This is a genomic window from Coleofasciculus sp. B1-GNL1-01, from assembly GCF_040220235.1.
Taxonomy (GTDB): Bacteria; Cyanobacteriota; Cyanobacteriia; order Cyanobacteriales; family Coleofasciculaceae; genus Coleofasciculus.
This window is the reverse complement of record NZ_JAVJTO010000049.1, coordinates 1-57,671: the sequence shown is the minus strand read 5'-3', so window position 1 is coordinate 57,671 and position 57,671 is coordinate 1. Positions and strand designations below refer to the sequence as shown.

Annotated in this window: 47 protein-coding genes and 3 pseudogenes; 27 read left to right on the top strand and 23 right to left on the bottom strand. The window is 45.5% G+C overall.

The window, feature by feature from the left end; genetic code table 11:
* Positions 1-121: 121 nt before the first annotated feature.
* Together RID53_RS11830 and RID53_RS11825 are read left to right on the top strand one after the other, a co-directional pair.
* Complete coding sequence (locus RID53_RS11830; RefSeq protein ID WP_446388292.1) at positions 122-1,129, top strand: radical SAM protein; 1,008 nt, start codon at positions 122-124, stop codon at positions 1,127-1,129.
* 166 nt (positions 1,130-1,295) lie between these two features.
* Complete coding sequence (locus RID53_RS11825; protein WP_446388291.1) at positions 1,296-1,511, top strand: hypothetical protein; 216 nt, start codon at positions 1,296-1,298, stop codon at positions 1,509-1,511.
* Between the two features lie 267 nt (positions 1,512-1,778).
* Here the strand turns inward: RID53_RS11825 and RID53_RS11820 are convergent, their stop codons facing one another.
* The gene (locus RID53_RS11820; RefSeq protein ID WP_446388290.1) at positions 1,779-5,048 is read right to left on the bottom strand and encodes a type 2 lanthipeptide synthetase LanM family protein; all 3,270 of its coding nucleotides are present in this window, start codon (positions 5,046-5,048) and stop codon (positions 1,779-1,781) included.
* Positions 5,049-5,170: 122 nt separating this feature from the next.
* Between RID53_RS11820 and RID53_RS11815 the strand changes: the two genes are divergently transcribed.
* From RID53_RS11815 to RID53_RS11790, 6 genes are all read left to right on the top strand, one after another.
* The gene (locus RID53_RS11815) at positions 5,171-5,455 is read left to right on the top strand and encodes a mersacidin/lichenicidin family type 2 lantibiotic (RefSeq protein ID WP_446388289.1); all 285 of its coding nucleotides are present in this window, start codon (positions 5,171-5,173) and stop codon (positions 5,453-5,455) included.
* Positions 5,456-5,887: 432 nt separating this feature from the next.
* Positions 5,888-6,499 carry a hypothetical protein gene (locus RID53_RS11810; RefSeq protein ID WP_446388288.1) on the top strand — a complete coding sequence of 204 codons (612 nt, stop codon included), beginning with the start codon at positions 5,888-5,890 and terminating at the stop codon, positions 6,497-6,499.
* A 412-nt stretch (positions 6,500-6,911) separates the two neighbouring features.
* Complete coding sequence (locus RID53_RS11805; protein WP_446388287.1) at positions 6,912-8,396, top strand: HlyD family efflux transporter periplasmic adaptor subunit; 1,485 nt, start codon at positions 6,912-6,914, stop codon at positions 8,394-8,396.
* Between the two features lie 104 nt (positions 8,397-8,500).
* A complete protein-coding gene (locus RID53_RS11800; RefSeq protein WP_446388286.1) occupies positions 8,501-9,085 on the top strand; it encodes a hypothetical protein in 585 nt (194 codons plus the stop codon).
* A 12-nt stretch (positions 9,086-9,097) separates the two neighbouring features.
* Entirely contained in the window at positions 9,098-9,520 is a 423-nt protein-coding gene (locus RID53_RS11795) for a hypothetical protein (protein WP_446388285.1), read from the top strand.
* Between the two features lie 23 nt (positions 9,521-9,543).
* Complete coding sequence (locus RID53_RS11790) at positions 9,544-9,999, top strand: HNH endonuclease (protein ID WP_446388284.1); 456 nt, start codon at positions 9,544-9,546, stop codon at positions 9,997-9,999.
* Positions 10,000-10,152: 153 nt separating this feature from the next.
* On the opposite strand, the gene RID53_RS11785 is transcribed toward RID53_RS11790, so the two are convergent.
* Positions 10,153-10,842 carry a Uma2 family endonuclease gene (locus RID53_RS11785; protein ID WP_446388283.1) on the bottom strand — a complete coding sequence of 230 codons (690 nt, stop codon included), beginning with the start codon at positions 10,840-10,842 and terminating at the stop codon, positions 10,153-10,155.
* Positions 10,843-11,184: 342 nt separating this feature from the next.
* On the opposite strand from RID53_RS11785, the gene bchB reads away from it, so the two are divergent.
* The 4 genes from bchB (at position 11,185) to RID53_RS11765 (ending at position 13,933) form a co-directional block, all read left to right on the top strand.
* The gene (gene bchB / locus RID53_RS11780; RefSeq protein WP_446388282.1) at positions 11,185-12,711 is read left to right on the top strand and encodes a ferredoxin:protochlorophyllide reductase (ATP-dependent) subunit B; all 1,527 of its coding nucleotides are present in this window, start codon (positions 11,185-11,187) and stop codon (positions 12,709-12,711) included.
* Positions 12,712-12,803: 92 nt separating this feature from the next.
* The gene (locus RID53_RS11775) at positions 12,804-13,100 is read left to right on the top strand and encodes a hypothetical protein (RefSeq protein WP_446388281.1); all 297 of its coding nucleotides are present in this window, start codon (positions 12,804-12,806) and stop codon (positions 13,098-13,100) included.
* A gap of 63 nt (positions 13,101-13,163) precedes the next feature.
* A complete protein-coding gene (locus tag RID53_RS11770; RefSeq protein WP_446388280.1) occupies positions 13,164-13,505 on the top strand; it encodes a PBECR2 nuclease fold domain-containing protein in 342 nt (113 codons plus the stop codon).
* Positions 13,493-13,933, top strand: coding sequence for a DUF2188 domain-containing protein (locus RID53_RS11765; protein ID WP_446388279.1), 441 nt, complete (start codon positions 13,493-13,495; stop codon positions 13,931-13,933). Before RID53_RS11770 ends, RID53_RS11765 begins: the two co-directional genes overlap by 13 nt.
* Positions 13,934-13,975: 42 nt before the next feature.
* Here RID53_RS11765 and RID53_RS11760 read toward each other — a convergent pair whose 3' ends face one another.
* Positions 13,976-14,380, bottom strand: a complete 405-nt coding sequence (locus tag RID53_RS11760; protein WP_446388278.1) for a DUF4276 family protein — start codon at positions 14,378-14,380, stop codon at positions 13,976-13,978.
* Positions 14,381-14,567: 187 nt separating this feature from the next.
* On the opposite strand from RID53_RS11760, the gene RID53_RS11755 reads away from it, so the two are divergent.
* Both RID53_RS11755 and RID53_RS11750 read left to right on the top strand, forming a co-directional pair.
* Positions 14,568-14,798, top strand: coding sequence for a ribbon-helix-helix domain-containing protein (locus RID53_RS11755; protein WP_446388277.1), 231 nt, complete (start codon positions 14,568-14,570; stop codon positions 14,796-14,798).
* A 9-nt stretch (positions 14,799-14,807) separates the two neighbouring features.
* Complete coding sequence (locus RID53_RS11750) at positions 14,808-15,491, top strand: hypothetical protein (RefSeq protein ID WP_446388276.1); 684 nt, start codon at positions 14,808-14,810, stop codon at positions 15,489-15,491.
* Between the two features lie 518 nt (positions 15,492-16,009).
* Here RID53_RS11750 and RID53_RS11745 read toward each other — a convergent pair.
* From RID53_RS11745 to RID53_RS11725, 5 genes are all read right to left on the bottom strand, one after another.
* A complete protein-coding gene (locus RID53_RS11745) occupies positions 16,010-17,956 on the bottom strand; it encodes an Hsp70 family protein (RefSeq protein WP_446388318.1) in 1,947 nt (648 codons plus the stop codon).
* A gap of 106 nt (positions 17,957-18,062) precedes the next feature.
* Positions 18,063-18,962: a hypothetical protein gene (locus RID53_RS11740; RefSeq protein ID WP_446388275.1), complete on the bottom strand. Its 900-nt coding sequence runs from the start codon at positions 18,960-18,962 to the stop codon at positions 18,063-18,065.
* Positions 18,963-19,156: 194 nt separating this feature from the next.
* Positions 19,157-19,933, bottom strand: a complete 777-nt coding sequence (locus RID53_RS11735) for a PEP-CTERM sorting domain-containing protein (RefSeq protein WP_446388274.1) — start codon at positions 19,931-19,933, stop codon at positions 19,157-19,159.
* A gap of 288 nt (positions 19,934-20,221) precedes the next feature.
* Positions 20,222-21,025, bottom strand: coding sequence for a PEP-CTERM sorting domain-containing protein (locus tag RID53_RS11730; RefSeq protein WP_446388273.1), 804 nt, complete (start codon positions 21,023-21,025; stop codon positions 20,222-20,224).
* A 353-nt stretch (positions 21,026-21,378) separates the two neighbouring features.
* Entirely contained in the window at positions 21,379-21,768 is a 390-nt protein-coding gene (locus RID53_RS11725; RefSeq protein ID WP_446388272.1) for a hypothetical protein, read from the bottom strand.
* A gap of 176 nt (positions 21,769-21,944) precedes the next feature.
* On the opposite strand from RID53_RS11725, the gene purB reads away from it, so the two are divergent.
* The 3 genes from purB to RID53_RS11710 all read left to right on the top strand — a co-directional run bounded on the left by purB (position 21,945) and on the right by RID53_RS11710 (position 25,385).
* Positions 21,945-23,240 (top strand): adenylosuccinate lyase, encoded by a 1,296-nt coding sequence (gene purB / locus RID53_RS11720; RefSeq protein WP_446388317.1) that lies wholly within the window; start codon positions 21,945-21,947, stop codon positions 23,238-23,240.
* Between the two features lie 15 nt (positions 23,241-23,255).
* On the top strand, positions 23,256-24,512 hold the full coding sequence (locus tag RID53_RS11715; RefSeq protein ID WP_446388271.1) for a glutathione S-transferase family protein: 1,257 nt from the start codon (positions 23,256-23,258) through the stop codon (positions 24,510-24,512).
* A gap of 78 nt (positions 24,513-24,590) precedes the next feature.
* The gene (locus tag RID53_RS11710) at positions 24,591-25,385 is read left to right on the top strand and encodes a DUF4058 family protein (RefSeq protein WP_446388270.1); all 795 of its coding nucleotides are present in this window, start codon (positions 24,591-24,593) and stop codon (positions 25,383-25,385) included.
* A 276-nt stretch (positions 25,386-25,661) separates the two neighbouring features.
* On the opposite strand, the gene RID53_RS11705 is transcribed toward RID53_RS11710, so the two are convergent.
* Both RID53_RS11705 and map read right to left on the bottom strand, forming a co-directional pair.
* Complete coding sequence (locus tag RID53_RS11705; RefSeq protein ID WP_446388269.1) at positions 25,662-26,423, bottom strand: MinD/ParA family ATP-binding protein; 762 nt, start codon at positions 26,421-26,423, stop codon at positions 25,662-25,664.
* Between the two features lie 305 nt (positions 26,424-26,728).
* On the bottom strand, positions 26,729-27,556 hold the full coding sequence (map, locus tag RID53_RS11700; protein ID WP_446388268.1) for a type I methionyl aminopeptidase: 828 nt from the start codon (positions 27,554-27,556) through the stop codon (positions 26,729-26,731).
* Positions 27,557-27,887: 331 nt separating this feature from the next.
* Here map and RID53_RS11695 point away from each other — a divergent pair, with 331 nt between their 5' ends.
* Positions 27,888-28,502, top strand: a complete 615-nt coding sequence (locus RID53_RS11695; protein WP_446388267.1) for a Uma2 family endonuclease — start codon at positions 27,888-27,890, stop codon at positions 28,500-28,502.
* Between the two features lie 450 nt (positions 28,503-28,952).
* Positions 28,953-31,334 (top strand): VIT domain-containing protein, encoded by a 2,382-nt coding sequence (locus RID53_RS11690; RefSeq protein ID WP_446388266.1) that lies wholly within the window; start codon positions 28,953-28,955, stop codon positions 31,332-31,334.
* 126 nt (positions 31,335-31,460) lie between these two features.
* Here the strand turns inward: RID53_RS11690 and RID53_RS11685 are convergent, their stop codons facing one another.
* From RID53_RS11685 to RID53_RS11665, 5 genes are all read right to left on the bottom strand, one after another.
* Positions 31,461-32,282, bottom strand: a complete 822-nt coding sequence (locus RID53_RS11685) for a tetratricopeptide repeat protein (protein ID WP_446388265.1) — start codon at positions 32,280-32,282, stop codon at positions 31,461-31,463.
* Between the two features lie 451 nt (positions 32,283-32,733).
* Positions 32,734-33,972: a transporter substrate-binding domain-containing protein gene (locus RID53_RS11680; RefSeq protein WP_446388264.1), complete on the bottom strand. Its 1,239-nt coding sequence runs from the start codon at positions 33,970-33,972 to the stop codon at positions 32,734-32,736.
* 131 nt (positions 33,973-34,103) lie between these two features.
* Positions 34,104-34,544 (bottom strand): pentapeptide repeat-containing protein, encoded by a 441-nt coding sequence (locus RID53_RS11675; RefSeq protein ID WP_446388263.1) that lies wholly within the window; start codon positions 34,542-34,544, stop codon positions 34,104-34,106.
* 281 nt (positions 34,545-34,825) lie between these two features.
* Complete coding sequence (locus RID53_RS11670; RefSeq protein ID WP_446388262.1) at positions 34,826-35,470, bottom strand: DedA family protein; 645 nt, start codon at positions 35,468-35,470, stop codon at positions 34,826-34,828.
* 224 nt (positions 35,471-35,694) lie between these two features.
* Positions 35,695-35,943 (bottom strand): Ycf34 family protein, encoded by a 249-nt coding sequence (locus RID53_RS11665; RefSeq protein WP_446388261.1) that lies wholly within the window; start codon positions 35,941-35,943, stop codon positions 35,695-35,697.
* Positions 35,944-36,070: 127 nt separating this feature from the next.
* On the opposite strand from RID53_RS11665, the gene RID53_RS11660 reads away from it, so the two are divergent.
* On the top strand, positions 36,071-37,312 hold the full coding sequence (locus tag RID53_RS11660; protein ID WP_446388260.1) for a CCA tRNA nucleotidyltransferase: 1,242 nt from the start codon (positions 36,071-36,073) through the stop codon (positions 37,310-37,312).
* 409 nt (positions 37,313-37,721) lie between these two features.
* Here the strand turns inward: RID53_RS11660 and RID53_RS11655 are convergent, their stop codons facing one another.
* Complete coding sequence (locus RID53_RS11655) at positions 37,722-38,579, bottom strand: hypothetical protein (RefSeq protein WP_446388259.1); 858 nt, start codon at positions 38,577-38,579, stop codon at positions 37,722-37,724.
* Between the two features lie 380 nt (positions 38,580-38,959).
* The gene (locus RID53_RS11650; protein WP_446388258.1) at positions 38,960-40,036 is read right to left on the bottom strand and encodes an NAD(P)/FAD-dependent oxidoreductase; all 1,077 of its coding nucleotides are present in this window, start codon (positions 40,034-40,036) and stop codon (positions 38,960-38,962) included.
* Positions 40,037-40,118: 82 nt separating this feature from the next.
* Here RID53_RS11650 and RID53_RS11645 point away from each other — a divergent pair, with 82 nt between their 5' ends.
* Together RID53_RS11645 and RID53_RS11640 are read left to right on the top strand one after the other, a co-directional pair.
* Positions 40,119-40,961 carry a YaaW family protein gene (locus RID53_RS11645; RefSeq protein WP_006098602.1) on the top strand — a complete coding sequence of 281 codons (843 nt, stop codon included), beginning with the start codon at positions 40,119-40,121 and terminating at the stop codon, positions 40,959-40,961.
* A 158-nt stretch (positions 40,962-41,119) separates the two neighbouring features.
* Entirely contained in the window at positions 41,120-41,701 is a 582-nt protein-coding gene (locus tag RID53_RS11640) for a Uma2 family endonuclease (RefSeq protein ID WP_446388257.1), read from the top strand.
* A 546-nt stretch (positions 41,702-42,247) separates the two neighbouring features.
* Here the strand turns inward: RID53_RS11640 and RID53_RS11635 are convergent.
* A complete protein-coding gene (locus RID53_RS11635) occupies positions 42,248-45,232 on the bottom strand; it encodes a tetratricopeptide repeat protein (RefSeq protein WP_446388256.1) in 2,985 nt (994 codons plus the stop codon).
* A 154-nt stretch (positions 45,233-45,386) separates the two neighbouring features.
* On the opposite strand from RID53_RS11635, the gene RID53_RS11630 reads away from it, so the two are divergent.
* Positions 45,387-45,536 (top strand): hypothetical protein, encoded by a 150-nt coding sequence (locus RID53_RS11630; RefSeq protein WP_157453004.1) that lies wholly within the window; start codon positions 45,387-45,389, stop codon positions 45,534-45,536.
* 621 nt (positions 45,537-46,157) lie between these two features.
* Here RID53_RS11630 and RID53_RS11625 read toward each other — a convergent pair.
* Complete coding sequence (locus RID53_RS11625; RefSeq protein WP_446388255.1) at positions 46,158-51,668, bottom strand: PAS domain S-box protein; 5,511 nt, start codon at positions 51,666-51,668, stop codon at positions 46,158-46,160.
* 391 nt (positions 51,669-52,059) lie between these two features.
* On the opposite strand from RID53_RS11625, the gene RID53_RS11620 reads away from it, so the two are divergent.
* Positions 52,060-52,497: a hypothetical protein gene (locus RID53_RS11620; protein WP_446388254.1), complete on the top strand. Its 438-nt coding sequence runs from the start codon at positions 52,060-52,062 to the stop codon at positions 52,495-52,497.
* 120 nt (positions 52,498-52,617) lie between these two features.
* On the opposite strand, the pseudogene RID53_RS11615 reads toward RID53_RS11620, so the two are convergent.
* The 3 genes and pseudogenes from RID53_RS11615 to RID53_RS11605 all read right to left on the bottom strand — a co-directional run.
* Positions 52,618-53,226, bottom strand: a pseudogene (locus RID53_RS11615) (IS4 family transposase); the annotation flags it as partial.
* Positions 53,227-53,349: 123 nt separating this feature from the next.
* Complete coding sequence (locus RID53_RS11610; protein WP_446388253.1) at positions 53,350-53,628, bottom strand: hypothetical protein; 279 nt, start codon at positions 53,626-53,628, stop codon at positions 53,350-53,352.
* 123 nt (positions 53,629-53,751) lie between these two features.
* Positions 53,752-53,901: pseudogene (locus RID53_RS11605) on the bottom strand (ISKra4 family transposase); the annotation flags it as partial.
* A 478-nt stretch (positions 53,902-54,379) separates the two neighbouring features.
* On the opposite strand from RID53_RS11605, the gene RID53_RS11600 reads away from it, so the two are divergent.
* Complete coding sequence (locus tag RID53_RS11600) at positions 54,380-55,399, top strand: sirohydrochlorin chelatase (RefSeq protein WP_446388252.1); 1,020 nt, start codon at positions 54,380-54,382, stop codon at positions 55,397-55,399.
* A gap of 24 nt (positions 55,400-55,423) precedes the next feature.
* Here the strand turns inward: RID53_RS11600 and RID53_RS11595 are convergent.
* Positions 55,424-55,762: pseudogene (locus RID53_RS11595) on the bottom strand (RNA-guided endonuclease TnpB family protein); the annotation flags it as partial.
* Positions 55,763-55,849: 87 nt separating this feature from the next.
* Between RID53_RS11595 and sipA the strand changes: the two are divergent.
* Entirely contained in the window at positions 55,850-56,113 is a 264-nt protein-coding gene (sipA, locus tag RID53_RS11590) for a regulatory protein SipA (RefSeq protein ID WP_446388251.1), read from the top strand.
* A 191-nt stretch (positions 56,114-56,304) separates the two neighbouring features.
* Complete coding sequence (locus tag RID53_RS11585; RefSeq protein ID WP_446388250.1) at positions 56,305-57,396, top strand: MraY family glycosyltransferase; 1,092 nt, start codon at positions 56,305-56,307, stop codon at positions 57,394-57,396.
* Positions 57,397-57,671 lie beyond the last annotated feature (275 nt).

Here is a 57,671-nt window from a genome sequence, read left to right as displayed (position 1 = left end):
AGGTCAGGTGAGCATCACCCACACCCACCTGAAGACTGAAATCATGAAAATGACAGCGTTATGGGGAGTGCGCTCCCTAAACATTTTAGGAAGTTTGTAGTGCTTGGAGTAGCATGATTTTATGGCATCAACTGGAGAGTGTCGGAAAATTCTACACATCCACCCAACTCGAAGATGTAATCTACAATGTCTTCATTGCTACTCCTCTTCTAGCCCTCAAGAACAGGAGGAACTGGATGAGGTACTTCTCCAACAGGCAATAGCTGACGCTAGTGCGGAAGGCTATACAGTTGCTAACATTTCAGGTGGAGAACCCCTTGTTTATAAACCACTCGACAAGCTGCTGGAAAAGGCTCATCAATGTGGTATGGTGACAACCGTTACCTCCAATGGGATGCTCTTAGATGAGAAACACCTGGAAAAGTTACGTAACCGGGTGGATTTACTCGCAATTAGTCTTGACGGTGTACCGGCATTCCATAACCGAATGCGCTCTTTAGATCAAGCTTTTGAGATAATGGCATCAAGACTTGAAGGGCTTCGACAATCGGGCATTCCTTTCGGATTTATTTTTACTCTAACACGGTACAATCTTCAGGACTTAGACTGGGTAGCCAATTTCGCCATTGAACAAGGAGCGAAATTATTGCAGATTCATCCCCTTGAAGAAGTTGGACGTGCCAAGGAGCGTTTAGCGGGAGTAAGAGCAAACGAGAACCAATCCGCCTATGCCTATCTGCAAGGGATGCGCCTGCAAAAAGCCTTTGGGGATCGTTTGTATGTGCAAGTTGATCTTGCCCACCGAGATGTGTTGCGGGCATATCCTGGTATGGTGTTTGCAGATACGTCTTTACTTGAGAATACGGAGGGCTTATTTGCTGATATTTTATCGCCACTGATTATTGAGGCTGATGGTACAGTTGTGCCAATTCAACATGGATTTGCTCGCCAATATGCTCTGGGAAATTTGCGACAAGCGTCTCTCAGGCAACTGGCGGCTAATTGGCGTCGGGAATGCTACCCTTCCTTTTTAGAACTTTGCCGTCGGGTATTTGATGAGCTAACGGCACCGACTGAGATACCCATCACTGACTGGTATGAAGCAATCGCCTCTCACGCCGAGGCATGAGGGCAAACATTTTGGAAAAGTCGTAAAACTCTCATATTTGGTCACTGTGCCAGAATGAGCGATATTAGCATTAGATCTAGACTATTTAAGCTTATCTTTGTTATAATCTCTATAAGCTTATTAATATCAATCGAAAAATAAGGAAAAAAGAAGAATGAAGATGAATGTGAAACATTCTCAAGAAGATAAATTGTGGCAGGAACTAGAAGCAAAAGAGCAGGAGCAGATAATTGGTGGGACTTACGTAGGTAGTGCGAACCTCCAAAGTAGTGTTATGGCGTATGTCGGTGGTGTGGCTAAGGCGTATGTCGGTGGTGTGCAGGCGTATGTAGGTGGAGCTACAGTTGGCATATTGCAACACTTTGTAGGTGGTGTTAACTAAATTTATACTCTAGATTTCGATATAGATCCCCAACTTTTGGTATAAGTTGGGGATTTCATTTAGGGTTAGGCAATAAACCCTAACTCAACAAAATCACAAGCTATTGAGAAGATCCAAATAAGCTTTCCAACGCTGGAAAATACTTTTGATAATACCTTGCCGAAATGACCCAAACCATCCGCCAGAATAGCATTGTAGGTTGGGTTGACGACTCAACAGGATATAGGGCTAAAGCCCTTACTACAAGCCGAATACATTGCTGGCATTCTAACGGTTATGGTTAAAAGTAGGAGATTCAAGCACCAGCACTGAGGGGATATAATCAGGTTGGGCTAATCGCAACAGTTGATAACCAATCCCGGCTAATCCTGTCATTAATCCTGGTGTTTCAACGCTTAAAGGGACTCCACACAGCCAGCCATATTCATCGATACTCTGGAGAATCATAGCGCTCAAACGATTTAAATGCTCTTGCCACTGGGAATCATTGAGGGTAAGACTGGCTTGCAGGAGTAATTCTAAATTACCCAAGTCGCCATGACATAAGGAATGATTCATCCCGAATCCTTGAGCAAGAGTCGTTTTGAGGGCGGTGTCGATTTCTGTACGAGTTTCGGTATCATGGAGATGAGGCATAGAAAGTAATCGAGCTAATCCAATTCCCATAGCACCGTGACACCAAGCTGTCATATAGTTGACTTGTCCTGGGTTTCCAGAACGCACCGTCGTCTCAAATTCGCGTAAATCGGGCCAATTTCCGACATCTGGGGAAAAGAGACTGCGTTCATAAGCGATCGCATAGAGTGCTGCTTCCTGAAATCGTTCCTCCCCTGTGACAGCAGCAAGTTCCAGCAATGCCCAGGCTATCCCCGCTGCACCGTGGGAGAATCCTGTCAGGGGCTTTTTGCCCACACCCACGGGCATCCAACCAATCCCCACCGCCATCTTTTGGGCGCAAGCCAGCAGATGATCGCCACATTGAATAGCTGTATCCAGTATGCGTTGAGAAGGATTACAGTGATACAAACTCAGCAAACTGCCAATGCACCCAGCCGCACCGCCAATTATATCGAATTGTTCGTCCCCTTCAATACGTTCTGTGAGATGATCGAGTAATCCTTCAGCCTCAGCCAAAAGTTCCGGTTGCTGCCACAGTACACTTAAATGAGTGAAACTGTAGATAATTCCGCCCCAGCCACTGAACCCCCCAATAGAAGGAATCGAAGAAGGACTTTCCCCTACCAGATGTTGAATGGAACTTAAGGCAACTCGTGCCAATTGAGTGTAGCGTTCCTCTTTTGCGATCGCGCCCAGATACGCTAAGAATAGAGCGATTCCGGGTATGCCATCATAGAGATCCATTCCCAAGGGTAATAATGTCCAATGGCGTGCCTTAATTAAGGTTAACCCTAGCCAGGTAACATCTTCCTCCCCCCGCAAGGCTAAGGTTTCGATGCGATCGCCTATTCGACAAGCCGCCGCCAAAAGTTGTTCGCGAGTGACAGGAGTCTGGGTTTCCTTAAGATGATACCTTGTCCATCCTGCCTTATCCCCATCCACGGATAAGGTTGTCAGGGAAGCCTGAATAAACCACAGTTGGCGAGTTAAATCCGCTTCACTCAGTTGCTGAAGGCGGCGTTGTACCCGTGTCATTCCCGATTCGGTGAAAAAATCAGCAATTTGCTGGTTAGCACTATTCCACAGATGGCGGGAATTGGGGCGCGTGGTAAACATAGGAATATCACCCTGCCACAAATCATCCCGTTCAGCCAGAATGACTTTTGTCAGATGCGGGCGACGGGGAACTTCCTGCCAGAGGCGATCAAAAAAGCGATCGCGATCCAAGGCATTTCGTAACAAGTCGGGATGAAAACTATCCTGTAATAGTAACCCATAAGTTTGGGTGGGGCGCAAGATCACCCGCACTTCATCCTCTGCAAACTGGGCTAATATGCCATTGTCTGATAACAACTCGTCTCGGTGATTCAGGAGTAACTGATAAACGTTTGTAAACCCAGTTGCGATCGCGTCGGTGTAGTCAAGAACATTCACCTCAGTATCATTAAGCCTAGGGCGATTCTGACTTCCTGGCATCGCCTTCCGCTCTTTCGTCAACCGCATCTCATCGGTACCCATTCCCACCCAAGACGGTACAGGATTTGGCGTCATTTGCCCTGCAGCACCCCCTAAACCACTCAGATCCACCCCCTCAGATTCCCGATTTGCCCATATTCGCTGCGGGAGTAATCCTACCCGTAAAACGGAGTCAACTATCTTTTTACTAGCAACAAACAGGGATTTTTGAGAATCAAATTCCTCACTTTCCGGATGAAACAGGGATTCTAAATCAATTAGAACTGGATCTTCACCGACGGCGATTAAATTTTCTTTGTGGAAATCGGTTGCGCCTACAGCATAGAGTAATGCCAAGTAACCCCCTTGCCGTTGGTAAAAACGCTGAACGGCGTCTGGGGAATTACAAGGTTGGGTATGAACAAATTCCACCCAGCCGTAGGTATGGCGATTAATCACCTTGAGGGTACGAAATGGGGGGTGATTGCCCCGTTCATTCAGCCAAGTGAGGAGTTGCTGAAAATGCACGTCTATTGCTAGAGATTTAGGCTTATAGACTATCTGAAAGCCCGAACTAAACGTGGCAATTATTACCGAACGCCCGCCTCGATGTTTGTCTCCCGCACCTGTATCGAGTTGTACTAATACACCTGGATCGGCTTCTGGTGTAAATGTGGTGCAAATAGCCTCCCAATCAGCACAGAGGTGTTGGATAAATTCTAGACTAAATGTAACCCAATAATTAATACAGATAACAACTTGTCGAGCCAGAACCGGGTACTCTTGGAGTAGAGAGAGGGCAATGTCGCAATCGCGTAAGCGTTGTAAGAAGCTGAAAAATCGTGCTTCAGCCGTCTCGCCCTCTAGTTGCCCTTGTAAACGAGCCACATTTAATTCCAGCACCATGGTGCGACTCAACCTCCACAGCAATTCCCCTGGCAGATTGGCAAATAGCAACCGGGCTACTGTGTTGGGGTCAAAGGGCAAATCCGATTGGTTCTGAATCAGCGATTCAATTCCTTTTTTTAGCCGCTCAATCCCTTGGTTGATTAGCGGCTCAATGGCGTACAAAAAACCCGCTTCTTTTTGCTCTCCCAACTCTTCTGGAGGCGGAATTACGCTAGTATTAGTTTCCTTATAATTTGCAAATCCATCTGCTAACTTCTGTAGCCAATCGGGAACATCAGGTAAACGATTTTTTACCGCTTCAATTGGCTCACCGAGGAGGTAAATCAATTCATCCTCAGTCATGCCATCAATTGCCAGACGTTGAGCGAAGTATGAGTCTGTGTTGAAAGGAGGTTGGGATTGCCACCGCTCTCTTCTACGCTCAGCGAAATTCGTATCAACTTTGCTATTCTCTGTATTCCTTTCAACTGAATTCAGCGATGCCATGCGTTCTATTAAGGTGACGGCTTGATACCAGGCGGAAGATGAGAAGCTAGGTTTATCCATAGTATCCATGGCAGGAGCAAGTTCGATGTAACTGAGGTGTTTTTTTATAAAAGTCAACCCGTAAAAATACTTATTGACTTTTTCGGAGTTTAGTTCTATATTTTACAAATAGTTTACTCTCTTAAGTATCCATGTCAAACATTGATATCATCCGGGCTTGGAAAGATGAGGAGTACCGCAGGAGCCTGAGTGAAGAGGAACAGGCGCAGTTACCGGAGAATCCGGCTGGGCTAGTTGAAGACCTAACCGATACGGAGATGGAAGCAGTGGCTGGTGGGTTTCAAATTGAAATCCCCAACTTATCTTGGGTTGATGCTTGCCCTTCTGCTTTAGCCTGTCCATGGACGATTTTTAATCAGACGATTTTTGAGGGATTTACCGTGTTTAAGCCGACTCCCGATCCTTGGAGAAAATAAAGATATAGGGGAAAGCAATTGAGTAGGGACACGGCATTGCCCATTGGTGTCAACTTAAGGTGAATGTCACTGACTTAAGCGGGTTTTGTAGTAGGCACGAAGCGTGCCAGAAGCGAAGACAGCGCTGACTACAAACTCTAAAGTCAGTAACATTTAACTTAAGGTAAAGATCTATTAAATCGGGGGGTGTAGGGGCGGGTTTTACCAATAACATTTTGTACCCAACTGATAACTTGACTAAACCCGCCCTTCTCCCATAGCCGGGGGAGCAGAAACCCCATAGCTTGAAAATTAGAAGGGGTAAGGGTCATATTAAGTTGACACGAATAGGCATAGAAGAACCCCTACAGGTGGGGGAGACGTGTTGTTCATGTTTATCTAATTTAGCAAATTAGTCCTTGGACAATCTTCCTCTAGTTCTGAACGGCTGCTATGGCATACAGCGATTTTTCATTGACTCAGGTCAAAAAAGCTTTTGGACTAACCGAACAATCGGTTCAACTTTTCAGGGATGTCGCCACCTTAGAACCGAGTCACTGGCTACAGGAAACCCTCAGCTACAGCCTTAAATTAGCCCTGTCTTCCTCCAGTGAAAAAGCCCGATCAGAATTTATTATTGCCCCCATTTTAATTGAGCTAGAGCGACGAAATCCGAATAAACTCTCCATTTATTCTGGCGAAAAGCTGGATGTAGACGAGGAGCAAGGGTTGAAAGGAGAATGTGATTTTATCTTGGCTAAAAGTCCCGTTTCGCTGACAATGCAGGCTCCGATTGTGTCTTTGGTAGAAGCAAAAAAAAGCGATATTAAAGGGGGTTTAGGTCAGTGCATTGCCCAAATGTTGGGATCGCAACGGTTTAACGAGCTAGAAGATAACTCAATTTCAGGGATTTACGGCTGTGTAACTACGGGAGAAGATTGGCAATTTTTGAAGTTAGAGGGCAGTTGTGTTTGGGTGGATAACCAGCGATATTATATTAATGAACTGGAGAAAATTCTGGGTATTTTTCAATTCATTGTGGATAGTTACGAAACATCTTTATAACCGTAGGGGCGCACCGACGTGCGCCCTAATGCCCTAATTGGGGTTTGCTGCACAACTCCCAAACCCTTGCTGGCTTGTAGTAAGGGAACTTTAGCCCCAGATTCCGTTGGGTTTCGACTTCGCTCAACCCAACCTACTGACGTGACACAGCTAAAATTGTGGGATAGATTTGGCGGTGAAATTGGGAATGGTTAGCGAGCAAGATGCTCGCACTACAAGGATTTTGGCATTATTAACATTAAGGTTTAAATGCCAAACAGCTTAACCGAAAACCTTTCCACAACACTCGCCCTTATTCAAAATTGTTGGAGTTCCTTTGGGGATTTTTCGGGCGCACGTCAGTGCGCCCCTACGGGTATACCATCAGGCAAATGAGTGGATCTATACTGATAAAAACTAGCGTGATTGTGCCATGTTTAGTGAATCCAACCCTACTGTCCTCCGCCCCATTCAAAGTGACGAGTTTCTCCCGCCAATCAGTCGCTGGACAACCCTTGGCGGACTGTTTCTAGTAGGAACCTGTGGCGTCGCGGTAGCCCTTGCTGCTTTCACAAAATACAACATTACCGTAAAAGCCCCTGCTACAATTCGTCCAGCGGGTGAACTGCGTCTGGTACAAGCCGCCACTCAAGGAACCGTTAAAAGTATCCACGTCAAAGAAAACCAACCCGTTAAACAAGGGGATAGTATTGCTACGATTGACGACTCCCGGCTGCAAACGCAAAAAAGTCAGCTACAAAGTAACCTAAACCAAAATCAACAACAACTTCGGCAAATCGACGCCCAGATTATTGCCCTAGATAGACAGATTACAGCAGAACGCGATCGCACTCAACGAACTATCGCTTCCGCTAAAGCTGAACTCAATCACAGCCAACGGGATTATCGCGATCAACAAATCACCAGCCAAACTCAAGTTCAAGAAGCTGAAGCCAATTTAACCCAAGCCCAAGAGGATTTACAACGACAACAGGCGCAGTTACAATCAGCCCAGGCGAACTTAAAATCCACCGAAGCCGCCTTAAACGCTGCTAAAGCTAGACGCGATCGCTATAAACCCATTGCTGAATCGGGCGCTTTGTCTCAGGATCAATTCCAGGAAGCCCAACTGTCTGTCACTCAACAAGAACAAGCCCTAGAAGCCCAAAAAGCCACCGTTGAAGCCCAAAAACAAGACATCGAACGACTCGTCGCCGCCGTTGATGCAGCCCAAGCTAGACTAGAAGGGGCATTAGTCCACCTCAATCCCAGTAATGCTACTGTTGCGATCGCCCAAGAGAAAATCGCCCAAGAACGAGCTACGGGAGAAGCCAGCCTATCCCGATTAAACCAGGAACGGGAACAATTAATCCAGAGGCGGGTGGAACTGCAAAACCAACTCAACCGAGATAGAAATGAACTCAAACAAGTGGAAACCGAACTCACGGGTACTGTGATTCGCGCTTCGGCGTCTGGGATTATCCAGCAACTGAATCTCCGCAACACTGAACAAGTCGTCAATTCCGGAGATGCGATTGCCCAAATTGCTCCCAGTGAAGCGCCCTTAGTGATTAAAGCTCAAGTCCCCTCTCAGGATATCGGTAAAGTGGAAACAGGTCAACGAGTACAAATGCGCGTTTCTGCCTGTTCCTATCCCGACTACGGTACACTTCCCGGTACAGTTCACACCATTTCTCCAGACGCCATTTCACCGCAACAGAATGGTGTTAATACGACTACAACTACAGCGAGTCCGGCTTACGACGTAACCATTCAGCCCGAACGTTTGCAGTTGAATTCTAATGGACAAAATTGTCTGATTCAATCGGGTATGGAAGGGAGAGCCGATATTGTTACCACCGAAGAAACCGTTTTGACCTTCATTCTCAGAAAAGCGAGATTGCTTACAGACTTGTGATCGGTATCCATAATCCCCACACCCCACACCCAATAGTTAAGTGTCGGTATTACAGCTACGCTGCGTGAGGTATAGTGAAAATAGACCTCTGAAGGAGAAGGTGAATGCCAACCAAGAGTACTCTTCAAGATACGCTGAAATCTACATACGGCATTAATAAGAACATTACCCAATCTCTATCTGCGGTAGAGTGTGAACAGTTATTGAACCTGCTACAAGATCAACCGAGTGCAACCAAGCTGGTTGAGTCATTCATTGCCAAAAATGAAAAACTCAGCCAAAATAATCGTAACTTTGGTCAGCAGCGGAGTCAAGCACAGAAAAAGCTCAAATCTCTTCAAGTAGAGCATGAAAAGTTAGAAAAAGATATCGCCAAGCTAGAGAAGTCAAATACCTCCCTAGTCACTCACAGGGATCAGCTATCCCAGGAACAAGAAAAACTCGAAGCACAGATTAAGCAGTTATCGGATCAGGGAAAAATATTATCAGGCAAAGTGCAGAGTCTAACCACTCACAATGATGAGTTGGTTGACGCTAATGAAAAACTTAAAAAAGATAACAAAGATTTAAAGAATATTGTTGACCAAATTCGACTACGGTTAGCGCGAGATACTAAAATGTTGTTGGAATATGAGGATAGCGAGATTCGCAAAGCGTTGATCAGACTGTTTCGGTGGACGTTAGGGTAGGGGTAAATTAGTATGGCAAGGCGAAAACACCAAAGTCGCACATTTAGCGGTATGGGCTATCGTGAAGTCCAGCACTCAAATTCAATTCGTCGGAGTAAATTGCCGAAAAATCATCAAGTCTGGCTCAAAGAAAACGGATATAAAAATGTTGGCTGGGATAATGTGATTCAGCTCTATCAAAAAATTAATGAGTTACTGGCTCAGCCGGACGCGGATGAACAACCCACCTTAGAAGAATTGTTCTTAGAAGCTGATCGCATCGGTAAAAAATACCAAACGCCTGAAGAAATAGAAGCGTTTAATCAAGAAATGGCGGCGGAAGTGAATGCAGTATCAGACTTAGTTGACCAGCAATTTCCGGAAACGGACGTAGAAGTAATTGATTACAGTCAGATGTCTCGTTCATCACGGCAATCTCGCTATAAAAATCGCTAAATTACGTCACAATCCGATCGATCATGAACCTTGAGGATAAAAATCTCGAAGATCTCTTTAAAGTAGCCGATAAGGTTGGTAAAAAACGTTATCATAAACTAACTCACCAAGATTTAGAAGACTATCGCAAGTTTGATCACTGGCGTTATGTCAATGGTAGTGCTGAATGCGGCACAACTCAACAGAGCAAAGACTGGGTGAGAAATAATTCGGATTGGCATTGTCCAGTTTGTGGTAGCCGATTTGCCGATGTGGGTGGAAGAACCATCGATCACAAACTTCCGCGATCGCAATATCCCTGGCTATCCTTAGACTTTAGAAATCTGTGGGTCATTTGCCGTAGCTGCAATCGGGAAAAAGGTGAAATGCACTGGTACGAGTACGAACATTATCTATTTATCCACTATCCCGATCACTATCAAGATATCCAACTATTTCGCCCCAGGCAATTGCTGAAATCACTGAAGGCAAATCAATAAAGTCAGCACGTTAAACCGTTAGGCTTCAATCATAACTCGTAAATTGTCGCGTGTTCGCACCACTCGACATTTTTGGCTATCCGTCAAGTTATACATTAGTTTAACGTTCACTATCTCTTCACAAATACTATTATAGTGAGCAAACTAATTTCCCTATTGCTTTGTCAACTCTTTGACAAAGGCTGCATATTGTGGGGAAGCTAAACCTTCTTGCAACACCGACAACACCCTCGCCATATTTCCTGCTAACAAATCACCTGCAGCTAGCCACAATCCGGGAAACACTCGACTCCGGATCACATTTCCTGCATCCACGGGTAACGATACATACTCCCCCTGTTGCAAGTAAAACCAATCAAGCCTCCGTTCACACACTTGCCAAACAATATATTCTCGCACCCCATTCCGACGATACGCCCGTTTCTTATCATGCAAGTCAATCGCCACACTACTCGCTGCAATCTCGGCTACTAACTCTGGCGCACCCTCAATATAATCATCTTCACTGAGTCTCGCCTGTCCACCTGCATTTTCATCAATTAACAATACAGCATCAGGTTGGGGTACGTTATCCAAATCTAAACGAACGGTAGGTTCAATCCCCAACTCAAGCCCAGATGTCGCCACTTGATAATTGCCTAGCCATAAGATTAAATTGGCGTGGGGTTGACCATGACTTCTAAAACGCAGTGCAGCAGGCAAGTAAACAACTCCTTCAATCAGTTCAGCTTTCTTGAGAGAATGCATCGCATTATAACGACGCTCAAATTCATAACGATTTAAGCGATCGCCACTTTCAAGCGCTGGAGGTAAAGACTCTTGTTGGAAAGAAGTTTGAACCATAGATTGCTATTGTCGCTTGTCTGTTGATGTCTCTATCCCTAGATCCTATCGGCTATTACTCCATAGGACTGTTAAGCGTGCAACCAGAACGTTGAGGAATTTCGCGAAAGTTTAAGAATAATTGCAATAAACAACAGGAGAGTTGTTTATTTGGGAGGCTGAATTCCAGTCACTCAAGGGGTTTTGGCGATTTTCCCACCATGACAATCCGCGTAAATACCTACTCACGAAATGCGAAAAGTCTGAGACAATCAGAAACGACCTCAACCATAAACTTATCGATAACACTGCCCATTCGTCCTCAATTGGGCTTTGTGCAACTAATACAAGGGAGAAACTCGTATGAAATTAGCTTACTGGATGTATGCAGGTCCGGCTCACATTGGCACTCTCCGCGTTGCTAGTTCGTTTAAGAATGTCCACGCGATCATGCATGCACCACTGGGCGATGATTATTTTAACGTGATGCGATCGATGCTGGAACGGGAACGAGACTACACTCCAGTCACCGCCAGCATCGTTGATCGGCACGTTTTAGCACGGGGTTCTCAGGAAAAAGTGGTGGACAATATCGTCCGTAAGGATAAGGAAGTCACCCCGGATTTGATTGTATTGACCCCCACCTGCACCTCCAGCATTCTCCAAGAAGATTTGGCTAACTTCGTCGAACGCGCCGAACTTGAAGCCAACAGCGATGTGATGCTGGCAGATGTGAACCACTATCGGGTGAATGAACTGCAAGCCGCCGATCGCACTTTAGAACAGATCGTCCAGTTTTACCTGAAGAAAGCGAACAAGAAAGGGGAATTACCCGAAGGGAAGACGGAAAAACCCTCAGTGAACATCATTGGCATTTCCACTCTCGGTTTCCACAACCAGCACGACTGCACGGAATTGAAGCGGTTAATGGCTGATTTGGGGATTGAAGTCAACGAGGTGATTCCAGAAGGCGCATCAGTTCACAATCTGAAGAATTTGCCTCGCGCTTGGTTTAATTTAGTGCCTTATCGGGAAATCGGTACAATGGCGGCGCGTTACCTGGAAGCCGAGTTTGATATGCCTTATGTGGATATCACGCCGATGGGAGTCGTGGAAACAGCGCGGTGTATCCGTAAGATTCAGCAGGTACTCAACCAGCAAGGTGCTGATGTCAATTACGAGGAGTTTATTGATAATCAGACGCTGTATGTGTCCCAAGCCGCTTGGTTCTCCCGTTCCATTGACTGTCAGAATTTAACTGGAAAGAAAGCCGTTGTCTTTGGTGACAATACCCACGCGGCGGCGATGACCAAGATTTTGGCACGGGAGATGGGGATTCATGTGGTACTAGCGGGAACCTACTGCAAGTACGACGCGGACTGGTTCAAGGAACAGGTGAGCGAGTACTGTGACGAGATCCTAATTAGTGATGATAACGGCAAAATTGGTGATGCGATCGCCCGGATTGAACCGTCGGCTATTTTTGGCACTCAGATGGAACGCCATGTAGGTAAGCGGTTGGATATTCCCTGTGGTGTGATTGCAGCACCGATTCATATTCAAAACTTCCCGATTGGGTATAAACCCTTTATGGGTTACGAAGGGACGAATCAGATTGCGGATTTGGTCTATAATTCCTTCACTTTGGGAATGGAAGATCACCTATTGGAAATCTTCGGCGGTCATGATACCAAGGAAGTAATTACCAAAGGAATTTCCGCTGATTCTGACTTGAATTGGAATAAAGAAGCGCAAGCGGAATTGAATAAAGTTCCTGGTTTCGTGCGCGGTAAAGTGAAGCGAAATACAGAGAAATTTGCCCGGGAGCGAGGGTTTACGGAGATTTCCCTTGAGGTGATGTACGCTGCTAAAGAATCTGTCGGCGCTTAGAAGGACTTCGCGATCGCACACCTTGTAGTAGCATGAGAGTGTTTCCTAGCTGGGGACACTCTCATTGCTGTAAAAGTAAGGTTTGGCGGAAAATGACACAGGGGAATTCTGAGCAAGGTAAACTGTATACAAGATTTATTTCCAATCTGAAAAGAATTCAGTATTTTGGCTATTTCCTTGTTGTTGCTTTCAGTCTAATTTTTTTGTTTGGGACGGGATTTTTCCAGGTTGGCACTGCTGGAGCAAACATCCTTGCTGTAGTCTTCCCCTTACTGGTTGTGCTGTTGCAAGGTATAATCGGCTGTTTAATCGTCTACGTCATCACCCAAGCGCTAATCGCGATCATTGACCTTCTCAGTCGCATCGAACTGAATACGAGGTCTAGATAGGAGTAAGAAACCGACTTAAAATGTTCAAAATGTATAAGTCATATTGCTTAAATTCCAGACCCAATGACACAGGGAAAAAACATACTATGGATTGGGCGTTCAGTGAATGGGGTTCCCATCCGTTTAACTCGTGAGCGGTGGGATCATATTATCAGACCGGACGGACATCCTGAAATGCAACCTTATTACAGCTTTATTTTAGAAACCCTGGAAGATCCGGATTTGATTCAACAAGGGAATGATACAAGTACTTTGGTCGCGGTTCGCCTCTATCCGGAAATTCCTGGCAACCAAAAGTATCTGATGGTGGTTTATCGAGAACGTAGCGGTTACGATGGATATATCATAACAGCCTATCTTAGAAAGCGTCCCTCAACCAATAGGCGAATTATATGGACACTATAATCAGAATTTTAGAAGATTCTCCCACGATCACAGGACACTACGACCAAGACGCGGATGTTCTCTATCTGTCCTTGGGACAGTCACTACCAACCTTAACGGTAGAACTTGGTGAGGGAGTCATTGCTCGATATGATGAGAACAGCCAAGCCATCGTGGGTATTACGGTGATTGGACTGCGGGAACGAGTACAAAAGGAACTCAATTCTAAGTTACATGTAGCACCTCATGCAGCCGGATGGGCAGTTATTCAAGACGCTATCCAGGACAATGTTAAAGTGTTCCCTACTCAAGAAGCCGCGATTAACTGGGCGATGGAAATAGCACGCCACCAATGGCTTGAGGTCGTAATTCACAGGGAAAATGGCGAGATTCAAGAATTGATTAATCCGGCGATGGATGCTTTATTGCAGCGTCGAAAAGAAAGATAGGCATAGTCTTGACTTATCTGAATAAAATAACTTGTACCTGGGTTACAGAATTGCGTCTCTTCCAGACAAAGATAAAATTGTATTGATAAACGCCTTTAATTCGGAACAAGCTTCAATAGCATCCATTAGATCGTTTTGCTCTAAGATTTTTTTTGCATCACGCGCTTTATTATAACTCCGGGAACTTTTCCCTAATTCAAAGATTTCTTTAATTCGCTGGGAAGGCGGATTATCATGATTAACTTTCTCAGGATTGCCACTGGGAGCCGACTTGTTATGTTTAGCCAGTTTCTGAATAGTTGACCAAAATGGTAAAAGCCAAGCTTCAAATTCATAGGACGCAGCATGGGGATAAAAATTGGGGTTATTTCCCACCATAACGACTCGTTGGAAATTTGGCAGCAGATTAACCACAATCCAAGGCTTGAGACGCTCTTGATATAGCATAATGAAATTATCTCCTATGTAAGTGGGAGCCAGAGCCAGTCCGATGCTTGTCTAGGGCGCGAGACTGGCTTCTGACTTTGAACGTTTCGCGTTCATTTCAAGAGTATCACAAAAATGAATAGCCCTAAATTATAGCATACTTTGGGCTTTTTTTGTAGCTAATTTGTAGCTAACGCCCTATTTACGAGTGCAGACCTGTAAGATTAAAAGCGATAATGAACGTCAACTGTTGGTAGTGAGCAAACGTATTCACGTTACAATTCCCGACTATATTTATGACACTTTAGAGCAATGGGCAGACAACCAAGGCAGACCCAGAGCGAGTTTAGCTGCCTTTTTGATTGAGGTGGCTGTATTAGAAGCTCAAAAAACCGGACAGATACCACCCAAGCGAGAAAAACCAGATAAAGGCAGATAATGATGGTTTATGTCAATTCAGCGCGAATGGATAACTAACAGTCGCATCCCCTGGTTTTTGGGTCGAGTATTGTACGGTGTGAGTTTGGGACTGATTATCGCTTGTCAAGCAGAACCTCCCTCTGGGGTGAATTCTCCGGGAACGTCTGCTGAATCTGTAACTTCCTCCAGTTCTACCGAACCAGCCACTCAGACTAACTCATCGTCAACGGATAGCCAAACTACTTATAAAAACGAGTCTTTGGGTATTCGCTTCGAGTATCCAGAGGGGTTTGTTGTTGATGATACGAATAAACAGTCCGATGCTGAGTCTGAAATGCGGCGGGGAACCGTAGAGGTATGGACGCAGGCTGACTATGAGGCGATGCAGACAAATGAATTTGAGGGTACAGAATTGCCAGCCAACGTTAGCCTTTGGGTTTATCGTAATCCCGATCGCCTCTCGTTACAAGACTGGGTAGAAAGCCGTTCTGAGTATTTTGTATCCCCCCAGAATTATACTCAGCAACAGGTCGCCAATCAAGACGCGATCGCATTCCAGTCTACAGGATTGTACGAGTTCGAGACTATTGTGCTTCCCAGTCGCGATGGTCAAGATATTATTGTGCTTCGTCTGGCTAAAGGAAGTGGCAATGAGGCGGTGTATCAACAGGCGTTTGAACGAATTCAGGGGACGTTGCAACTCTTGCGGTAGTAGGATTATATCTGGGGGTTCGAGTTGTGCGATCGCACTTAGCGTTATTGGTCAAGATATCTGTAGGGGCGACCCGCCGTACAAAATCAACATAACCCATCCATCAATTTTATCGGGTCGCCCTGCATCAAGTATCAGTAATTATCTGACACGGCGTACATTGAGACCAGGGCGAGTCGAGACAAGTTAATCTTCACACCGCTATATTTGAACAGCGACTCGCCCCTACAACTTTTGCCATCCCTATCATCTCTATGACGAATTCAAAACCTGTAAAATCTATTTCACCATCGTAGGGGCGCACCGACGTGCGTCCGGCAAACCTGTCAAATTTATTTTCAGCTATGGTTAATCTGGGCGGGTTTTGTTGTTCATTTATCGGTGACTATCTAATTGAATCCCTAAACCCGCCCCTACAAATTGTCCCTAAACCCGCCCCTACAAATTGTCCCTAAACCCGCCTCTACAAATTGTCCCTAAACTCCAACGAATGCGTGATTATTATTTCCTCGCATTTTCTACTGAATCAAAATTACCGCCTCTTGTGCCTTTGCATTAAGCGCTTTTTTTAACTCTCGCCCCACTTTATTAATTAATTCATCAAATGCCTCCTGGTTCTCAATCAGTTGTTCGCGAAATACCTTCTCTAACTCCGGCTTCATTTGCTCACACGTCGAGTTAATCTTATTATCATTCAACAGAAATTGACGACTCCAACCCGGAATATCTAATTTTGTCTTAATCGCTTCCTGGGTTTTGCTGCGAGTGATTTCTACACCAGCCGCCAGTACCGAAATCCCATAAATGACTAAAAGGGGCCAAGCCAAATGCCCGGTTAAAATTAAGGCAATAATCCCGCCAACTGTTCCTCCACCAATCACGAGATTAACAATTAATAAAACCGTATCCGCCAAGATAGCATCGCCCACGGAGATTTCTGGGTTAACCACATCCGGATCAATCCCTTCCTCAAATCGTAAACTACTTCGGGGTATCTGATATCTTTGACAAATTGGGTCAGTTTCTACTGATAATTCGGGTTGAATTTTGCTGTTAAACCAGGTAATCGATTGATTTTTGACAATCTGTCGGGCAGATTCAGTTCCATTCTTTCCCAGAGAATCATTCTTAATCCACGCTTCCGCCTGCTGCTTCATCCGAGTTTCTAAGTCACCTAATGTCCGAATTTTATTCCTGCGCCAGTCTTGTAAACTGGGTTTAACTGCATTTTCAATTAACCCCTGAGATAGCGGTTTAATCAGCAGTTCAATTAACTCAGGAATATGTCGTTCAATAATCGATTTCAGTTTCTCAGAATCAAACCGTTGATCCACTTCTTTTTTAAACGCTTCCGCCCGTAAATCCCAGCGTCCGACTCGTGCTAACCCTAGGGCGATACACCGTTCTGGTTCAGGATCTGGGCGCACCTGGGTGGCGGGTTCGGGGAAAATTTCTTCGCAAATCTGACGGGTAAATTGCATCCGTGATGCACCCCCTGTCATTAATATAACTTTTGGAGTTATTCCTTGTTTCGCTAGAGTTTCTTTTGCCTCAATCACTGACTCTCGAAACGATTCCATCCAACTTTTCCCATCCAATTCTGTTAATGGTTGATTCAATATCTCCGTCATGACGGTTTTATTGACTTGGGGGATAAAATAAATCTGTTCGTTAATCGATTCAAAGCCACGGGCAAAGGATTGGGGATGGCTGTAGACTTGTTCATTAGAAAAATAATCTTCCTTAGCTTTCCGGCTAGCCAAGAGACAACGGGATTTATGATGGGGATATTCTTCAAACACCCATTTTAATAGGGCGGTATCTTCATAGTTTGCCACGGTGCGCTCAAAAATTGCTCGGTCAATCAGGAAAGCGCCTAGGGTATTACTGCCAAAATCCAGGGGAATTTCATGTAAACTCTTGACTAAGGTAAAATCGGTTGTGGACGAGCCAATATCAATAATCAGTACCGCAGATTTGAGCTTATCATAGTCCAGCTTCCCCGCTTCCTTTGCCTGCATAAATGCTGCCCGTGATTCGGGAACCACGCTGAGGCGGGGGATTCCAGCGGCTTTACAGAGGGTTTGATAATCCTGGCGATCGCGCTTTGACCAGCCAGAGGGACAACCGACGAAAAAATGACTCTTTTCTTCCCCCTCCAGTTGTTTGCTTTTTTGCAAAATATGGTAGTAGGTTTCTAGAAAATGACGAATAGTCTTGCGGTAATCTAGATCCGCATTCGGTTTTTGTTTAAAGGCAATATCCAGTTGAGTTACACCCACTTGAATTAAAGCTTGTTCCCCCACCAAATAACCTAGATCAGGATGCCAGCCTAAGGCGGTGATTTGCACTTTTTTATTATTCACCTCCAGCATTTCTGGGGGGTCAATGCTCTCCACTAGCGCTTTAGCAACGGCTGTTTCACCGTGTCCTAAATCAAATCCAATGGTCTCTAAAACGTGCATATTATCTGGAATAATAGGAGATAATGGGGACGTGTTTAGGGGTGAAATACTTTCGCTGTGTTCAGAGTTGGTCAAGGAAACTACATCAGTCATAATTGATTATTTATTAGCGTCTCGGTTCAATTACCCGTCCCCGCCGCAATAGGCGATCGCCTTTGACTAAAGCGGGCGCAATTGTAATATACTCTTTAGCATTGGGGTTGATACTTGGCTCGAAGTCAAAATACTCCCGATGACTTTTGACATCATCCGGGTGATAGAGTTGGGCTTCAATCCCCTGCTCAACCAAAATTTGGGGTATCAGTTTAGTCAGTTCTAGCGCCATCTGAGGCTTTTCTAGAAATGATGCGCCTATCAACCGTTGTAGCAGATTTAATAGTTCGGGTTGTTCCTCAATTGCATTCGCCTCGACGGTTTTCTTCCCATCTTGGGCTTGAGCAACGGCTAAATCAATCGTATTGAGCGCCTCAGCTATATTATCTAATAAGACTTGGCTATCGATTCGCAGGGTAAACTGAGAGACGGTTGATTCAAGTGTATCTGTAGGGTTTTCTGGAAAACCTTTATCCAGTTGGGAGACAACCTCTAACCCAACTAACAACGCCATCAGCAAAATATCTAACCACGCCCCTGGCGCATCGGAACTCAAATTGAACAGCGAATCTAAGATACCGATACAGAGAAGTCCCTGAAGAACTTTGAGAATCAGGCGTTTGGGAGATAATTGTCGCCCTGGTTTAGCCTCTGACTCCGATTCTGGGGGGGTAACCCGCATCGGGTTGGTGGGATTCGCCGCCGCTAGTGTCGCCACAGACTGGCGCAGTGCATCCAGGAAAAACGCCGCCAGACGCACTTGAGAGACACTCAGTCCCCCAATGTAACTGCTTTCCAGAGTATTGAGTTGGTTTTGCACCAGCATCACCACCTGTTCTGAATTGGTGGTTTTATCGATCGCGCCTTGCAGTTCCTGCCGTTGTTTGCTAAAAAGCGTTAGTAATGTGGTCATCGCCTATTGTGAGACTGTGGCACTGCTTCTAAGTGATAGCCTAAAGCAGTTCTTGGTTGTGTGGAATATATTCCTAAGCTTATCGCTGATGGTTCATCGTGCGTAAACCTCTGGCTGTGAAGCCATCCCAACAACATTGTAGAGACGTTGCATGCAACGTCTCTACTAAAGGTGATGAGCAAGAAGTGAATTGACTAACGCCGCCGTGACTGTTGTTTTTTGAACAAAGCGCCAAATCCCAAAGCCAACCCTGATCCCAGAATCGTCAGGGGTTCAGGGACTGCATCATAAGCGTGGTTATCGCTTTCAAAGGCGATAGTGTCATCATCACCCAGTTGAGTCAACACCACCTTATCAAACCATTGATCTGATCCCTCAGCCGAGAAATTGATATAAGGATTGTTAGATTCCTCTGTTTGATTATCACCCCCAACGCCAGGACCCACTCCCAAACTGACAAAATCATCAGGCGTAAACCGGGCTAAACGGGTATCACCTCGGAAGAATTCAATTTGATTACTCGCATCCATAGATCCCCAATGCATCCCCCAATAGCTGGATGGTTTGGGTAACTGAATCGAGACTTGCTCGATGTCTTCATCATCCTGAGAATTGGTCGGTAGTGATAAGTAAGCTGAGGTGTTTTCTTGTGTAGAACTGGAAAAGGGAACTGCCCCTTTTGTTTCTACAAGTTTACCCCCGTTGTTGATGACTAATGCGTCGTCTGGAGAGTAGGTTGCTCCTTTTTGATTAACTTCACCAACCTTGGTGAAGTCAAGCTTAGGCGCGTCATTGAAATCAATCACCACAGCACCGGGTCTACTGGTAGTCAGTCCCTCACTTCCGGCTGGGCTACCTTTAAGTTCACCGCCCGTAGTAATCGTAAAACCACTGAGAGAAATAACCCCTATCATAGCCGTTGCTGTAGCAGCCACGGTAGTAATGATTGATGCATCCTTATTCATTGTCATAGCGTTATCAAGCTCATCTAGTCTTTATAAAGAGAACTTTATTTGTTTCTCTAGGTAGATGTTAATTTAATGAAGCTTGCTTTTAGGTGAAGCTTCCGTGAAGATAGCAGAATTAATAGCAGGGTTTATATAAAGATTCGGTAAAAGGAGAATTACTGGGCGAAGTCGGAGTCGGAAGAAAACTCTGATGTTTATCAATCCGTTGCAGGAATCCACGCAAAATTATAGAGACGTACCATGGCACGTCTCTACACAGAAGTAAAGGTTATGAGATAAGGAGTGAATTAACTAACGCCGCCGTGACTGTTGTTTTTTGAAGATAGCGCCAAATCCTAAAGCCAAGCCAGAACCCAGAATGGTGAGAGGTTCGGGAACTGGACGATAAGCGTGGTTGTCGCTTTCAAAGGCAATACCAGAATTGTTACCTTCTTGAGTCAGTCGTACACCGTTAAACCATTCTCCTGAGTCTTCAGAAAAGAAATTCATGTAGGGGTTATTTGATTCGTTTTGCTGGTTTCCCCCACCTGGCGCAGGACCCACTCCTAAACCTGCAAAATCATCTGGTGTAAACTCTGCAAACGCTACATCATCCCGCAAAAATTCAATTTTGTTCGTAGAGTCCATAGAACCCCAGTGCATGCCCCAGTAGTTGGACAATTTGGGTAATGTAATGGTAACTACGCTAGTACCAACGCCTTGGTTAGAATTTGTCGGAAGTGAAAGGTAGGCTGAAGTGTTGTTGACTTGTCCAGCAGGTGGGGGACCGGAATAAGGAACAGCACCTGTCGTTGGAACAAGAGCGCCATTGTTATTGATGACTAAGGCATTTCCCGGAGAGTACATAGCGCCATTTTGAGCGACTTGATCGACTGTTGTAAACGGAGAGTCAACAGCATCATTAAAATCGATAACAATGGTATTAGGTACTTCGGTAGTAATACCCTCATTTGCCAGAGGACTTCCGATTGGCTGACCGCCCGCTGTAATTGAAAAAGCACTGGCGGGATTAACGCTTAACGTAGTAGCCGCTATTGCTCCTACTGCAGCCGCCATCGATAATTGTTGAGTAGACTTTATAAATCCTTGACTCATAATAAACTCCATTGAAGTAGATGTAAATTTGTCTCTCTAGATAGATATTAGTACGATAAAGCTTTAAGTCTATAAAGTTTTGGTAAAGATGTAGCCCGAAATCTCAGTATTTATATAAAGTTTTTATGAAGACTCGACAAACGCTCTCAAAACTTCACCACGAACCCCCAGCCCGAAAACGGCTCAAAACCTGGCAAATCAAGCGTTGCAGAGAATTAAACGTCAGGTAAAGTCACGCCTTCCTCAGTAATTGGCTTAGGTTATTACCGAGGGGTTGGGCAACTGGCGCGATTAGCACCCGCCAAATCCCCGACTTCTCAGGGAAATCGGGGATGCTGGTTCTTTGAACTTAATTAAGAGACAACTACAGAATCATTCCCCTTATCAGAATGGCGGACACGCCTCATAACCCAGAACCACCCCCCTCGCAGTACACCCGCCATCGTTTGCGGGGAAAGATTTGCCCAGACATTAATCCCCACACAGATACAAGCTAACCCTAACAAGATGAACGTGGGTGCCATCACCACCCCAATCATCAACCATGTCCAAACATGGAGAACCATCACCCCAGCCGGAAGACAGGCAAATGCAGCCGCTAACCGCACCTGACGTTGAGGGCGCTGGAGTCCCGTCAAAATCATCGTCTGTAATGTCAGCAGTAAGTTTAGGGGAACTAATCCCCCACAAATCGCCACACAATGGGCGCGGGAAAATTCAAGTAGGGACGTAATATCAAACATGGAAATATTGCAATAGGTACTTTTGCTAGTTTATCCTGCAAGTCTGAAGGATACCTGCCCACAAAGGCGGACTTATGTCAACCTATTACCAAGCTTTTACAATCCAACCGCTAAAACAATGGAATAAACCAAAGCACAGTTGTACAATATGACGGTTGTATTGGGCAATACAGGCATTGATCGAGCGCTATACCTTGCCTGAAATGGGCGAACTCTGGACGGATACCTATAAGTTCAAAACCTGGCTACAGGTGGAAATTGCGGTTTGTGAGGCAAAAGCGGAATTGGGTGAAATTCCGGCGGATGCGGTTGCGGAAATTAAGGCGAAGGCAAATTTTGATGTCGATCGCATCTTGGAAATTGAGGCGGAAGTCCGTCATGATATGATCGCATTCCTGACGAATGTGAATGAGTATGTGGGGGATGTGGGGCGCTACATCCACCTGGGATTAACCAGTTCTGATGTTTTAGATACGGCGTTGGCATTACAACTGGTTGCCAGTCTGAATCTAATTGTGGAATGCTTGGAGCAACTGATTCAAGCGATTCGCTATCAGGCGCAACAACATCGCTACACGGTGATGATTGGGCGATCGCACGGAATTCATGCGGAACCGATTACCTTTGGTTTCAAGCTAGCTGGGTGGTTGGCGGAAATTTTGCGACACCGCGATCGCTTGGTGAATTTGCGTCACCATATTGCTGTCGGTAAAATTTCGGGTGCAGTGGGAACCTACGCCAATACTGACCCCCGTGTGGAAGCGATCGCCTGTCAGAAACTGGGACTTGATCCAGATATGGCATCAACTCAAGTCATTTCGCGCGATCGTCATGGTGAATTTGTCCAGCAATTCGCCCTGTTAGGGGCGTCTCTGGAACGCTTTGCGGTAGAAATTCGCAACTTACAACGCACCGATGTCTTAGAAGTTGAAGAATTCTTTGCCAAAGGACAAAAAGGTTCTTCTGCCATGCCCCATAAGCGTAACCCGATTCGGTCTGAACGCCTAAGCGGGATGGCGCGGATTCTGCGGGGTCATGCGATCGCTGCATTGGAGAATATGGCACTATGGCACGAACGAGATATTTCTCACTCCTCTGTGGAACGAATTATCCTGCCCGACACTTGCATTTTGACCCACTTTATGCTTCATGAAATGACTCATTTAGTCAAACACCTATTGGTGTACCCAGAAAACATGAAGCGGAATCTGAATCGGTATGGCGGCGTAATCTTTAGTCAACGAGTCATGTTAACTCTCGTAGAAAAGGGAACCAGTCGAGAAGACGCCTACAGTATTGTCCAGTCTTGCGCTCATCAGGCATGGAATCAACCGGGGGGAAATTTCCGGGAACTCATCGCCCAAGATTCGCGGGTTCAAAATCAGCTAACACCGGATGAAATTGAGGACTGTTTTAATCCCCAACATCATTTTCGCCATCTCGACGAGATCTATCAACGTTTAGGTATTTAAGAAAGGGGATAGAGTATGTTAGTTCAGGAAACCTTAAAAACTTGGCAAGAACTCTTAGACATTGCCACACCTAAAGCATCAGTAAAATGGGAACTTAGACCCGGAAAAAGTCCTTCGACTGTATCCATTTCAACTCATCTTGACAAAATTACTCAAGGGCAGAAAGCCCCCGTCTTACTCTATCGAGATACCAATGCCTGGTGTCCTTTCTGTGAGCGAGTTTGGTTTGCTTTAGAAGAAAAAGAAATTCCCTTTAATGTTGAGTTAATCGACTTACGAAATAAGCCAAAGTGGTACACAGACATGGTGCCGACAGGGCTTGTCCCGGCGGTGAAAATTTTTGGGGAATTGGTTTATGAGTCAAAAAGTATCCTCTTAGCCTTAGAGGAAAAATTTTCAGCTTTGCCGTTATTACCTCAAGAACCAGCGGCAAAATCGATTGCCTTGGAGATGATAGAAGCCTGTGATACGGGAGAGTTTATCCAAGCGGGCTTCCAATTTCTCCGAGGAAAACCATTCACGTCTAATCCTCAAGACGAACCTGAAGTCGATTTAGACGTTTTACGGACACAATTTGAAACACAATTAGCTCAGGTTGAACAGGCTTTAGGTCAATATCCAGGTGCATATTTTCTGCCAGAGTTTAGCGTGGTGGATATTATGTATACACCAGCTTTAAAGCGTTTGGATGCAAATTTACCTCTATTTCGAGGGTATCAGTTGCAAGGAAATGAACGGTTCCCCAATCTACAGCGCTGGTTTAACGCCATCTATCAGCGTCCGGCGTATCAGAAGGTAAAACCGGATGATAAAACCAACAATTTAGTCATGCAAAAACTATTTGGTTTAAAACCGATTAGCCAGGGAAGCCAAACTGTCCCCCAAACTGAAACCACTCAGACAAATGAAGGACGATGGGAAGCCGCTGCTCGATTGAGTGATAACCACAAAATTATGAGCGCTGATATTCTAAAAAATTCGGGGATAACGGCGTGGACTAATCCAGAAGCTTCACCGATGCTGGAGGAGTATATTGACTTTTATCTCAAATTGGTTGCCAATTATCTGGTGAATGAAAATACGGCGTTACTCTTTAGTAAACCTGTTAATAAAAATGAAGGTGAGGGTGTCTCAATAGAAGCGATAGGAGCAATTACTCTGTCCTACTTGAGAAATCGTGTCTGTGTTCCCCGTGATATGAGTGCTGGTGCCGCAACGGCATTACGGAGTGCCATAGATACAATGTTGGCTTCTCTGTATTCCTTTACTTAATTCACCCAGATATGAATCAATCCTCCCTCTTGTACAAATGACGAATGACAAATGACGAATGACGAATGACGAATTAATATGCCTTCTCCATTTCCCGGCATGAATCCCTATTTAGAACATCCTGACTTTTGGGTGGAAGTTCACAATCGCTTGATTGTGGCGATTTCTGATGTTCTAGTTCCCCAAGTTCGTCCTAAGTACCGAGTCGCGATTGAAAAGCGCATTTATCAGATTAACCAAACTGATGGGGATAGTGGGCTTTTGCTGGGAATTCCTGATGTTACAGTCAACAGAAAACCCAATGATCCTGATAACCAAGAATCAACAGTCGCTGTTGCCCCACCTGCTGAACAACCGACGACGGTAACTGTACCCATACCCGAACAAATCAAACAAGCTTATCTAGAAGTGCGAGATTTAGTCACCGGGCAAGTCGTGACAGCGATTGAAATTATTTCCCCCGTCAACAAACGTACTGGGAAAGGACGAGAAACCTACCTTAACAAACGGCAGAAAATTTTTGGGAGTTTGACCCATTTAATTGAAATTGACTTACTGCGGCAATGGCAACCGATGCCACTCTTAAATAATACAATTCAGTCAGATTATCGAATTCTAATTAGTCGTCAAGAACGTCGTCCTCAAGCAGATTTATATGCTTTTAATTTACCGCAGCCAATTCCGGCGTTTCCGATACCTCTGCGTGCAGGCGATAGAGAACCTGTAGTGGATTTACAAGCATTGCTGCATCAGGTTTACGACCGAGCAGGTTATGATTACACCATTGATTATAGTCGAGAACTGATACCCTCATTGTCAGAAGCAGATACCCTTTGGGTCAATAATTTGTTGCAGGAACTCCAGTTACGATAGCTGCTTTCTTCTCCTTTTTAAAGACACGCAAAAAATAGAATAAATTGAGAATATGTCACCTTTAGTCCTCCTGTAGGGGCGACCCGTTTGCACCAATTAACAACTGTATCCACTCAATTTGATCGGGTCGCCCTTTATTCAAATCTGTCAATAATCCTGCTGAGGCAATCCAAGATTATCCATGGTACTTATTTAGTTTAAATCTCGCTGACTTTAGAGTTTGCAGTCAGTGATAGGATTTTTAGCGCTAAAGCGCAACTACGAACCCCGTTTTAATTACGTCATAATTTGCTGTGCCACTTTTTTAATTTCTAGGCTTAAAGGATGACTGGGATTGCGGAGGCAAAAAATGTCACCGCTAGCCAGTTCAATCATCTCTTCGGATAAGGGTAAAATTCCCGCAACTGTCGCTTGATAGGTTTGGGCTATATCTTGCTCTAATGCCTTAAAGTCAAGGGTTTCATAGGCTTTATTCACCATTAACAATAACTTAGGTACTTGCAACTTACGTGCCACATCAACGGTAACAGCCGTTCCTTGAAAGTCCTGGCGATCTGGACGGAGAATAATGAGCAATACGTCAGAGATGGTGATAGATAGTAGCGTTTCTTCATTCAAACCAGGGTGAGTATCAATGAAGAGATAGTCTAGCTTTAAGGCTTGAATTAAATCCTCAAACCCATCAATCAGCATATTCACATCGTACCCTTCTCGCAAAATCCGGGTAATCTCTCCCATGCGAATACTGGACGGAATTAAATAGATTTTGCTATTGATTTTGCGGTTTTCTCCGAGAATAGAACTGACATCATACGCCGCATCTTGAATTTGACAACGCCCCCATAAGTAATCATTTAGGGCATTTTTCATTTTGTTCTCATCGAAGCCGAAAAGAACGTGAATGCCAGGAGACTGGATATCAGTATCAACAATACCGACTCGATATCCAGCTTTAGCAACAGTCGCGGCTAGATTCGCTGTAGCATTTGATTTGCCCGTACCACCACGGAATGAGTGAATCGACACAATTTCCGACATTTTATACCTCTAGGATGTCGATTAGTTTTGACCCAACGCTAGGCTCAGGGAACCTGGTGTTTGTGTAGGGGCGGGTTTTACTACTATCATTTCTGATTAACCCAGATGTGACTAAACCCGCCCGAACCGATTTGTGTAGGGGCGGGTTTTACTACTAATCATTTCTGATTAACCCAGATGTGACTAAACCCGCCCGAACCGATTTGGGTAGGGGCGGGTTTTACTACTATCGTTTCTGATTAACCCAGATGTGACTAAACCCGCCCTGGCTAAGTTTTGAGTTGATCTATCTTAACTCGACTTGTTCACACTTTGCTGCGGTCAGTTAAAATTTCGTATCCATTGGCTGTCACCAATACGGTATGCTCAAACTGAGCGGATAGGGCATTATCGACGGTTACGGCAGTCCAACGATCCGATAAGATCCGGGTAAACTTGGAACCTGCATTAATAATCGGTTCAATTGCCAGAGTCATCCCTTCCCGTAACTTTACATTGGGCATTTGCCGAGTGCGGAAGTGAAACACAGAGGGTTCTTCGTGCAGGTTGCGTCCCACCCCATGACCGGTGAAATCTTCCACCACAAAAAAACTATTGGCGTTAACATGGTCTTCGATCGCCCCCGCAATGTCAAGCAGGTAGTTCCCCGCTTTTACCTGTTCGATTCCTTTATACAGTGCGGCTTCGGCGACTTCTAGTAACTTGGCGGCGTTGGGTTTAACATTACCCACGGCAATGGTAATACAGGAGTCGCCATGGAAGCCTTCATAGTACGCCCCCGTGTCAACTTTCAGCAAATCCCCCGCCCGAATCACCTTTTTGCGACTGGGAATTCCATGCACCACTTCGTTATTGAGACAGGAACAGATTGAAGCCGGGAAACCATGGTATCCTTTAAAACTCGGCGTTGCTCCCATTTCGCGGATGCGCTTTTCGGCATAAGCATCCAAATCTGCCGTCGTCATCCCCGGTTTAACCTGTTCGGAAATTTCTTTGAGAACGGTAGCGACTATTTTAGATGCCTGCCGCATAATAGTAAGTTCAGACTCGGATTTAATTTCGATGCCCCGACGTTGTTTTTTCGGACGAGACGGCTGGGCAGGTTTGGAAAGCAGGTTACTAAGAATATTCATGTAAACGATGAAACCGAGAATGGGTGAGCTTTATTTGGAGATCCCCTTGCCTCTTCCTACCTTGGCAGAAAGCCTGCTGACAAAAAAGGGACGTTCAGGCTTCAATTTCCCGATGTTGCCGATTCAATGACTTTCTGTAGCTTGGGCAAGGGTGATCCAGCGACAAAGTTTTATCTTATCATTGATTAGGCTAGCTCTGGCTTATTTGCTAGATATCGTGTTAATCAACCCTTTGAATTTGATAAACAGGCACGGCAATGCCGTATCCCTACGGGTTCGATTCCTTGGGTGATTGAAGTTGATGTCCCCGTTCCCAATTGTGGTGATAATCATGGTTCAATTCTTACAAAAATCAATAAGTTTCGCTGAATTTATCCAATGGAAGCCAGCCAATAAACGCTATGAACTGCATGATGGAGTCATTATTGAAATGCCACAGCCTACAGGTGAACATGAAGACGTTGTGGGATTTTTAGCCGAAAAGCTGACATTAGAATATGTCCGTCTCCAGCTTCCCTATTCTATTCCAAAAACGGCGCTAGTTAAATCAGCATCAAGTGAATCGGCTTATTCGCCAGATATTTTGTTGATCAATCGTTTGAAATTGAGCAACGAACCCTTGTGGAAAAAAGAGTCTACTTTAATTATGGCAGCTTCGATTCCTTTAGTTATTGAAGTGGTTAGCAGTAATTGGCGAGATGATTACTACAAAAAATATGGGGAGTACGAAGGAATAGGAATTTCTGAATACTGGATCGTTGATCATTTGGCTCTGGGCGGTCGTAAATTTATTGGTAATCCAAAACAGCCAACGGTTTCTATTTATGTTTTAGTGGATGGAGAATACCAAGTCAGCCAATTTCGAGGGAATGACTGTATCCAGTCAGTTGCTTTCCCTAACTTACAGTTAACCGCTGAAGAAATATTTCAGTCGGTTAGTTGTTAGTTCAAGTCGGTTAGGTAGAGCGTAAGCGTTACCCAACATAAGCTGTTCGGTATTTAAACCTTAATATTAATAATGGCGCAATCCTTGCCGTAGTGCGTTTAGCGAAGCCATGCCGCAGGCTTTGCATCTTGCTCGCTGCATTGAACATCTTGCTCGCTACCAATATCCAATTTAAATGCATGACAGCTTACAGCTTACAGCTTACAACCCCACCTGTAGGGGTACGGCACTGCCGTACCCTTACTCACCCTGACAAAGCTAAAATTGTGGAATAGATTTTACTGTTAGAATGGGCGCACACCGTGCGCCCCTACACACAGACGCGCCAGTGCCATTCTCTCTAATATGCCGTTCAGTGAAAATCAGGTTACCATAACCCTATTACAACCCAGCTAAGTTTAACTACATTTTTTTCAATCAAAAAACTCCGATAAAACAGGACAGATAACCATGACCTCCGTTCAATCTACCCCCCCTAAATACAACGGCTTATACTGTCAATCTCCAGAGGGAAACTCTCTGGTTTTTCCCCTCAAGCATACCGAGGTTGAGGCGAAAATTGCCGGAAACCTGTCACGAGTTGAGGTAACGCAGCGATTTGAGAATCCCTTTACCCAACCGCTAGAAGCTATCTATGTCTTCCCCTTACCCGATGAAGCCGCCGTGGATGACATGGAAATTAAAATTGGCGATCGCATAATTAAAGGAACCATTAAAAAGCGGGAAGAAGCCCAACAGATTTACGAACAAGCTAAACAAGAAGGGCGCACCGCCGGATTACTGGAACAAGAACGCGCTAATATCTTTACTCAATCCCTGGCTAATATCAAACCGGGTGAAGAAATTGATGTCACGATTCGCTACACCGATAGCTTGAACTTTGAACAAGGGGACTATGAATTCGTTTTTCCCATGGTGGTGGGACTTCGATATATTCCGGGTGCAACCATTGATGAAAGTGGCGATACCGATGAAGTCCCCGATGCTTCCCGAATCACACCCCCCATCGTACCCGAAGGATTGCGATCGGCACACGATATCGGCGTTACAGTAGAAATTGATGCAGGTGTACCCATTCACAATGTCCATTCCCCTTCTCATCAGTTGCAGATAGAAACTCAAGGAGAAATTGTCCGGGTACAACTGGGTGGTGATGACACAATTCCAAATAAAGACTTAATCCTGAGATATCAAGTTGCTGGAGACAATACCCAAGCCACCGTCTTAACCCAATCTGATCAACGGGGCGGACATTTTGCCCTTTATTTTATTCCCGCCTTAGACTATCGCCCTGATCAGATTTTTCCCAAAGATGTGGTGTTTCTCATGGACACCTCTGGTTCTCAAAAAGGCGCACCCTTGCACAAATGTCAAGAACTGATGCGGCGCTTTATTCAGGGGTTAAATCCTGACGATACATTCACGATTCTTGACTTTTCTAATACCGTCCGCCATCTCTCCCAAACCCCCCTGGCTAATACACCAGAAAATCGGGAATTAGCGATCAATTATATCAATCAATTACACGCCAGTGGTGCCACTGAAATGCTCAGTGGAATTCGGGCGGCGATTAATGTTCCTGCACCAGAGGGGCGATTGCAGAGTGTGGTTTTACTCAGTGATGGATATATTGGTAATGAGAATCGCATTTTAGCCGAAGTTCAGCAGGAACTTAAACCCGGAAATCGCTTATATAGTTTTGGGGCGGGTAGTTCCGTTAACCGCTTTTTACTCAATCGTATCGCTGAAATCGGACGCGGAATTTGCCGGACTATTCGTCACGATGAACCGACGGAAAAAGTGGTTGAAAAGTTTTTCCGCTCAATTAATAGTCCCGTGTTAACCACCATTGAACTAACCTGGAACGGAAGCGGAGAAACCCCAGAAATTTACCCCGCCATCGCCCCCGATTTATTTGCCCAGCAGCCTTTAGTGATATTTGGACGAAAGCGCGATCGCATGGCGGGTGACTTACAAATTCATGGGACTACCGTCGAGGGTGAACGCTATCAAAAAACATTTCACCTCAATTTTAGTGAAACCGGAAATCCAGCCATTGCTCAATTATGGGGACGGGCGCGGATTAAAGACTTGATGAATCAAATGGTGACTTATGAAACTAAATCGGGAGTTGAGGCAGTAACCGATACGGCATTAACCTATCAGTTATTGTGTCAATATACCGCATTTGTTGCCGTTAGTGATGATGTGCGCGTAGAACCCGGAAGCCAATCGGTTTCCATGAATGTTCCCGTGGAAATGGCAGAAGATGTTAGTTATCGAGGCGTTTTCGGTGCAGCAGCACCTCGTTCAATGTCACTTCAATCAAAACGACAAGCCTATTCCGCCAGTGAGACAGGTATGTCCCTTGAAAGTCTCTCTCTTTCCAATGAAGCACCCTCAGTATTTAGTGGCATGTATTCGATGAAAGCAGATGAGGCAAAAAAACCACCTCTACCGACTTCTTCCCCCAAAGGAATGGTTAATCAAGGTATCGATGCCGTTCGGAAAAAGTTAGGTAAAAAGCCTTCGTCTCCAGCCGCCAATAATACCAAGTTAGAAGTAGTAAGTGTCACGGGATTAGAGCCAAGTAACACCCTTTCATTGACCCAATATTTGCAACATAAGAATTTACCCTCTAATTTGAGTGGTGAAATCGTCTTCGAGTTTACGCTAAGTAAAGGGCGCGTCGGGCGGATTATGTTAGATGAGGATGCTTCAACCTTGAAAACAGCAAATGTGATTGAGTTAATTAAGCGACATTTGCTCAAGTGGCGTCCTTCTCAATCGGTTAATAGCACCGTAGTGTTAAGATTGCGAATTCAGTCCTAGGATTTAGCTGAATAGACCAGCCAACTGTAGGGGCGCACAGACGTGCGCCCACACATCAGTATCTGCCAAGAACTCAAGTTCTTGGCTTATAGCTCAAGTCCATTAAAATGGACTAAAACTCAGATATTATTCCAACTGTAAAAACTTCTCCAACGCCATCACCATCGCGGGGGGCCAACGGCGGATATTTTCCACCCAATCGATGTCTTTATAGCGCTGATCTAACCCAATAGCAGCAACCCAGTTACTCTCGGCTTCTCCTTGATTCCCATTCACCCATAAGGCGGCGGTGAGTGCAGCCCGGACATCGGGAAATTGGGGATATTTGCGGATTAGCTTGCGGAGTTCCAGGATTGCCTCTTTTTTCTTGCCAATTTGATAAAGGGCGAGGGCGTGGTTTGCCCGGGCAAAGGCAAAATCCGGGGATAAATCGACGGCTTTCTGGTAATTCGCGATCGCTTCTTCCCATTCTCCCTTTCCGGCGTTAGCGTTTCCTAGGTTGTTGTACGCCATCGCGTCATCGGGGTTAATCTGCAATACCTGCTGATAATCTGCGATCGCAGCTTCCCATTCTCCCTTTCCTTCATAAGCTGTCCCCCGGTTCAAATAAGGATCAGGGGCGTCGGGCGCTAACTGAATCGATTGATTAAAATCTGCGATCGCTTCGTCTAATTTATTCTGACTGACTCTGGCATTTCCCCGATTACTCCAGCCTACGGGATTATTGGGTAACAGTTCAATCAGTTGTGTCCAATACGCTTCAGCCGTGGCAAACTCACCCAGTTGTGTCGCCGTAAACGCTTTTTGCCGCAATTCGTTGAGCCGCTCAATCTGAGCCTGGGTTAAATCAGGGATTTGGGCTTGTGCCATCACTGATGGCGTTATCCACAATCCAGAGCATACCAGCACTAGCACGATACCGCATAAACTGACAATCCAACGTTTCATGAGAATGTTAAAATCACAGAGGCTATTGATCACTGTACAAGCAATCGGCTTCCACAGCTTCCAGACGCGCCATGGCGCGTCTCTACATGCTCCCCCAGCTCCCCCAGCTCCCCCAGCTTCCCCAAACTCCTTTTCACTCTATCTTTACGGATTTCTCACGCACTCTTCACACACAGGCTACTGAAACCAGTCGTCGCCTCTGTAAAAAGGAACATACCCAAATAAATTGATAGTCTTTCTCAACAAACTTTGATTAGCTTAAGACTATTTCCCTGAGGGAGATTGGGTAAATTGAATTGAGAAAATGCGAATGAGTTATCAAGAAATCCGCTGGTGGACAATCGCTGTTTTAGAGATTGCGATACTGGTGAGTTCGCCGTTCTTAATCCGTATATTTTATCACTTGCCGTAATCTAGAATAACAATACCCCATTGAAGTTCAGCGTTGAAACTACTGTGTGGACATGCCAAACCACTCTTGGTACAACCCTTGGTATGTCCCATCTTCCATCAACTTTAATAATGTCAAATTAATTTTTTCCCGCCAGAGGCTCCCTTCGGGTAGCGCAATCCCATAATTTTGTTGTTGAAATGTCGGCTCAATCAACTTAACCATGCCTTGCCCTTCAGATGTCGCATAATTCTGTAGGGCAGGTGCATCATAAACCACAGCATCCACTCGTTCATCCTCTAGAGCTTGATAAGCCTCTGGCAGGGTTTTAAACAAAATAGATGCCACTCGATTATCCTGTAGATACTCTTGAGCCGCACTTTTTTCCACTGTAGCCACTCGCACATGATGCAAATCCGCAGGCGTTGCGATCGCGCCGCGCAATCCTTGCAATGTGAAGCTAGTGGTAATACTGGCGGTGAAGTAGGCAAAGATAAAATAGCCTGCACACATCCAAAATAAAGCAAATAACCGTCCTAATGCCTTTTTGGGGGTTTTATCTCCATAACCCACGGTTGTCACTGTTACCGCCGCCCACCAGAAGGATTCCCAGATACCGGGTAGGTAAGATTTGGGAAACTCCTCGTTATGCTGGCGTTCCACGAACCAAATCAGATGAGCCGCGATCAATAAACAGAGGACAAAAAATCCTATTGCATAATAAAGGGCTGGTGTCAATAAAATGCTCAAAGTTCCTTGGAAAAGAGTACCGAGGAGGCTACGGTTCTGAGCAGACACCATAATTTGCAACCCGGATTCAAAATAGGGGTAGGAAAAATCAATGGTTTCTTCCCGTTCAGACGTAATCGTCACACCCGCGATCGCGACATCAGCCATCTCCTGTTCTATTTCCTCTAAGAGTTGACCAATGGTATCCACGCCCTGCAATTGGTAGCTTACCCCCATTTTTTCGGCAAGCTTGTCCCACAGTTCGATACTAAATCCGCTATAGTTGCCATTGTCATAGATTACAAATGGCTCAAAAACCTTCGTAATCACCCGTAAGGTTGAGGATAAGGACGTGTCGTTTAACGGTGGAGTCGGATCACTATTATTTCGCGATCGCTCTCTTGTGGAGTTTGCCAAAGACACAACAGCGCCCCTATCCCCGTTGGCTAGTACTATCCTCACCGTTCCTGATGGATGCGGTTGACTCGTGCTAGGAAACGAAAAGACTAGCCAAACAATTAGCGCCGTGAGACAACTCAAAACCCAGTAACCAACGGTTTTAATATTCACTCATGTAGTCAGACAACATTAAAGTTGGCGGTTGAGATTGGGGAACAGGTAAGTTAAGCAACAAGACAACGAATTTTAGATTTTAGCATTTTGAATTTACTAAAATCTAAAATCTTTGTTCAACAGAGCCATTAGCTTACCAGCTTTATCCCTCTTACATTAGCGTCCATTAAATAGACTTTACTCAACTTTGCCCCCCTCAAATCAGCACCTCTGAGGTTAACTCGGCTCAATTTGACCCCCCTCAAATCAGTCCCTCTTAAATCAGCATCCGTTAAATCAGCACCCTTAAGGTCTGCATTTCTCAAATCTGCGCCCCTGAGGTCAGCACCGATTAAATCAGCCGCTAGCAATTCAGCACCCCTGAGTTGGGCGCGGGTCAATTTCGTGTAGCTGAGGTTGGCTAAGCAGAGGTCAGCACCATTGAGATTCGCACCCCGTAGGTCTGCTTCACTTAAATCAGCGCCACTCAGGTCAGTCCTTTCGAGGATAGCACCCCGAAGGTTAGCACCCGTTAGATCCTTGCCACTGAGGTCTTTTCCACTAAGATTAATATTCACAGGCGTTTCCATTGTTTTGTTATACAGTCTTGTCTTTAATTGTTATTCATCCCTAGGGATATATTTCATCAGCCATTTGTCGCAAATGGCTTCAGTAAAATTGCTGAATATTTTGAATCTAGGGGAATTGAGTGGCTAAAGAGGAGAGATTTTTTATTAATGAAATCTTAAGGATAAGTAAACCCGCTTAAGCGCCAAACTCAGCTCTTGCACTCCTTCTAAGAGTTTAGACGGATTAATAATTTTTTCTAATCACATCAATAAGGAGAGAGTTGGCAGCTTAACGGTAATCGTCACTCTGATGGTTGATCGCTAATTGATACATCTTTGATTTTACGGGACTCCAACCACATTGAAACGCCTATCCAAGCAATCACCAACAGCAGTGCCGCGATGCCAAATTTCGCCATCCAAGAGACTAAAGTTTCTAGGGGAATAATCCGTCCCACAAAGAAGGATAAACTGACCATAACGGATGCCCACACAGCAGCCCCCGCTAGGTTACACAAGAAAAATTGAGAGTAGGGCATTTCTGCAATTCCTGCCATCGGTCCAGCAAAGATGCGTAGGAGTGCCACAAATCGCCCAAAAAACACCGCTCTAGCAGCATTTTCACTAAACTGCCGTTTGACTTCTACAAGTTGGGGTTCTGGAATGCGAAAGAACTGTCCTAATCGCAATAAGAATGACCAACCGCCTATTTTGCCAATCCAATATCCACAATTATCACCCAGGACAGCTCCAGTAATGGCACTTGCCAGCACAAACCAATAATTGAGTTCACCACTTCCGGCTAAGAAACCACCTACCAGAGTAATGGTTTCGCCAGGGAGGGGAACTCCAGTATTTTCCAAAGCAATGCCAGAGAAAATAACCCAATAGCCGTACTGATGTGCCAGTTCCTGGATTGTCTCCAGTGATAAAAGCTCAAAAGACATCCAGTAAACCCTTTACAAAAATTTATCACCTATCACATTTTCACGTATTTCGGCAAATTGTGTCAACTCGAACAGGACTTACGCCCTAAAGTTATCGGTTGAGACAAGGTAGGGGATGAGGTGTAGTGGCATGATACAGTAGGGGCGCAAAGCCTTGCGCCCATTGATTTAACCGTAAAATTGATTCCACTATGTTAAAAGCGAAGTTGTTTTGATCCAACTGCTTAAGTTGGCACCAACTCACCTGGACGCAGTTTTGCCCATTTGCCCATTTCTTCCTTAAAGCTGTTACATCCCACGACATCCCATTCCATCTCGACAAAATCCGCTTGAGGACGGATGTTGACATTGATGGTTGGTTCAATCGGCTCAAAATCTGGCGTTTCCGTCAGATGGGGTTGCTGATGCTGGGTTTCCACCGCATTATAGGTGATGCATCGGTCTACATAGTGGCAGTTAACGCAAATACACATTGCCCAAACTCCAAGTCCTTTTTGTTAGCCTAACTTAGACAAGCCCTAGATTGACCACTATTTAAGATGGATTTTTTGATTTGTCCGATGTCATTCGTCCTTTGTCCCCCAGTATTCGTTACTCACGATGAATTCTGACTTATCTGTTCTGTCTCCTCAAAGGTTTCCCTTCAGTCTAGAGTGGCTACCGCCTCAAGCCTGCTTAGTCGGTGGGGTGGTACGAGATGCCTTGCTGAGACGACAGGCTGACTATTTGGATTTGGACTTTGTGGTTCCCCATGACGCGGTGAGAGTCGCCCGCAAGCTGGCAAGTCATTACAACGCTGGGTTTGTGGTGCTAGATGAAGCGCGACAGATTGCCAGAGTTGTTTTTGATATCGCTACCGTTGATATTGCTCAACAGGAAGGGGAAACCCTAGAGACTGACTTGTATCGACGTGATTTTACCATTAATGCGATCGCGTATAATCCCCAGACCCAGCAAATTATTGATCCGTTGCAGGGGGTAGCCGATTGTCGTGCTGGAATTATCCGCATGGTATCCCCGGCAAATCTCCAGGATGATCCCTTACGATTACTGCGGGCTTATCGCCAAGCCGCTCAACTGGGTTTTACGATAGAACCCACGACTCAATCCACAATTTGCCAATTGGCTCCCTTACTGGCAAACATAGCAGCCGAACGAGTACAAGTTGAATTAAACTACCTGCTACAATCGCCGCAAGGAACACCTTGGCTTACCGCTGCTTGGCAGGATCAATTACTTCATCACTGGTTTCCGGATACGAAGGCTGATAACTTCACCCAAATCGCGGCAACGGATAACGCCGCGATTCTACTGGCTCAAACATGGCAGACATTAGCCAGCCAACTGAAAAACCCAGTCAGTGGCAAATCCTTATCGTGGTTGAGTTTAGCAAAATTGACGAACGTATTACCCTGTGAGGTTGAACCAGCAGAAGCCCAACTTTTACGGTTAAAATACAGCCGCGCCGAAATTCGGGCAGTGTTGATTATGATTCAATACTTACCCCAACTTTTATCTCATCTCACCTCACCCATGAGCTTAAGAGAGCAGTATTTTTTCTTTCAAGCTGTCGGGTCAGTTTTTCCCGCTTTAGCGGTTCTAGCCATTGGCGAAGGGGTATCGGTTGAGCAGATAGCTCCCTTAATCAATCGTTATTTAAACCCAGAGGATCAAGTAGCTCATCCGACTCCCTTGGTAACGGGTCATGATTTGATGCAACAGTTAAAGTTACCACCGAGTCCTCAAATTGGCGAGTTACTAACAGAGATTCAAATTGCTAGGATTGAAGGCAAAGTTTCGACTCGTGACGAGGCGTTAGCTTTTGCCAAACAGTTGATATAGCACCACGAGGTACGGAAAGGACATCAGTTAATCCCAACAGGGAATGGGGAACAGTAGAAAATGTCCTAGCCTGCCTTGGTAATGCTATATAACAACGCTCAAATTGTGGGATAGATTTTACTATTAAATCGAGCGCACGTCGGTCATTGGTGTCAACTTAAGCGGAAAAACCCAAGCAATACCTTGACTCTACCCCACCCTAACCCTCCCCTTATCAAGGGGAGGGAACATTTCCCCCCAAAGCACCGGGGGGATTAAGGGGGGTTAAGATTAAGGCGACGAAATTCAAAGTCTTACAGGGAAAAGTTTTCACCTTAAGTTGACACGGGCGCACGTCGGTGCGCCCCTACAGTGTTTGGATGTAAGCGTTATCCACACATTAGTTGTGCCACGCCATCTCCCTTTTTTCCTAACTGACTAACTTTAAACCATGATGCCGTTCGCTATCTTCCTCAACCGTATTTTGAACAGTATACTGATTTGACTGTAGCGCCTGTCGCATCGAGACAATCTGTGCCATCATTTGTTCGAGTTGATGGTCTATTCTCTCAACTTCTGAGGTTGTTGGCGATGACGGTTGTGCATCTTGGGGTGGGGTATTGCCGAAAACAGCTTGAGCTGATGCTAAGGATGCGGCTAGTGCTTGCATCGAGTTGACTTGAGCGGAGGTAATCGGTTGCTCACTAATAACCTGAGATTCCACTGGCGGCGGCGTCTCAATCACATCTACTGGTGCTGAATTCGCTTGAGACGATATCTGTTCCTCTAATGCAGTTTGTAAGGACACTTCTTCTATCTCTGGAGTGTCTTGCTCCATCGCGTTTACGGGTGCAGGTGTCTGAGTGTCTTGATTTACTGGGGTACTGGTTAATTCTGTCGCCTGTTTATCCAACCAGTTTTGTAGCCCAGACGCATCTAACTGAGATTGTGAGCTTCTGATGTTATCCAGCAGTTTTTGCTTTTCGTCTAATGTCTGGGTTAATTGGGCAAGTTTTTGTTCGACGACAGCCGATTTCCGATTTGACTGTTGCCACCCCATCATGGCTACACTTGTGAGTCCCACCCCTGCGCTCAGTAAGCCCGCTACCCCTAGATACTGAGGTGCAAAGTCTTTCAATTCGCCAAAAAAAAGCGGCTCTTCTTGAACTTGAACCGTCACAGGTTTGGAACCGAATAGATTGAGGGGTAGAGTCAAGGTTGCAAATACGGCGGCTGAAAGTGCTACGGGTGTAAGAATGAATTTGATGGCAGTTGCACTGGTTGTCATTGGTAGTTCCCTCTAAAAGTTACCTGCGTTTGTGGTGATACCTAAGGTGTATCAGCCGTTTTCAACGGTTTTGCAGATTACCCCTGTTTATGAATTGACGGCTCCAACCCCGAAAGGAGTATGAAGTTGTAGCGCACCTGATCTTAAAGAGCAATTCATTGGAGCCGTATAAAGTTCATCGGATAGATGAAGGCTTTATGTACTTGAGTTGAGTTTGCTCTCTCTTTTATTTAATTTAATATAAATTTCGCTAATTGTATATAAAGCTTTTATGAAGAATTTATTCAGGGTATAAACCCCCAATAAATTTATTTTCACCGAGAGAAAATTTCATCATGTTTTTTTCGGAAACCCGCCCTTACCGAACTGGGCAGGTTGAGTCATATCTGGGTGAAACAAGAAAGGATAGTAATCAAACCTGCCCCGACAACACTTATGACTTGATCGGGTAAGGAAAGTTGCCGCAATTGTTGATTTATCTTAACGGCGGCGGCTAATCCCGACTTCATCGCACTTTCAATTAAATTATGCCCACACCAATCGCCACAACAGACGAGGGGTAAGGGTGTAGTTGTCACCAGACAATCTTTATCGGCGGGAGTTCTGGGAAAGGCATAGCGCCAGCGATGGATTTGGAACCAATCCGGAGTCTTGAGCCAAGGAACGAGGATTTGAGCCGCGTGAGTGAGTAACTGTTGACCCGCCTCCTGTAAATCGGCAGCTTCTAGATAATGTTGAGCAAATTCAGCCGTACTATGAAGCACACAGATTAATGAAGTCGAATTAGACCGTTTGCTGCTATCTATACCAATCCAAGCTAAATTAGCATCGGGTGAACAGTTGATCGAGCCTGATGTTAATGGCGGTTGCTGGGGGCTGGAATAACCCGCCATGACACTCAAACAGGGATTAAAGTCTACTGTCTGTAGACTCTCTAAGAAATTTGAGGGGAACTCTTTTTCTAGGGGTTCCAGCACTGTTAACGCTTGGGGGGCGGGAATCGCCATAACCACGGCGGCGGCGGTTAAGTTGTTGTCAGTTTCCTCAGGTGTATGATAGGTAATCTGCCAGGTTTGTTCAGGGGTAGGCGCGATCGCATGGACGCGACAGGAGAAGCGGATATCTAAACCCTGAGCCAGATATTTGGCAACGGCTGTCATGCCAGTAGGAGCGATATATCGAGGAGAGGAACATTCAGACTCATCTTGATTATCCATCCAACGATGAAGAATGCCGCGATCGCACAATGTCTCAATTAGCTGCTGGGATAACTTGCCCTTCGCCTCTAGAAACGGCACACCATGATCCACAGGGGTTCCCTGAATCCGCCGAGTTGCCACTCGCCCACCAACACCACGAGACTTTTCTAAGACAACAACTCGATACCCAGCTTGGTACAATTGTTGAGCGCAGATCAGTCCTGCCATACCTGCACCGATAATCGCAATATCAAACACTACAGATTCTCCTGTCCGGTTGATGCTAAGTATACAGGTAGAATAGAGAACAGTAGTGGCTTAGGGGTTGGAGGGAATACCATTGGATGAACTCAGAAGCGCCTTAGAACTGGCAACGGAAGACGAATTACAACAACTGACACAAATTTTGTTCCGTCGTCAGTTTAATCCCCTAGACTATCTGCAAACCCCTGAACCCATCGACGTTCAAAGTCAAGATCGGCAGGTGTGGTTGGATACTCTAGAGCAACGGTTTCGCTTTTTAGCTGCTGATGGGATGACTGTGCTTAAGGGGCGCACGAATGACTTCACGTACCGACAAGCGCTGATTCAGGTTTGCCGTTATCTGAAGATTCCTTATTCTAAAAAACTATCCACCACGGATCTGGAAGCAGAAATATTTCTTAACCTGATGAGTCGCGCCTGGAAAAAATTACCCCCAGCCGAACAAAAATCGCTTACTGTGCGGGTACAGCGCTCATTAGCCCAGTCGAATCAATCCCAACCGTTACCAGCGCATATCCAGCACAATCCCATGGATTTGTTGATTAAGGGGGGTTCGGCGTTAGCGGTGTCTTCGATTGTCAAGCCGATTATTCTCAAACAGGTGGCGCGTCAGTTTGCCATCCATTTTGCCCGTTATCAAGTGGCAAAACAAGCAGCGGTTCAGGGAGGTGCAGCAGCGGCGACTCAGTTTCAGAATTACCTGGTGCTGCAAACCGCGAAGCGGGGAATGGCTGCGAATGCAGCACGTTATGGGGCAACTCGCACTTTATTTGCTTTCGTTGGACCAGTATTGTGGGGCTATTTCTTCGCCGACTTAGGCTGGCGTGCGATCGCGACAAATTACGGTCGGATTATTCCCACTATCTTAGCATTAGCCCAAATTCGCTTACTGCGGAGCGAATGTTGGGAACCTGTTTAGCCACTTCCAGGCTCTGAAAAGTCTGAAAAGGGAATGCTCCCCTGGAGGTTCTGCGGTCTTTACTCTATGCAGAAGGAAGCGGATTTGATCGGATTCCTGGGAAATCTCGCGATCGCCTCAACTATTCTTTCGCTTGATCAATTCTTTTATGTCTTATTATGACAGCCGTTACGATTAACCTCAATCCAATTGTTCACCTGAATCAAGACCAATTTTATCATCTGTGTCGAGTCAATCCCGATGTAAAATTTGAACGCAATGCCAAAGGAGAATTAATCATCGTGTCCCCCACAGGTGGAGAAACGGGAAAACGCAATGCCAAGCTAACCACTCGATTTTGTTTGTGGAATGAACAAACGAACCTGGGAGAAGTCTTTGATTCTTCCACCTGTTTTCACTTACCCAATGGGGCAAACCGTTCTCCCGATGTGGCTTGGATTCAACGAGAACGATGGGATGCGTTGACAGAGGAACAGAAAGAAAAATTCCCCCCCATTGCCCCAGATTTTGTTTTGGAGTTAATGTCACCCAGCGATACGTTAAAAGACACCCAAGATAAAATGCAGGAATATATGGATAATCAGGTCAGACTGGGCTGGTTACTCTATCGACCCACTCGCCGGGTTGAAATTTATCGCCAGGGACAAACGGTAGAAATACTGGAAAATCCAGCACAGTTATCGGGAGAAGATGTTTTACCTGGCTTTATTTTAGATTTACAATTTGTGTGGCACAGCTAAAATTTTGGAATAGATTGTAGGTTGGGTTGACGACAGGAAACCCAACAGAATATAGGGCTAATGTTCCCTACTACAAGTCACGCCTAATCTATCAAATTACAGCGGTTTTCAAGTTGATAGACTACAGTAGCAGCAGTGAATAAAACAACTCCGTATGGTCAAAGCAAGCTTTGGGCTATCTGAAATCAAGCTTACCCCATTGAGTTTAAAATAGCTTAGGGGAAAGCGATCGCGCCATTAGATAGGATGATTCAAAACCGTTGTCAGGCAGTGATTATGGAAGAAGACAATTTTGGGGAGAATGCGATCGCACCGTTCGTCGTTGCGCTTCAGCGCGATCGCATCCCGTTGATGAGGAAAACACTATCACAATCCCGTAGGGGCGCATAGACGTGCGCCCTAACCGAAGTATAGCCGGGAAATAAATTTCCGGCTTAAAGCTAAAGTAAGCTAAAGCTTACTACATTCAAGTCTTTCAACCCGTTCGCATGACGCTTGCGCGATAGCGGTTCTCGAAAAGTAGAGTCCTTTCGTTCAGGGCTTAAGCTAGAGAAGATTAAACCACTCCCGCTCCATTTCATCCAAATCTTGAACTGCTCCTGCTCCTAATTGCTCAAAGAGTTTATGGGCTGTGTTGTAATAGTTTTTGGCAATGTCAATCTTACTGCGTTGACGTTCAAGTTTTGCTAACTCATAGTTGACCCTGGCAATATAATGTTTTCTTTCCAATTTTTCCATTTTGGTTAAAGCGTCTTTTAATAGTGATTCTGCTTTCGGCAAATTTCCTTTTGCCAGTTCATTTGCTCCAAGACAATAAATTCCTAACGCAATACCATCGCCCTTGCCTAATCCCGTCATTATTTGGAGTGCTTGCTGATAAAGTTGTTCGGCTTCATCATAGTTGCCATAAGCACGTTGTATATGTCCCATACAGCCAAAAGACTCGGCTATTCCCAGTTTATTATTTGATTGTATCCTTAATTTCAACGATTGCTGATACAGGCGAACGGCTTCATTTAAATTGCCACGATTGCTCTCGATATCTGCCAAACAACCGTAACCCGTTGCTATTTCATCACACTGATCCAACTCTTCCATGATTTGCAAATACTGTCGATACAGTTGCTCTGCTTGCTCCCAGTTACTTCGGTTTTTATGGATGTTTCCTAACTGACCATAGGAAATTGCTTTACCTTGTTGATCACCTAATTCTCTATATATCTCTAAGCTGTTTTGATAAAGACGCTCTGCTTCTTCCGAATTATACCGAAGACATTCAAGATCTCCTAACATACTTAATGATTTAGCAATATTACTTTTATTCTGTTGCTTTTGAGAAATAGATAAAGCATCCTGTAAATATATTTGGGCTTGATCAAGCTTGCCATAATCGCGATACATTTCTCCTATCCCCATCAAGCAGTAGGCTTTTGTATCTTCATCAACATGAGGCTGTAACTGTTCATATAAGTTTTTAAACAAATCCCAATACCCCCACCGTCTCAGGTGTTTTTTGAGGTGATTATCGAGTATCTTGTAGGCTTCACTGTAGTTTCCTAGCTTGAAAGCGAAATGTTGATACTCTAGGACAGGACGTAAATCTTCTATTGTTTGAGGATTATCTGGCTTTTTGACAAGGGAATAGAAGTTATAGGCGATTTTCCATAGCTTGGGCAGTTCATGTTTATAGTCTACTTGCAGAAACTCAACAATCACCCGATGTAAATCATACAAGACTTCACAGTTCTCCTCATCATAGCGACTCTGAACTAAACTACTATCCACTAATTGCCCAATAATCGCCTCAGTTTTGCCAATCTCCTCCTCAGTAAAGTTCACCGATTCTGCCATTCGTACAGCCTTCTCGAACCGGGAATCATTATCTTGATATAACCGCAAAAAGGTTAACCCCTGACAATCAATCCCCACCCGCAACACACACATTCGACGCAGTAAATCTCGCGCTGCTTCATTTTGTCGCATCAATTGTTCTCGCAGAATCGGTTCAGCCTTTTTCGTCACCAACTCCGGATGCTTCCGTAGATATCCCGGTTTCCCTTTTCCTACCGCCGCCAGTTGGGTTAATAGAAAAACATGTCCCTCAACTTTTGCTGACACCCACTGCAAATCCGCTATTTTATCCCGTAAATGACGCTGGCGCAGAATTTCTACTCCCGCCTTTGTCGCCACACCCGTCACTGTTTCGATATGCACTAATTCTGAATCCGGTTCTGCATTGTCATAACGCGGATCAGTGAAATCAGCCGGGATGTCTCGACTGGTTATAATGGTTTGGCATTGATGCTGTTGATAGACTAAAGCGTTGAGGAATTGACCCCACTCTGGGGACATGGCTTGTCTGGCTTGGGGATGGTTGGCGGGATGTAAGATAGTTTCTAGGTTATCCAGTAGGAATAAACAGGGTTGTTGGGCGAATCCCTGAATAATTTTGGCAATCTTTTCTTCGCTATGCTGTAACGATTCCCTTGTCTCAATCCCGAATCCATCCCGTAACAGAAATTCGGTGATGTCATCAAAACTGGTTCCCGGTTGTACCTGAAAATATATCACCAAGGGATAGGGACAATTGGTGACTGGAGTGCGGCTGGATAATTCAATTCCTAATGTTTCCAGTAGTTTCACCGCTAAACTGGTTTTGCCGATTCCGCCTTGTCCGATTAATGCTAATACTTTTAAGGGAGTATTCGGTTGGCGGAGTTTGGCGGTTAATCGGGTGAGAAGTTCATCGCGCCCTTGCCAAACGGGGATTGTGGGGAATCCTTGATTGGTAATTAGTCGGGTTTTGGGAGGGGTGAGGGCGGGTTTTGTTGGGGCGTTAGGGGTTGATGTTATTGAGTTAGCGTCTAAACCCGCCCCTACGTTATTTGGGGATGGCGGGTTGAATGTGGGTTTTGTTGGGTTGGTTGCGGTGGTGAGGGCGGGTTTTGTTGAGGCGTTAGGGGTTGATGGTGTTGAGGTAGCGTCTAAACCCGCCCCGACATTATTTGGGGATGGCGGGTTGAATGTGGGTTTTGGGTTGGTTGCGGTGGTGAGGGCGGGTTTTGTTGAGGCGTTGGAGGTTGATGTGGTTGAGGTAGCGTCTAAACCCGCCCCTACGTTATTTGGGGATGGTGGGTTAAATGTGGGTTTTGTTGGTGTGGTTGCGGTGGTGAGGGCGGGTTTTGTTGAGGCGTTGGCGGTTGATGGTGTTGAGGTAGCGTCTAAACCCGCCCCTACAGGAGATGGGGTAGATGGGGAATCGGGATTGACATTTGGCGCGTTTTGGGTTTCGGGATTTTCCCCCAAATCGGCAACCTCTCGCCAATCATAGCCAAGTTTATTACAGAGTTCGAGAAAGTTTAAGTGGTCAACGGGTTTACCGTTGAGAAAGTTCCATGCGGTGTTTTTCGATACGTCTACGGCTTCGGCTAAGTCAATCTGACGCGGGAAGCCATTGCGCCTGAGTGCTTGTTTCAGCTTGGGGATATAGTCGGGATGAACTTTTGTACCTCTGGACATGCGCGATCGCACAATCTTTTTCTCAGTATATCAATAGCAATAATCCTCTCTGGGACTAAGTTGGGACTAACTTGGGAGAAAGTGGTTAACCAGTGGGTTGGGATTGGGATTAAACCTGGGATTCGGGGGTGTTTGATAGAAGAGTAAAGAATTCAACCCGATTGTGATGAACAGGAAGCATTCTGAACTTTTGCTAAAAACCTTGGAAGTGAGTACATTTGTCGTTACTCTGTACACCTATTCTGCTTTTGTAGGAATTGCGGCGGCGGGTTTAGCGATTTATTGTTTACTTCAGCAAGCGCGGGAGGAGGGGTAGTATTGTGTTCGTTCGTAGTAGGGGAACCTTAGCCTAAGCTGTTCGGCATTTAAACCTTAATGTCAATAATGGCGAAATCCTTGCCGTAGTGCGTTTAGCGAAGCCATGCCGCAGGCTTTGCATCTTGCTCGCTACCCATCCCCAATTTAAATGCATGACAGCTTATAATCCAATTAACTGCAAGCCGGATTAAGTTCGCCATAAAATTTGTAGTAAGTAGGTGGACATAATTAAACTTAACGGTTGAGATTAGGGAACAGGGAACAGTAAGGGTTTAAAAGCGGCTGACAAAACTAAATACAGTACCGTTCTCTTTTGTCCGACTACTTAGATGAACCTTAGCATTAGATTTTGTTGGGTTTCCTTGCGTCAACCCAACCTACAATACTTAATCTCAATCAAAGTCCCCCTTTTGAAGGGGGATTTAGGGGGATCAAAAGTTAAATGGTGCGTTACTTCGCTAACGCTACGGTTTGATAATGTAGGATGGAACATTTCATGATTCATCGTTTATATAAGCTTAAGCTGTTCGGTATTTAAACCATAATGTCAAGAATTGCGAGATCCTTGTAGTGCGAGCATCTTGCTCGCTACTAATACCCAATTTAAATGCATTACAGCTTATCCGTTGAGTAAGGCATTGATAATTGTTGCTAGTTTCTTCAAGTTCACAGGTTTAGTCATATAATAGGATACACCTGCGGCTAAACATTTTTCGCGATCGCCTGACATCGCCAATGCGGTTATGGCAATAATTGGAATGGTGGCGGTGCGGGGATTGGCGCGAATTTGTTGGGTAGCGCTTAACCCATCAAGTTCTGGCATCTGAATATCCATTAAAATCAAATCAGGCTTGCGCCGTTGGCTGAGTTGTACGGCTTCTTTGCCATCTTTTGCCATGATCATTTCATAGCCGATTCCCTGTAAGTAATCGGATAAGGTTTGGGTGTTGGCTTCGTTGTCTTCCGCCAATAAAATTAAAGGCGTTGTTCGCGGTAAACTTGTGTCTTCAATGTTTGATACACTACACCCCAACGTCACCTTTTCCTCTAGACAATTAACGGGATGATTCACTGGATGAGAACGCCAAGGAAGTCTCACAGTAAAACAACTCCCTTTTCCAATTTCACTTTCTACAGTTACCCATCCCCCATGTAATTCCACAATCCGCCTTACTAACGCTAATCCTAATCCTGTTCCCTGATGACGCCGGGATAAACTACTATCAATTTGGACGAAAGACTGAAACAGTTTCTCCCGATGTTCTTTAGCAATGCCAATTCCCGTATCACTGACACTGATATAAAGCATCTCATTGGGGGAAGTGTTGAATGTTAACCCTTCCTCCCCCTCAAGGGTATGGTTGGTAGGGGCGGGTTTAGGGATTTTCTTTTCGCTACTGATAGTAACGTTTGAACAAAACCCGCCCTGACTAAATGTAGCGTTTACCTCCTTGTCTTCCTCATCTCCCCCATCTTGCTTACGAATTTCCACCGTAACTCGTCCCCCCTCTGGGGTAAACTTCACCGCGTTACTTAATAAGTTAATTAAGACTTGCTGTAAGCGTCGTTCATCACCCAGAATCGTGCCTAATCCTGCTGCAATATTTCCCGTCAACGTAATGTTTTTATCTAAGGCTAGGGGTTTAATCAAAGATAAACTCGCATCACACAGTTGGCTAATCCTAACGGCTGTCAGGTTTAACTCCAACTTCCCGGATTCAATCTTGGCTAAATCGAGAATATCGTTAATTAACTCCAGTAAATGTCTACCACTTTTTTCAATCGTAGCGAGAGACTTGCGCTGCTTTTGGGTAATCTCCCCATAGACTTCTTCCTGTAAGCTTTCCGATAACCCCAGAATCGCATTCAGCGGCGTTCGCAATTCATGACTCATATTTGCCAGAAACTCGTCTTTTAACCGAGTGGCGTGGGCGAGTTCCGCATTCGTTGTCGCTAGGATATCATTATTGTGGCGCAATTGCTCGTATAATTGAGACTGTTTAATCGCGATCGCGAGTTGGGTGGCTAACGACAACAGTAACTCAATCTCCCAGGTTTGCCATTCTCGCGGATGGGAACATTGGTGGACGATTAGTAATCCCCAGAGGATATCCTGTTGCACAATCGGGACAACCAGTTTTGCCCGGATTGCGTACTCCCGCATGAAGTCTACCATACAGGGTAGAACATCTTCGCGATCGCGATCGGCTAAAGTATACACTTTTCCCTGAACATAATTCTGATAACAGGTTGGCGGAAAGGCTTCCGCCGGAAAGATACTATTCAATAACTGGGGAAATCCTGAGGCTACCCCTTCCGCAATTACCCGTCCTCGATTATCCTCAAAAAGCTGATACACTAATACTCGGTCAGCCATGAGTAATTGTTGGACTTCTTCAACCGTCGTTGTCAGAATTGTCTCCAAGTTTAGGGATTGGCGAATGCGTCGAGACATCGCACTGATTAATCGTTCCCTTTCCACCTGTTGGCGCAGGGTTTCTTCTACCTGTTTGCGCGATGTAATATCTGACGCTGTACCTAGAAGTTGTTTCGGTTTTCCCTCAGATGTGCGCGTAAAAATTGTATCCCAACTATATAACCAACGCCATTGACCATCCGCATGGCGCATCCGATACTCACATTCAATAATATCCCCATCTTTTGCCGTATCAAAGCGTTGATGCTGGCGTAAAATGTGGGCTAAGTCATCGGGATGCATTAGCGATTCAAACAGTTTCGATTCCATCTGCTGAATCTGTTCCGGGCTATAACCCAGCACTTGAGCAACGGAACGGTTAATATAGATATTACGTTGTTCGGCGATATCATAAATATATAACACATTCGGATTCGTATCCGCAATCCGTTGGATGAATCGCTGACTCTCTTGCAACGCCAGTTCTGCTTTTTTGCGATCGCTAATATCCCGAAAATAGACCGATAACCCGTCTTCTGAGGGATAGACTCGCACTTCAAACCAGGTATTTGTCGGTGTATACAACTCCTCAAACGCCTTTGGTTTTTGGTCTCGCGCTGCTTGGCGATAGATGGTTTCAAATTTCGTTCCCATGGCGTCGGGAAATTCCTCCCAGATACATCTGCCAATCATATCCGATACGGGATGATTAATTAAGGGGGCTAAAAGGGAGTTGAAGTGGGTAAACCGCCAATCTTTGTCTAGGGCAAAAAAGCCTTCAGTAATACTTTCTAATATATTATTAATCTTGCGATGGGAATCTTGCAAAGCTAATTCTGTTTGCTGGCGTTCCTTAATTTCTCGGTGCAGTTGTTCCACTGTCTGTTCTAACGCCGTTGTCCGTTCTTGCACCCGCTTTTCTAGGGCTTCATTTAAGTGTTTCAGCGATTCTTCAGCCTGTTTGCAATCGCTAATATCTCGATAGGCGCTTAAAAACAAGAGTTGGTTGTCTTGGTGAATAATCGAATGGGAGACAAGTAGGGTTTTCTGGACGCCGTTTTTATCGTAAAATGTTGTTTCAAAGGTGCGGAGTTTGCGCTTCTTACTGGGACTTTTTTGCCATTGCTTCATCTGCTGATAGAGAAGCGGATCAGGATACAGTTTCGCCATGAAATTCTCACAACGATTTGCCTCTTGGCGGGTATAGCCCGTAATTTGCTGCATTTGATGATTAAAGATACGGAATTTCCCCTGACTATTACTTAGGGTAATTCCTTCGCCCACGGTATCAATCACCGTAGACAATTGTCCCGCCATGGATTGAATCGCTTGTTCGGCTTTTTTGCGTTCGGTAATATCTGTAACCGTGGTTACCCGCAAACAGCGTTCTCCTTGTTGCATGATCGGTCCAGTGGTAACCTGAATATCAATAAATTTACCATCATGACGCCGTACCTGCCATTCACCGGAATGATGGGGGTCAAGGAATTCGGTTAAGGATCGTCCTAATAAATAATCACGGGGATAAGCAAACAGTTGACAGAAGGCGGGATTAACCCGTACCAGTCGCCATTGTTCATCAGTAATACATAAGCCTACCGGTGCAGATTCATAGAATAACTCTAAGAGTTTCTCACTGGTTTGGGCGTGTTCCTGCGCCTGTACCCGATGGGAAATATCCAGCCATGCGCCAATAATTTCTTGGGGAATCCCTTGGTCATTGCGAATCAGTTTCCAATCATCCTGTAGCCAAAGATACTCTCCATTTTTCTGTTTAAACCGATATTCTTGAATCGAATAGCCTTGCTGAAACAGTTGAGCAAATCCGGTGAGTACGGTGGGTAAGTCTTGAGGATGAATATGATTTAACCAAAAATCGGGTTGTTCCAGGATTTCCGCTGGCGTATAGCCAATCAGGGCTGTAATATTATCACTAATAAATGTGGTTTGATAGGGGGGAATAAACTGGCGACTATAAATTGCCGTGGGACTCGCCGAGAGTAAATAGTGCAGTCGTTCTTGCGTCGCCTTTGCCAACTGTTCTGCCTTTTGCCGTTCCGCCAGTTCCGTTTGGAGTTGGGAAAAAGCATTCGCTTGTTGAATCGCGATCGCGATTTGCACGCTGAGTTGTTCTAATAAGTCTAATTCCTGAGGTTCCCATTGACGCGGGGCGGCACAATGATGGGCAACTAATAAGCCCCAAAGTTGTTCGTTAATAATAATGGGAACCGTGAGAATGGCTTTGACTTGAAACTGTTCCAGGAGTTCTAAATGACAGGGAGTTAGCCCTTGATGATAAATATTATGCGCCACCTGACGCCGCCCATTCAGATAGTCAGCCCCTTTAGTTTGTTGGAAGTAAGCATCACGAATTTGTGATCCGAGAACCGAGGGAAACTCACCCACCGATTCGGCTACAATCTCCCCACTCCAATCCTCAGCGAACTGATAAACCAAGACGCGATCGCAATGAAGGAGTTGCCGCACTTCTTGAACTGTGGCTTGGAAAATATCCGGCAGTTTCAGGAAGCAGCGAATCCGTTGAGCAATCGACCGTAAAATATGTTCCCGTTCTGCCTGTTTTTGTAATTGTTCGGTGCGGGATTGGACTAATTCTTCCAGTTGAGTATTGCGACTTTCTAATAACTCAATCTTTTCCGCTTCTAACTGACCGATGACTTGCTGGAGTTGGTCAATTACGCCATACATTTCCATCGGATCAAGAACGTGCAGCAACCGCGTTTGGGTAACAATTCCCAATAGTTCTCCTGTATCATCCGTGACAACTAATCGCCGCACATAACGACGCTGCATTTCCTGATGGGCGTGCCAAAGATTATCTGTGGAACGCAGACAAAATAGGGGTTGACTCATCACATCCTGTGCCTGTAATCCACTCAGATTAACGCCCAAGACTTGAAACTGAACAATATCCCGTTCGGTGACAATTCCTAATGGTGTTTGTTGATTTTTTTCCGGAAAGTCTTGACATATCTTACTTTTTACGGGGTCTGGAAAACCTCTCTCCAAACCTCTCTCCTGCAAGGAGAGAGGCTTTGAATTCTCCCTCTTCCGTGAACAGTCAGCTTGACAAATAACCACACAACTGACCCGATGTCGTGCCATTAACTGTGCTAGTTTGAGAACCGAGGTATCGACAGTTGCTTGAATCACCGTCCTATTCATCACCTCATCCACGGTTCGCAGTTTCAGCAGATGCGAGGGTTCAATCACCGAACGCAGGGTGGAAAGTGTAATTAAACCCAGCAATTGTTCCTGATCATCCACCACAGGCAGATGACGAATCTGGTATTGTTTAAGAATACCTAGAACGCTAAAAACATCTCGAAACTCGCTCGATTTGAGGCGATAATCTGGGGGACTCATCACCTGACGAATACTCACCCCCGCCAAATTGCGCCCCTGCGCCGTTAAGCGCACCACATCCCGTTCAGTAAAGATACCCACAAGCTTGGTTCCCTGAGTAACTAAGACACAGCTAGTAGAAGGAGACAGTAAGGGATTCTCCGGGGATTCTAGCGTCTTTTCTCCATCCTGGGAACAGAAGCCTCCCTGCACCTGACTCATTCGCGCCAAAACCTCAACCACAGGCGTATCCAGCGTCACCGTAACCGGAGTGCGATCGAGGATATCATCAAGTTGGGGACAGTGGAAGCACCAAGGTTGATTCGGGAGATGAGGAGCGGATGCCATAGGGATGCTAAACTAATCAGCGATAAGGGATTAACTCATAAAGTCGAATCAGGGGTCGCAGATGTGACCATTTTGGGATAGAGGTGTACTATCCTCTCCCTTTTCAGCATACAATTTTGGGAATTGCTCGTAGTTGCGCTTTAGCGCCATAAGGGTTTGCATCGCAGACGACTGGCGTAGTGTAGCTAAAATTTTGGCATAGATTTTACAGGTGTTAGGGGCGCAGGTTGGTAATTCACAAAGAAAGAATTGGCAAAAGTATCCATATTAGCGGTTATGACTTTTCGCGATCGCACTCATGAATGTCTCAGGCTACAATCGATACCAGATCATGATCTCCCTATAGTGCCAGACTTCCGGTTGCGTTCCTAATTGAGCCTGTGTAGACAGTATGAATACTCAACTCACCCCCTCCCAACTGAATTCCTATCAAGCAATATTACCCAACAATGATCCCGCCCAGGACGCGATCGCAGTTCTCAAAGACCATAATGGGGATATTGAGGCATCGTTTAAGGAACTGTATTTCCAGAAATATGATACGATACCGGATTTTCCGGACAAATCCCTGTGGGAAGTAACGCTGAACCAGTTGCGTCAGGAATTGTGTGGTGATGATAGCTTTCGCACTAAGGTACAGGAGTATAGCAAGAATCCCAGAAGTACACCCTTGCTGACGGGATTAATCGTGTATTTGGTAGGATTAGCGGGTTTACCCCTTGATCCTGCGATCGCCACCGTGGTGGTATTGTATATTCTCAAGATTGGGTTAAATATTTTCTGTCAATATACAGAACCCTCCGATTCCAAATCCTTACCAGGTGAGTAGGGGCGCACCGACGTGCGCCCTGAAACCGACATACTAAGCCAGCCCTCACCCCCAGCCCCTCTCCCAACCCCCCTCGTTCCCCCCTTTTGAAGCTATGCATTACTCACATCTTTCTTAACATTAATTCCCTTGACAAAAGCAGTAGTTTTGGGGGAAAGTAAAAGCCTCTTTCTGGGCAATATCATGGAGTCGTCGCAGACCTTGCCAAATAGTTTTAACCCCCGGTTCGCCATCATGAGAACGGGCTAAGAACCCACCGAGTTGGGCGATCCAACGCACGGCATCTCTTAAATTGGGAGGTTCGTCAGGGGGGTTAGAGTGATGATGAATCGTGCAATAGAGACTCTGCCACTGATAGGCTTCTAAAATAGTGTCGGCAGGCAGATCAGGATGGTAACGGGCTAGATAGGTGATCCATAATAAGCGCCAAGCGACGATAGTGTAGGTAGCCAAAGCTCGATGAATGCGATTTGCACTTTCCAATTGCAGTTGTTCTATGCGACAACCGCTCTTGAGAACATAATGATAACGTTCAATCAACCAACGATAAGAGTACCTTTCGTTACATTGCACCAAATCCTCAAAGCAATTGATGGTTAAGGTGGTTAGAAGTAACCAATTAACGGGTTCCACACCTGGGGGTGGGTCAACTTCAAGTGCTTGAATCACCTGTACACAGACAGGTTGAAGGTGTTGACGCTGTGGATGAGTATTGGGGGGTTGTAATTCTACGGTGGTAGTGGGCTGTCCAGTCAGCTTTGACGAGTTGACCTTGTCTGTGTATCCTAATTGAGAGTGAGCGTTCTCAACCTAAGTTCTCCTAGAGTTCTTTGATGAATAAAAAATATATAGTCATTCACATCCAGCCTTACCTAAGTGCTTATATTTACTTAACTTGTGTGTGTCACTTGTGGTTGTGAAAGTGGGTGAACTAGCCTGTAGTTTGTAGTACCAGTAAACTTTTTGTGACTGTCGGACTTGATAACGTGCTACCCAAGCATCTGCTGGGGCGAGTTTTCCTTGACGCTCAAAGAAACTTTGGTAGGATTCAAGACTAGCAATTGCCGTCTGTAAACGAGTTATTCTTTCCAGCTTATCGTGTTGTGACTTTCTGGAAACCCTTTTGCCCATTTTTCTATCTCCATGATGATATATTCGCCATTCTAACTCGCGAATTTATCAAAAATGGGCGGTACTTCAAGTCCTTATATCAATTCTCTGTAAAAATGCGCTTAATAATTAGGGAAGTTGGCATTAAATAGCCAGTTGACCGTTTAAATAAGCACAACGAAGTTGTAAAATGTTAACCACGTTTTCTTTGAGCCACTGGGCGCCAGTTAGTTTAACACGATGGCTAATTTGTTTGACGGCTGACTCGACGGCTCCGCTGCCAATTGAACAAAGCGGATTCAATCAAATTAGATGGATCACGTAGGATGGGTTAGGCGGGAGTTTAATCAAGACAATAACCTTTCAGTGAAGTATCCGCCGTAACCCACCGATGCCTTGAGCAGTGGTGCGTTACGAATGGTGCGTTACGCTGCGCTCTCCTCACCCTACGACGACTGATACCCGATCTCAGTTGAGGTTAGCGGAGAAAACCCCCCTACCCTGGATTTTGACGGGTTGACGAATCGGATAAGATATCAAGGCACAATTGAATGGCAACAGTTTAGGGAAACTCCGGTGTAAGTCCGGGGCTGTGCGGCAACTGTCAAGGTTGAAATGGCAAGCTCTTTCAGGGTTTGTTGTCGGTGCTTCTACGCTGATGGCGCTAAAGCGCAACTACAAACCTCGCTGACATTCCACCTAAGCCAGAATACCTAGCTGTTGCTTGTCCACCCTATATTCCCGCCTCGCACGGGAAGGGAGCTTAATTTTAATGCCGACTGTAGACACGACTCATTCCACCCCAGATTCACTTTCTTTGCCACCACTCCCCCTTAACCGCCCCCTGTTGATGATTGGTCACGGTAGCCGGGATATGCAGGGGCGTCAAGGGTTTCTGGATTTTGCCCACGCTTACCAAGGGTTAGACTCGTCTCGCCCGGTTGTTCCTTGTTTTCTGGAATTAACTGCTCCCAGTATTCAGGAGGGTGTAGACCAATGTGTGGCACAAGGGTATACAGAATTCTCGGTGCTGCCGATTTTGCTGTTTGCGGCGCGACATAATAAATTTGATGTCACCAACGAGTTAGACCGCGCTAAAGCCAGACATCCGCAAATTCGATTCCATTATGGGCGTCACTTTGGCATTACTCCGGCAATTCTAGACTTATGGCATCGGCGACTGGCTGAACTGGATCAACCATCAGAGAACAGTCCCATGTCCTCAATTCCCAGAAGTGAAACGGTGCTGCTGGTCGTTGGTCGCGGTTCTAGTGATCCCGATGCTAATGGTGATGTTTACAAATTAGCGCGTCTGCTCTGGGAAGGCAGTGGCTACAAAACGGTGGAAATCTGCTTTATTGGGATTACTCATCCCCGTTTAGAGGAAGGCTTCCATCGCGCTCGACTTTTCCAGCCTAAGCGGATTATCGTTCTGCCGTATTTCCTGTTTACTGGGGTGCTGGTGAAAAAAATATTTGACATTACCGCACAGCAGCAGGAGCAATATCCGGACATTTCTATGACCTGTTTACCGGAAATGGGTATTCAACCGGAATTACTTTCGGTATTGCGGGAACGAGAAATCGAGACGCAACTGGGACAGGTGCAAATGAATTGTGAACTATGTAAGTTCCGGTTAGCGGCAGTGGGGGATAATACGGGTCACCATCATGACCATGATCACGGTCATAACCATGATCATCACCATCACCACCACAATCACTCGGAGTCCCCTCCTGATCCTTACGCTGAACCTGAAGCTTACCATCAGCGCATTTGGCAAGTTCCGTGACATCCTCCCACAGCAAATCGGAGATTATGCTGTGGGCTTCCCAGCCTCACGACTGGGCATTGCTCCCCTGCGCCAGTTATCTAGGCACATAGCCCCCGACACCTCGACTTGAGAGCCAATTTCTTGCTTTTCCAGAGTCCCTGGATACGTTTCTATTCCACGATTACAAATTTCTTGAGCCGAAGCGATATCTCTGATGGTATCCGCCATATCGCAAAGCCTATGGGCAAGCTTATACTGGTAATCCTTCCGCTTGAAGGCGATATGGTTATGTTGTTTCTCTACTCTCTTCCTAGCTTTTTCGTAATTCTTGGAACATTTGTGCTTCTTCGCTAACCGATGTTGTAGCACTTTCAGTCGACGGCGGGTCGCCCCTACAGATTTATGATCAGTGTGGCAAGATCTCAACGTAAGCTAAGAACGGATTAGCTGTTACCCAACTGAAGTATTATGTCCAAAGAATTTAAAGTTGGCGATCGCGTTCGCCTCATTGCCCTACCCCGCTATGTTAAAACAGCCGAACCTATGCCCATGCTGCGACCCCCGGATGTGATTAGCATTGGCGAAGAAGGGGTGATTCTTGATCGACGTCCCGGAGGATTTTGGGGAGTGCGCTTTTCTAAAGGCGCTTTTTTGCTGGATAGTCAATACCTTGAGACAGTAGAGAGTCATCAGCAGTCTGATCCCCATCCGCCCTCATCCTCTCCCGAATAATTGGCTCCGAGCCTTCTACCTTCTGCCTTGGAGCCTTGTTTACCTGAATTCAGTATGAGCGACAATAACCCGGATCAATACAATGGTTTCCGGTAAGTACTACTACACCGAATCAATATCCAAAATTGCAGTAGCACTTTACCGAATTGATTCCTGTACAGTTGAGAATAATAATAATTGGCAGTCTGAGCGTGAAGTGGGAGATAGATTTGTACAGCTTCCTAGAGTCTCTCGGCATTGCTAACCCTAGTGGCAGTGGCTGGCTAGCAGTTATATTCACCTTCGGGTTAGCTTGGGGGGTAACCTGGTGTTTGATTCCAGCAGTACGCTCATTTGCACTGCAAGTGGGTTGGGCGGATCAACCGAATGCCCGACGACTCAATCAAGAACCCCTACCCAACGCGGGTGGATTGGCAATTTATGCGGGTGTCATAGCGGCGCTAGTCCTGGCTACTCTATTAAGACCCATTGTCATCGAAGGCGTCTTAGCCCAAGTGCTGACGATTTTGCTCGGTGGTTCAATCCTCGTCCTCGTGGGCTTTATCGATGATCAATTTGGTCTACCTGCGTATGTACGCCTGTTTAGTCAAACCCTTACCGCCCTCTTGCTGATTGCCAGCGATATCCGTATCGAAACGCCTTTTGGCACTCCCATTGACCCAATATTCTCCATTGTGTTGACCTGGTTGTGGGTGGTGGGAATTACCAATGCGATTAATTTAATGGATGGAATGGATGGTTTGGCGGGTGGGATCAGCTTCATTACCGCCATGAGTTTGTTGGCAGTTTCGGCGCAGTTTGAAACCAGAGCCGCCGCCACCTTACTTTTGGCAGCCTTAGGAGGTGCTGCACTGGGATTTTTGCGACACAATTTCTATCCCTCCCGAATCATCATGGGAGATGCGGGGGCTTACTTTTTTGGCTATGTGCTAGCTGCAACCAGTATTTTAGGCAACCTGAAAGTGACGACGGTATTTGCTCTAGTACCGCCCGCATTCTTTTTATTATTGCCTGTGCTAGATACGACTCAGGTATTTGTGCGGCGACTCATGGCGGGAAAAAACCCGCTGAAAACTCCAGGCAAAGATCACTTACATCACCGCTTACTAGCTTGGGGTTTTTCTCAACGTCATGCGGCTTTTACCCTGTGGGGGGTGACGTTGGCATGTAACGGACTGGCGATGAAACTGCAAGGAATGACCTCAATGGTGATTATTGTTACAAGTGGTAGTATAATTATTCTTCTGAGTTTTACCCTTTGGCAAAGACTACAGGCGAAATAAAAAGGCTAATAAGTAGGTGGGGACAATTAAAGTTAACGGTGGGGAACTCGCTTTCGCGAGAAGCAAGCTACGTCATTCGTCATACTCGCTCCCTTGAGAAGCAAGCTACGTCATTCGTCATTCGTCAAACTACGTAGGGGCTGCTGAATAAGTCTTGTGGTGGGGAGAGGGAATAGGGAATGGGCAATGGGCAATGGTTTCACCCCTCTGTCGAGGGAAAATTTGGTGCTGTTGTCGGCGAAAAGTTCAGGATACAAGAGGGGGGTAGTATAAAA

Bases quoted from the DNA above. Each gene is read 5' to 3' on its own strand.
- map (WP_446388268.1), bottom strand. From the start codon at position 27,556: ATGAATATTCTTAGTAACCTGCTTTCCAAACCTGCCCAGCCGTCTCGT.
- RID53_RS11810 (WP_446388288.1), top strand. From the start codon at position 5,888: ATGGCATACAGCGATTTTTCATTGACTCAGGTCAAAAAAGCTTTTGGA.
- RID53_RS11705 (WP_446388269.1), bottom strand. From the start codon at position 26,423: ATGTCGGAAATTGTGTCGATTCACTCATTCCGTGGTGGTACGGGCAAA.
- RID53_RS11750 (WP_446388276.1), top strand. From the start codon at position 14,808: ATGTCAATTCAGCGCGAATGGATAACTAACAGTCGCATCCCCTGGTTT.
- RID53_RS11730 (WP_446388273.1), bottom strand. From the start codon at position 21,025: ATGAGTCAAGGATTTATAAAGTCTACTCAACAATTATCGATGGCGGCT.
- RID53_RS11815 (WP_446388289.1), top strand. From the start codon at position 5,171: ATGTCAAACATTGATATCATCCGGGCTTGGAAAGATGAGGAGTACCGC.
- RID53_RS11655 (WP_446388259.1), bottom strand. From the start codon at position 38,579: ATGACAACCAGTGCAACTGCCATCAAATTCATTCTTACACCCGTAGCA.
- RID53_RS11690 (WP_446388266.1), top strand. From the start codon at position 28,953: ATGACCTCCGTTCAATCTACCCCCCCTAAATACAACGGCTTATACTGT.
- RID53_RS11735 (WP_446388274.1), bottom strand. From the start codon at position 19,933: ATGACAATGAATAAGGATGCATCAATCATTACTACCGTGGCTGCTACA.
- RID53_RS11670 (WP_446388262.1), bottom strand. From the start codon at position 35,470: ATGTCTTTTGAGCTTTTATCACTGGAGACAATCCAGGAACTGGCACAT.
- RID53_RS11620 (WP_446388254.1), top strand. From the start codon at position 52,060: ATGAATACTCAACTCACCCCCTCCCAACTGAATTCCTATCAAGCAATA.
- RID53_RS11800 (WP_446388286.1), top strand. From the start codon at position 8,501: ATGCCAACCAAGAGTACTCTTCAAGATACGCTGAAATCTACATACGGC.
- RID53_RS11790 (WP_446388284.1), top strand. From the start codon at position 9,544: ATGAACCTTGAGGATAAAAATCTCGAAGATCTCTTTAAAGTAGCCGAT.
- RID53_RS11660 (WP_446388260.1), top strand. From the start codon at position 36,071: ATGAATTCTGACTTATCTGTTCTGTCTCCTCAAAGGTTTCCCTTCAGT.
- RID53_RS11715 (WP_446388271.1), top strand. From the start codon at position 23,256: ATGTTAGTTCAGGAAACCTTAAAAACTTGGCAAGAACTCTTAGACATT.
- RID53_RS11805 (WP_446388287.1), top strand. From the start codon at position 6,912: ATGTTTAGTGAATCCAACCCTACTGTCCTCCGCCCCATTCAAAGTGAC.
- RID53_RS11820 (WP_446388290.1), bottom strand. From the start codon at position 5,048: ATGGATACTATGGATAAACCTAGCTTCTCATCTTCCGCCTGGTATCAA.
- RID53_RS11630 (WP_157453004.1), top strand. From the start codon at position 45,387: ATGAACAGGAAGCATTCTGAACTTTTGCTAAAAACCTTGGAAGTGAGT.
- RID53_RS11685 (WP_446388265.1), bottom strand. From the start codon at position 32,282: ATGAAACGTTGGATTGTCAGTTTATGCGGTATCGTGCTAGTGCTGGTA.
- RID53_RS11795 (WP_446388285.1), top strand. From the start codon at position 9,098: ATGGCAAGGCGAAAACACCAAAGTCGCACATTTAGCGGTATGGGCTAT.
- RID53_RS11760 (WP_446388278.1), bottom strand. From the start codon at position 14,380: ATGCTATATCAAGAGCGTCTCAAGCCTTGGATTGTGGTTAATCTGCTG.
- RID53_RS11640 (WP_446388257.1), top strand. From the start codon at position 41,120: ATGACAGCCGTTACGATTAACCTCAATCCAATTGTTCACCTGAATCAA.
- RID53_RS11775 (WP_446388281.1), top strand. From the start codon at position 12,804: ATGACACAGGGGAATTCTGAGCAAGGTAAACTGTATACAAGATTTATT.
- RID53_RS11740 (WP_446388275.1), bottom strand. From the start codon at position 18,962: ATGACCACATTACTAACGCTTTTTAGCAAACAACGGCAGGAACTGCAA.
- sipA (WP_446388251.1), top strand. From the start codon at position 55,850: ATGTCCAAAGAATTTAAAGTTGGCGATCGCGTTCGCCTCATTGCCCTA.
- bchB (WP_446388282.1), top strand. From the start codon at position 11,185: ATGAAATTAGCTTACTGGATGTATGCAGGTCCGGCTCACATTGGCACT.
- RID53_RS11600 (WP_446388252.1), top strand. From the start codon at position 54,380: ATGCCGACTGTAGACACGACTCATTCCACCCCAGATTCACTTTCTTTG.
- RID53_RS11665 (WP_446388261.1), bottom strand. From the start codon at position 35,943: ATGTGTATTTGCGTTAACTGCCACTATGTAGACCGATGCATCACCTAT.
- RID53_RS11770 (WP_446388280.1), top strand. From the start codon at position 13,164: ATGACACAGGGAAAAAACATACTATGGATTGGGCGTTCAGTGAATGGG.
- RID53_RS11695 (WP_446388267.1), top strand. From the start codon at position 27,888: ATGGTTCAATTCTTACAAAAATCAATAAGTTTCGCTGAATTTATCCAA.
- RID53_RS11610 (WP_446388253.1), bottom strand. From the start codon at position 53,628: ATGGGCAAAAGGGTTTCCAGAAAGTCACAACACGATAAGCTGGAAAGA.
- RID53_RS11765 (WP_446388279.1), top strand. From the start codon at position 13,493: ATGGACACTATAATCAGAATTTTAGAAGATTCTCCCACGATCACAGGA.
- RID53_RS11625 (WP_446388255.1), bottom strand. From the start codon at position 51,668: ATGGCATCCGCTCCTCATCTCCCGAATCAACCTTGGTGCTTCCACTGT.
- RID53_RS11785 (WP_446388283.1), bottom strand. From the start codon at position 10,842: ATGGTTCAAACTTCTTTCCAACAAGAGTCTTTACCTCCAGCGCTTGAA.
- RID53_RS11675 (WP_446388263.1), bottom strand. From the start codon at position 34,544: ATGGAAACGCCTGTGAATATTAATCTTAGTGGAAAAGACCTCAGTGGC.
- RID53_RS11830 (WP_446388292.1), top strand. From the start codon at position 122: ATGGCATCAACTGGAGAGTGTCGGAAAATTCTACACATCCACCCAACT.
- RID53_RS11745 (WP_446388318.1), bottom strand. From the start codon at position 17,956: ATGCACGTTTTAGAGACCATTGGATTTGATTTAGGACACGGTGAAACA.
- RID53_RS11725 (WP_446388272.1), bottom strand. From the start codon at position 21,768: ATGTTTGATATTACGTCCCTACTTGAATTTTCCCGCGCCCATTGTGTG.
- RID53_RS11710 (WP_446388270.1), top strand. From the start codon at position 24,591: ATGCCTTCTCCATTTCCCGGCATGAATCCCTATTTAGAACATCCTGAC.